The organism is Pseudoalteromonas sp. DL-6, from assembly GCF_004328665.1.
Taxonomy (GTDB): Bacteria; Pseudomonadota; Gammaproteobacteria; order Enterobacterales; family Alteromonadaceae; genus Pseudoalteromonas.
On sequence record NZ_CP019770.1, the window covers coordinates 1095759 to 1153429 of the forward strand.

Genomic DNA, 57671 nt, shown 5'->3' on the forward strand with positions numbered 1-57671 from the left:
TTTTTATCTATTGGCGCGGGATGGAGCAGTCTGGTAGCTCGTCGGGCTCATAACCCGAAGGTCGTTGGTTCAAATCCGGCTCCCGCAACCAATCTTAATAGTAGGTTTAAACTTACTACTTTATATCGCGCATTCTAAGTAATGCGCGTTTTGCGTTTAAGCTAATGAAGTTTAATTTGGTCAGGGTACTGACTCGCAACCAAGCTTGGCCCTAGGCCACACAGTTTTTGCGTTTTTTGGTGTGACGCCCCGCTTGGTTCGGGGCGTTGTTGTATCTGCACCGTTTGATTTAATGTTTATCGATTAAATCAAAATTTAAACTCAGTATTTTAGGGCTATAAGCCCTTTTTTTGTTTGTATGGAGGATTTTCGTGACAAAACTTGAACAAGATTTAGTAACCATGTTAACGCCTGCGGTAGAAATGCTAGGCTTTGAATTACATGGTCTTGAGTTTGTACAAGCGGGTCGCCATTCTACCTTAAGAGTATACATTGCTCATGAGGATGGAATTTCAGTTGACAACTGCGCAGATGCAAGTCGTCAAATTAGTGCGATTTTAGACGTCGAAGACCCGATTACAAACGAATATGATTTGGAAGTGTCGTCTCCTGGTGTTGATCGTCCATTATTCAAACAAGATCACTACGAGCAGGCGCAAGGAGAGGAAGTACGCGTGCGTACTAAGCTTCCACAAGACGGTCGCCGTAATTTTAAAGGCGACTTAATAGCAGTTAGCAGCGATATGATCACACTATCTAGCGATGGTGCAGAGCATTTAATCATGCTTAGTAACATTGAACGTGCGAACATAATCGCAAAGTTTTAATTCGAGTGCGAAGGAATAGGGCAAGCGAGGCATTACCCATGGCAAAAGAGATATTATTGGTTGCTGAAGCCGTTTCCAATGAGAAAGCGGTTCCAAAAGAAAAGATTTTTGAAGCTCTAGAGTTCGCATTAGCGACAGCGACAAAGAAAAAGCATGATGGTGAAATTGATGTACGTGTTGCAATTGACCGTAAAACTGGCGATTACGATACATTCCGCCGCTGGCAAATTGCTGCTGTATTAGAAGATGGTTCTTTAGAGAATCCATACAGCGAAATCACGTTAGAAGCTGCTCAAGTTGAAGAACCAGACTTGAAAATGGGCGACTACGTAGAAGAGCAGATTGAATCAATTAAATTTGACCGCATAACAACACAAATGGCTAAGCAAGTAATCGTACAAAAAGTACGTGAAGCAGAGCGTGCCTTAGTGGTTGAAGCGTACAAAGATCAGCAAGGCGAGCTAGTAACAGGTGTTGTTAAAAAAGCAACGCGTGATGCAATCGTTCTTGATTTAGGTAACAACGCAGAAGCGGTTATTTACCGTGACGACATGCTGCCACGTGAAAACTTCCGTCCAGGCGATCGTATTCGTGGTCTTCTATATGAAGTTAAACCAGAAGCACGTGGTGCACAGTTATTTGTAACCCGTTCTAAACCAGAAATGCTGATGGAATTATTCCGCATTGAGGTGCCAGAAATTGGCGAAGAAATGATTGAATTACGTGCTGCAGCTCGCGATCCAGGTTCACGCGCTAAAATCGCAGTTAAGTCTAATGATAAGCGTATAGACCCTGTAGGTGCGTGTGTTGGTATGCGTGGCGCACGTGTTCAAGCTGTATCGTCAGAACTTGGCGGCGAGCGTGTTGATATCGTACTTTACGATGACAACCCAGCGCAGTTTGTTATTAACGCAATGGCACCAGCAGAAGTGGCTTCAATCGTAATGGATGAAGACACTCACTCAATGGATATTGCTGTTGAAGCTGATAACTTAGCACAAGCTATTGGTCGTAATGGTCAAAACGTACGTTTAGCAAGCCAGTTAACTGGCTGGGAATTAAACGTAATGACTGTTGATGAAATGCGCGCTAAGAACGAAGCTGAGTCAGATAAGTTAATTAACTTATTTACTGAAAACTTAGATATTGATGACGAGTTTGCGTCATTACTTATCAACGAAGGTTTCTCAACACTAGAAGAAGTTGCGTATGTACCTGCTTCTGAGTTTTTAGAAATCGACGGCTTAGATGAAGAAACAGTGGACGTATTACGTTCACGTGCAAAAGATGCATTAACAACGAAAGCCCTTAAAACGGAAGAAAGCTTAGAAGGCGCTGAGCCTGCTGAAGACTTACTTGCGCTTGAAGGCTTAGAGCGTCATTTAGCATTTGTTATGGCAAGTAAGGGTGTAGTAACACTTGAAGACTTAGCTGAGCAAGGCATTGATGAGCTTGTAGATATTACAGAGCTATCTTCAGAGAAAGCGGGCGAGCTAATTATGGCTGCACGTAATATTTGTTGGTTTGCAGACGAGTAATTTATTAACGGAGGTATTAGAGACTATGGCAGAAGTAAATGTTGAAAAACTAGCCGGTGATATAGGTACAACTGTTGATAAATTACTACAGCAGTTTTCACAAGCCGGTATTACCAAACAAGCAGGCGAGAATGTAACAGAAGCTGAAAAAGCAACGTTACTTGATCACCTAAGCAAGCAACATGGCGGTACTGGATCTGAAGGTCCAGCACGCATGACATTGCAACGTAAGAGCAAAAGCACATTAAGTGTGACTGGCTCTACGGGTAAAGCAAAGGCAGTGCAAGTTGAAGTTCGCAAAACACGCACTTACGTGAAAAAGAGTGCTGTTGAGCAAGAACAAGAACAGCAACGTCTAGCCGCTGAAGAAAAAGCGCGTCTTGAAGAGCAGCAAAAAGCTGCACAAGAAGCCGCAGAATTGAAAGCGAAACAAGAGGCAGAACGTAAAGCGAAAGAAGACGCTGATCGTAAAGCCAAAGAAGAAGCTAAACGCAAAGCAGATGCAGAGCGTAAAGCGAAACAACAGCAGATGACCCCTGAGCAAAGTGCTAAGTCTGAGAAAGATCGCATCGAAGCTGAGCGTCTGCAAAAAGAAGCAGAAGAGGCCGCATTGAAGAAAGCTGAAGAAGAAGCGAAACGTCAAGCAGAAGAGGCAAGAAAGCTAGCTGAAGAGAATTCAGCACGCTGGAAGAAAGAAGAAGAAGAACGTAAGAAACGCGAAGAAACCGCGGATCACCACCTTACGACTTCAACTTACGCACGTGAAGCAGAAGATGTAGCTGATGCTCGCGAAGAGCAAGGCTCACGCCGTGCGAAGAAAAAGAAAAAAGCGCCAGCAAAAGATAAATTTGCAGCGTCTAAAGGTAAAAAAGGTAAGCTAAAAGCGCCAGCGTCATTACAGCACGGTTTCCAAAAACCAACGGCTGATGTTAAAAACGAAGTGCGTATTAGTGAAACAATTACAGTTGCTGAGCTTGCATCACGAATGGCAGTTAAAGGCGCTGAAGTTGTAAAAACAATGATGAAAATGGGTGACATGGTTACGATTAACCAAGTTATTGACCAAGAAACTGCACAACTTGTAGCAGAAGAAATGGGCCATAAAGTTATCATCGTTAAAGAAAACGAATTAGAGCAAACAGTACTAAATGACCGTCATGAAGATGGTAAATCTGAGCCACGTGCGCCAGTAGTAACTGTAATGGGTCACGTTGACCACGGTAAAACATCAACGCTTGATTACATTCGTTCAGCTAAAGTTGCTTCAGGCGAAGCCGGTGGTATCACGCAGCACATTGGTGCATACCACGTTGAAACTAACGGCAACATGATCACTTTCCTAGATACTCCGGGTCACGCCGCATTTACATCTATGCGTGCTCGTGGTGCTAAAGCGACTGATATCGTAATCCTAGTGGTTGCAGCCGATGATGGTGTAATGCCACAAACTAAAGAAGCGGTACAGCATGCTCGCGCAGCTGGCGTTCCTTTAATCATTGCTGTTAACAAAATGGATAAAGAAGGCGCAGATCCAGACCGTGTTAAAAACGAACTAGCTCAGCTAGACGTTATCCCAGAAGATTGGGGCGGTGATACGCAATACGTTCACATCTCAGCTAAAACAGGTCTTGGTATTGATGATCTTTTAGAAGCTGTATTAATGCAATCTGAGCTTTTAGAACTAAATGCACCAACCGAAGGTATGGCTGCAGGTGTTGTTATTGAATCACGTCTTGACAAAGGCCGTGGACCAGTAGCGTCTATCCTTGTTCAATCAGGTACGCTTAACCAAGGTGACATTGTATTATGTGGTCTTGAGTATGGCCGTGTTCGTGCAATGCGCGATGAAAACGGTAAAGACATTAAATCTGCGGGTCCTTCTATTCCTGTTGAGATTTTAGGTCTTTCTGGTATTCCAGCAGCGGGTGATGAAGCGACAGTAGTTAAAGACGAGCGTAAAGCACGTGAAGTTGCACTTTACCGTCAAGGTAAATTCCGCGATGTTAAATTAGCGCGTCAGCAAAAAGCGAAGCTTGAAAACATGTTTACTAACATGACTGAAGGCGACGTGTCTGAAGTTAACGTGGTACTTAAAGCAGACGTTCAAGGTTCAATTGAAGCAATTTCAGACTCACTAACTAAACTTTCTACTGATGAAGTAAAAGTGAAGATTGTTGGTTCTGGTGTTGGTGGTATCACAGAAACTGATGCAACTCTTGCTGCAGCGTCTAACGCAATCGTAGTTGGCTTTAACGTTCGTGCCGATGCATCAGCGCGTAAAGTGATTGACTCTGAAAACTTAGACCTTCGTTACTACAGCGTAATTTACGCACTTATCGAAGAAGTTAAGCAAGCCATGTCTGGTATGCTTGCTCCTGAGTTTAAACAAGAGATCATTGGTCTTGCTGAAGTACGTGATGTATTTAAGTCTCCAAAAATTGGCGCAATTGCTGGTTGTATGGTTACTGAAGGTACTATCAAACGTAGCGCACCAATTCGTGTACTTCGTGATAACGTGGTTATTTACGAAGGCGAACTTGAGTCATTACGTCGCTTTAAAGATGACGTACAAGATGTTCGTAACGGCATGGAATGTGGTATCGGCGTTAAGAACTACAATGACGTTCGCGTTGGTGACCAAATCGAAGTATTTGAAACAGTTGAAGTACAACGTACTCTTTAATTGTTATTAGGTGGTGTTGGACATTCAAGGTTGTACCTCGATAGCCCAACATAACCTATGCTAAGATTTTAAATGGGGGCTCAGCCCCCATTTGTGTATCCATTATTTAGTTAACTTATTATTGTTTTTCAATAAGTTATAATTTTAGGAAAGTGAAATGAGAGAATTTTCTCGCACTGATCGTGTTGCTCAGCAAATTCAAAAAGAAATTGCTGTGATTCTACAACGCGAAATTAAAGATCCGCGCTTAGGCATGGTGACAGTGTCTGCGGTAGAAGTATCGCGCGATTTATCTTATGCCAAAGTTTTTATCACCGTGTTTAACACTGAAGACGAAAATGCAGCAAAACAAAGTGCAAAAGTACTGAACGAAGCAACGGGCTATATCCGTTCGTTACTAGGTAAACGTATTCGTGCACGTATTATGCCAGAGCTTAAATTTGTGGTTGATAACTCATTAATGGAAGGGATGCGTATCTCTAACTTAGTGGACTCTATCATTCGTGAAGATAACGCTAAGCATGTTGATGATGAAACAGATAGCGAAGAAGGCACTAAAGACTAATGGCAAGACGCAGTAAAGGCCGTCCAGTTGATGGTATTTTGTTGTTAAACAAACCAGAAGGCATTTCATCAAACAAGGCATTACAGCAGGCTAAAGGTATTTATTTTGCGCAAAAAGCGGGGCACACAGGTGCGCTTGATCCGCTAGCGACCGGCATGCTGCCAATTTGTTTTGGTGAAGCGACTAAGTTTACCCAGTTTTTACTCGATACAGATAAAACCTATGTTGTTCGAGCTAAGCTAGGTGAACGTACGACCACATCAGACTCTGATGGCGAAGTGGTCGAAACTCGCGATGTGAATGTCACTTCCCAATTACTAAGCGAAGAAATTGCTAAGTTTTTAGGTGAGTCAGACCAATATCCATCAATGTATTCAGCGCTTAAATATGAAGGCAAGCCTTTATATAAATATGCGCGTGAAGGCATTGAAGTTCCTCGCAAATGTCGAAAAATTAACGTATTTAGCTTAACGCTTGATGAGTTTGATGAGCAAGCTAACGAAATACAAATGACTGCCCATGTATCTAAAGGCACATATATTCGTACTATCGTTGATGACTTAGGTGAAAACCTTGGCTGCGGCGCGCATGTGATTATGCTGCATCGTAGTGCTGTAGGGCATTACCCAGCAGATAAAATGGTCACACTTGAGCACTTAGAAACGTTATTAAATCAAGCGAAAGAACAAGACGTTGCGCCTTCCACTTACCTTGACGAACTATTATTGCCAATGGATACCGCGTTAGTTGATTTACCCGTTGTGGAAATTACTAAAGAGCAGGGAATGGCATTTAGCCATGGTCAAGCTGTGGTGTTGGGTAAAGCTCTGCCTGAAGGTGCAATAAAGGTACTGGCTGACGGAATATTTATTGGTACTGGCGAACGTAATCCTGATGGCCATTTAAAATCAAAGCGTGGCTTGTCTAATCAACAACCAGAGTAAAGTTTAACTTGTAGTTATGCTGATAATTGGTAGAATACGCCCGCTTAATCGTTTTGGCTGAATTAGTGATCGGCTAAAGCACCTATTAAATTTAACTTTTGGAGTTATTATGTCACTAAGCAATCAAGAAAAAATCGATATCATTGCTAAATTCGCACGCGCTGAAGGCGACACTGGTTCACCTGAAGTACAAGTAGCATTACTTACTTTTGATATCAACAAGCTTCAAGGTCACTTTGCTGATCACAAGCATGACTTCCACTCACGTCGTGGTCTGCTTCGTAAAGTAAGCACTCGCCGTAAACTGCTTGATTACCTTAAAGGTAAAGATATCTCGCGTTACACTGCGTTAATCAAAGAGCTTGGCCTACGTCGCTAAGAACTTGATTATCAAAAGGGGAGCTTTTTAGCTCCTTTTTTTGTGTCTGAATTTTCTCGCTTTCCCCAGTACGTCTCAGTAAACCCCTTGAAATATCTAATAAAAGCCATACTATTGTCATTCACAAAGCGAATGTTTTTGGCATTGCTGCAAGCACTATTTTATCTCGGTGCTAAGCTCGCAATTTTACCTGACTTTGTTATATACTATGGCGCGTAGATAAAAAGGTTTATTTACGGTTATTTACATCATTGCCAATTGTAGTACTTAATTGATTTCCAACTGAATACAATTATGTACTGTAATTGGTACTTTGATGAAAACTTAATTAATACTAAAAATACATTTAAGGAATATTTTAAGTGCAAGCAATTATAAAAGAATTTCAACTAGGTCAACACACAGTGACACTAGAAACAGGTGCTATCGCTCGTCAAGCAGACGGCGCAGTACTAGCAAGCATTGGCGATACGTCAGTACTAGTAACGGTTGTTGGTAAGCGTGAAGCTCAACCAGGTCAAGATTTCTTCCCACTAACAGTTAACTACCAAGAGCGTATGTACGCTGCGGGTCGTATCCCAGGTGGTTTCCTTAAGCGTGAAGGTCGTCCTAACGATGGCGAAACACTTATTGCACGTCTTATTGACCGTCCAATTCGTCCACTTTTCCCTAATGGTTTCGTAAACGAAGTACAAGTTATCGCTACAGTTGTTTCTGTAAACCCTGAAATCCAACCTGATATGGTTGCGATGATTGGTACATCAGCAGCACTTGCTATCTCTGGTATCCCGTTCAGCGGTCCAATTGGTGCATCACGTGTTGGTTACATCAACGGTGAATACGTACTTAACCCGACACTAAAAGAGCTTGAAGAAAGCCAACTTGATTTAGTTGTTGCGGGTACTGATAACGCAGTACTTATGGTTGAATCAGAAGCAGACGTTCTTGCTGAAGACGTAATGCTAGGTGCGGTTGTATACGGCCATGAGCAATCACAGTCTATCATCAATGCAATCAACGAATTTAAAGCAGAAGCAGGCAAACCTACTTGGGATTGGACTGCACCTGAGAAAAACGTTGCATTAGAAGAGAAAGTAGCAACACTTGCTGCTGATAAAGTAGGCGAAGCTTACCGTATTACTGATAAAGTAGCGCGTAAAGAAGCATTAACTGCTGCAAAAGATGCGGTTGTTGAAGCACTAACAAGCGAGCTTGCTGAAGGCGAAACACTTGATAAGCAAGAAGTAGGTAAAGTATTCGGTTCACTTGAGAAGAAAATCGTTCGTGGCCGTATCGCTGCTGGCGAAAAACGTATCGATGGTCGTGAACCAGATATGATCCGTGCTCTAGATGTAATGACGGGTGTACTTCCACGTACTCACGGCTCTGCAATCTTCACACGTGGTGAAACACAAGCATTAGTAACAGCAACACTTGGTACAGAACGTGATTCACAGTTAATCGACGATTTAACTGGCACGCACAAAAACCACTTTATGCTTAACTACAACTTCCCTCCATTCTGTGTAGGTGAAACGGGTTTTGTTGGTTCTCCTAAGCGTCGTGAAATCGGCCACGGTAACCTAGCTAAGCGTGGTATCCAAGCAGTAATGCCAACATTGACGGAATTCCCATATTCAATCCGTGTTGTATCTGAAATTACTGAATCAAATGGTTCATCTTCAATGGCATCGGTTTGTGGTACGTCTCTAGCGCTTATGAACGCGGGTGTTCCAATTAAAGCCTCTGTTGCGGGTATCGCGATGGGCTTAGTTAAAGAAGAAGAAAACTTTGTTGTTCTTTCAGATATCTTAGGTGATGAAGATCATTTAGGTGACATGGACTTTAAAGTAGCGGGTACAACTAACGGTATCACTGCTCTACAAATGGATATCAAAATTGAAGGTATCACTCAAGAAATCATGCAAATCGCGCTTAAACAAGCGAAAGCTGCACGTTTACACATCCTAGGTGTGATGGACGAAGCGATTTCTGCACCTTCTGAAGAGTTGTCTATGTTTGCTCCGCGTATTTACACGATGCAAATCCCACAGAAGAAAATCGCTGAAGTTATCGGTAAAGGTGGCGCGACTATCCGTCAGCTTACTGAAGAAACTGGCACTACGATTGAAATCGGTGATGATGGCACAATCAAGATTGCTGCTACAGACGGTGAAAGTGCAGCAAATGCAATTAGCCGTATTGAGCAATTAACGGCTGAGCTTGAAGTAGGTACTATCTACGAAGGTAAAGTGGTACGTATCGTTGATTTCGGTGCGTTTGTAAACATTCTTCCTGGTAAAGATGGCCTAGTGCATATCTCACAAATCAGCACTGAGCGTGTTAACAACGTTGCTGATCACCTTAGCGAAGGTCAAGAAGTTAAAGTTAAAGTACTAGAAGTAGACCGTCAAGGCCGTGTACGTCTAAGTATTAAAGAAGCAATGGAATCAGCAGCACCTGCAGCTGACGAGTCTAAAGACGCGTAATTGCTAATCTTTCATCCAGATAATTACTGGATAGTATAAAAAGGGGCTGTTTAGCCCCTTTTTTTATGCTTTAATGTTAGCAATCAATTGTGTTCATCACACTTATACCAACCTGCTTGGATATGGGACCTATTCTAGCGATAAGAAAATTGCTCTATAACTAGGCAAAATTTTTGATATCTAGTTGTTCTAAATGAAAAGATTTTAACAACGTTATAGGGGGATTTAATTCGTTAAATTGTTCAAATATTTATGCAGGTTGGTATTAATAACACATAACTGGAATGAACCTTACAAGACAGCTTATGTCTTATCTATTTGCTACTTACCTCGGTATTAAGGATTTTAATGAGACTTAAACATTTAGCCTTGGCATCTTTTGCTATTTTGTCTTTAAGCGCTTGTCAGGCTACTACTAAACCCACTGCAATTATTAATGTGCCATTTACTGCACCGCTTGCATCAGATTTTAGAAATGAAATTGCCATTGCACGTTTTTCAGAACTATTAAACAGAGCAGACTTGAGTACAGAGCAACAAGCAAAGCTCTATTATGACCGTGGAGTACTGTTTGATAGCTTAGGTATGACGACTTTATCGCGAATTGATTTTAACCGAGCGGTTAAGCTCAAGCCCGATTTGGCTGAAGTTTATAACTTTTTAGGTATTCAGCATACTTTGATGCAGCAATACGAAAAAGCATACGAGTACTTTGACTCAGCCATTGAGCTAGACCAAGAGCATGAATATGCGTATTTAAATCGTGGTATTGCCTTGTACTATGGTGATAGAGCGACGCTTGCAAAAGATGACTTTAAAACATTCTTGGAGCGCTCTCCTAACGACCCTTATCGTGTGTTGTGGCTTTATTTAGCCCAAGCGGCACAAGATAAAGCTGCGGCACTTGCTGCGTTAAAAGCCAATTCAGCAGCTCTTGATGAAAATGAATGGGCGTATCAGCTTATTGCTTTGTATGTGGGTGATATGAGCGAACAAGCCTTTTTTTCAGGCATAGCCGATGGTGTCAGCTCACAACAAGAATATGCTCAGCGTTTATGTGAGGCTTATTTTTACTTAGCTAAACAGCACCAAGCCGCAGGTGAGCTGAGTATTGCGACTGACTACTTTAGGTTGGCGTTGGCCACGAATGTACATGAATTTATTGAATATAAGTACGCACGTTTAGAGCTTGAGTTGATGGCCAGTGAAAGCGCTGGCTAACTTTTTTAAATTAAGCGTTTTATTACTGTGCACTAGCTTTATTAGCGGCTCGAGTAATAAACAAAATAGCATTGGCTTTTGGCAAGTATTACATGCCAAAGCCAATGTAATTGACAGTTACTGGCAATTCCCTCGTTACTTTGCAAACCACATTTTACAATTACCTACCACAGCCCTAGCAACCTTAGCCCGCAATAAAATAGCACATGCTCAATATGGCTATGGGTTGTCATTATTAAGCAATAATCAAACTGAAACGGCTAAGCTATTCTGGCAAGCAAGCCTAGATAAAATAACACTTGCACAACAAGCAAAGCTCGCCGACTTGTTATTCTCTCAAAAACGCTGGCAGGATTTAGCGCTATTAAAAAATCAAAATAAGCTTCCTAAAGGCGATACCTTTTATCACCTGCAATTACAGCAACAAGCACCCATAGAAACGTTAAGTAAATCATTTATGAATAAGTTAGGGTTTTTGGTTGCAAGCGAGCAAATTGCGATACAAAAGCAGTGTACATTTAATGTGTTAATGCTGAGCGATCACCGTGATGGATTATACAGGCTTAACCGATTTCGTAACGCGTACATACAAAACCCAGAGCCTAGTCCCAATACCTTTTGTTTTTCAAAACCAGTTTATGTGGGTAATGCAATTAGCTGTAATAGTACTGAATCCAAACGTGCTAAGTGCGATTGGCAGCAATCATCGCTTAAAAAGCAGCTTCCCGCTGAGTTTGATTTTGCCGTTATGATGCCCAAAGAAGGTACTGCCAATGTAAAAAATGGTTTAATGCATATTAATTCACAGGCTAGCTACGCGGTGTTTTTACATGAATTAATGCACTTTAATGGCTTTGAAGATGAATATGCTTTACCGGTAAAAAAGCAAGCGTGGCTATGTCAGCTTGAGGGGTTGGTTGCCCCCAACTTATTTATTGTAAAAAAGTCAGATGCTCCCAAAGGGTGGCACAAAAGCCAGAGTTGCCAACAAGGTGGTACAGCCTATAAGCCCAGCGCAAAGTGGTCGATTATGCAATATCAGCAGTTAGGGCTATCTGCGCAATACCGCATGTTGTGGCAAACCCACATAGCACTCAATGCTCATTTATTTATTCGCTTTTAGTGATTAAATACTCGGCTGTAAACTGTTCAAAAGCTGAGCTTGTTTTGCCTCAGTTCATTAATTTATAGGCATTTTTGTTTGATTATTATCCCGCTAGTGGCGCTTTCTATAGACAAAAACTGCGTTTATCAGTATAACTGTACGTATTAATGTTGTTAAAAAACAGACATAAAACGTATACCCAAGTCACTTTGGTATTTAATAATAACAAGTAGCGAATTGATAAACTTTATGATTCAAAAAGGCCCTTCATTATGACTTTGCTCTGGATACCCCTGTTATCCTTATTAGGCAGTGTTATTTCTGCATGCACCGGCAAACTTTCTCGAAATCAGGCAACGAGCCTAACGGCTATTGCGCCATTAGCCGCGCTTGCAATTACACTTTATCATGCGCCCGCTGTTCTTGCGGGAGAAACTATTCGTTTTAGCGCGCAGTGGATACCAGCCTTAGGGTTAGATATTTCCTTGCGCTTGGATGGATTGAGTTTACTGTTTTTATTTATGATTTTAGGAATAGGGCTACTGGTGATCTTGTATGCCCGTTATTATCTAAGTCAAAATGATTCACTGCCAAAGCTATTTAGCTATTTAATGTTATTTATGACCGCCATGCTAGGCATTGTTATGTCAAATAATGTAATTCAGTTATGGGTGTTTTGGGAGCTAACGAGTATTAGCTCGTTTTTGTTAATCAGTTACTGGTGGCATAAATCAGAGGCGCGCAAGGGGGCGCGTATGGCATTAGCGGTAACAGGTGCCGGTGGTTTAGCCTTACTGGGTGGTTTAATGTTGTTAGGCGACATTGTTGGCAGTTACGATTTAGACACCATTTTAGCCAGTAAAGCGATTATTCAATCTCACGACTTATATGAATTGGCATTGGTATTAGTTTTACTAGGTGCTTTTACTAAATCTGCACAATTCCCGTTTCATTTTTGGTTACCGCACGCCATGGCTGCACCTACGCCGGTTAGTGCGTATTTACACTCTGCCACTATGGTAAAAGCGGGTATCTTTTTACTTGCGCGTTTTTATCCCGCATTGGCGGGTACCGATACCTGGTTTTTATTGGTCGGTTTGACCGGTTTAACCACGCTATTATTTGGCGCTTATATCGCGTTATTCAAACATGATTTAAAAGGCTTATTAGCCTATTCAACGATTAGTCATTTGGGCTTAATTACGTTATTACTTGGTCTAGATACACAGCTTGCAACCGTTGCCGCTATTTTTCATATTATTAACCATGCGACGTTTAAAGCGTCGTTATTTATGGCAACCGGTATTATTGACCATGAAACCGGTACCCGTGATATGCGCAAACTCAATGGCATGTGGCGCTACTTACCGTATACAGCCACCCTGGCGATGGTCGCTGCTGCCGCTATGGCCGGTGTACCGTTATTAAATGGTTTCTTATCAAAAGAAATGTTCTTTGCTGAGACACTGCATCAGCAGGTGCTTGGCTCTATGTCTTGGTTAATTCCGGTGCTAGCGACTGTTGCGGGCGCGTTGTCGGTGGCGTACTCATCACGCTTTATTCATGACGTGTTCTTTAATGGTGAGCCAATTGATTTACCGCGTACCCCTCATGAGGCGCCGCGTTATATGCGTGTGCCTATCGAAATTTTAGTGGTGCTATGTATTTTAGTGGGTATTTTCCCGCACTTTGCCGTCGACGGTATCTTGTCGGCTGCATCACTGGCCGTACTTGGTCAAGCAATGCCGGAGTACAAGTTGACGATTTGGCATGGTTTCAACTTACCTCTACTTATGAGTGGTATGGCGGTGATTGGTGGTTTATTTATTTACGTTAATCGTAAGTACTTGTTCCAGTTCCAGGCGTCGTTACCTCCTTTTAATGCTAAAAAAATCTTCGAGCGTTTTTTAGCGGTAGTGGTTAATTGGTGTCAAAACAAAATCCAATCAACAGAAAATGGCTCATTACAACGCTATGTATTTATTATGTTAGGTGTTGTATTACTTGCCTCTGGTTGGCCATTATTTGAAATGAAACAGCTAGCTGGCAGTGTGCCTAATACTCCGGTTGACATTCAAAACGCAATTGGTGCAGGGCTACTCATAATAGGCGCAATTGCTACCGTTATTTGGCATCGAATTCGAATGGTGTCGTTATTAATGCTGTCGATTGTGGGTTTAATGGTGTCGGTGGCGTTTACCCGTTTTTCAGCGCCTGACTTGGCCTTAACGCAACTTACTGTAGAAGTAGCCACTATTATACTATTAATGTTGGCACTGTTTTTCTTACCTCAAAGCACGCCAAGAGAGTCAAGCTCATTGCGTATTTTACGTGATGTGGTTATCTCCTCTACCGTGGGGATCATTATTGCCAGTATTTGTTACGCCTTACTGACTCGTCCGCTTGATTCAATTTCTGAGTTCTTTATTGCTAACGCCAAAACAGGCGGTGGTGGTACTAATGTAGTTAACGTTATTTTGGTTGATTTTAGGGGCTTTGATACTTTAGGTGAAATTACCGTACTAGGTATTGCCGCACTGGGCATATTTAAACTGTTATCAAGAATTCCACTTTATATGCCAGCGAGCGATAGTGAAGGGCGTCCATGGTCTAAAGATCGCCATCCTATTTTATTGGCTTGTATTTCTCAAAGCTTACTGCCATTAGCGCTATTAGTGTCTGCTTATATTTTCCTACGCGGTCATAACTTACCTGGAGGAGGCTTTATAGCAGGCCTCGTAACTTCTATTGCCTTTATTTTACAATATATGGCGCATGGTACTGCGTGGATAAATGAACGCTTTGATGTTAACTATCGAAAAATTATTGCATCAGGTATTGCTATTGCCATGTTTACAGGTGTGGGAAGTTGGTTCTTTGACAAGCCATTTTTAACTACCTGGTTTGATTACTTTGATATTCCGTTTGTTGGTAAAACAGAGCTTGCCAGCGCCATTGTATTTGACTTGGGCGTGTACTTAACTGTTGTTGGCGCTACGCTGATGATCCTTGCGAGCTTAGGTAATATGACCGCGAACGCAGAGAAAGAAGAGGTAAATATTTAATGGAACTGTTATACGCATCTTGCGTTGGCGTGTTAGTCACCTGTGGCGTGTTTTTATTGCTAAGAGCGCGTACATTCCCAGTGGTACTGGGGCTGACAATGATTTCTTACGCGGTTAATTTGTTTTTATTCTCATCAGGGCGCTTAACAATTAATAAAGCCGTGGTACTAGGGACTGGCGCTGATTACGCTGACCCGCTACCACAAGCCTTAGTGTTAACAGCCATTGTAATTGGCTTTGCGATGACTGCGTTTGTGGTTATTTTATCTATTCGAGGCCGAGCAGATTTAGGCAACGACCATGTTGATGGCACCCTAACTAAAAATAAACGCAAGGAGAGAAAATGATTCAGCATTTAGCATCTTTGCCTATTTTACTGCCAATGTTAGCGGCAATTATTTTGTTGCTTCCACCGTGTGGCAAAAGCTTATTTGCACGCCGATTTATGTCTAGTTTAATGGCTATTCTAACCTTTGCAGTCACAGTATTACTGCTAATTCAGGTTAAAGATAACGGTATTATTGTTTATGCAATAGGTAACTGGTCTGCGCCGTTTGGTATTGTACTGGTTGCAGATATGCTCTCGACCTTGTTAGTCACTTTAACCGCCTTTTTGGGGGTTGGCGTGGCTTTATATGGCTGTGCTGGTGATGATGAACAAGGTAGCTTTTTTCACCCTTTAATCCATTTTTTAATACTTGGGGTAAATGGTGCATTTTTAACTGGGGATTTATTTAACGTCTTCGTATTTTTTGAAGTGTTATTAATTGCCTCTTATGCGCTGTTAATGCACGGTGGCGGTAAACCCAAAACGCGCGCTGCTCTGCATTACGTTATTTTAAATTTAGTTGGTTCAAGCGTATTTTTAATTGGTTTAGGTATTTTATACGGAGTATTAGGCACCTTAAATATTGCTGATATGGCCAATAAAGTACCGCAGCTAAGTGGTGACGACGTTTATTTAGCAAAAGCGGGCGGGTTATTATTACTCGTTGTATTTGCACTTAAAAGTGCGTTATTACCATTGCATTTATGGTTACCAAACGCCTACTCAAGTGCCACACCTGTGGTTGCTGCATTATTCGCTATTATGACCAAAGTCGGTGTTTACGCAACCTTACGTGTATATACGGTTATTTTTGGTGAACAAGCTGGCGAACTTGAGCATATGGCGCAGTCTTGGTTATGGGCGCTGGCTATTGCCACCATAGTGATTGGCGCAATAGGGGTGTTAGCCGCACAAGATTTACGTAAGCTTACCGCTAATTTAGTGCTTGTCTCTGTGGGAACCTTAGTGGCATTAGTCGCACTCCAAAACATAAATGCCACCGCTGCATTGCTTTACTATTTAGTGCATTCAACGTTAGTGACTGCGGCGCTATTTTTACTTGCTGATTTAATTGCAACACAACGAGGTAAAGCTGGTGATCGATTAGTTGGAGGACGTGCAGTAAAACAACCATTTTTATTAGGTGCGTGTTTTATTATTGCCGGTTTAACCGTTATTGGTATGCCACCTTTTTCGGGCTTTGTTGGCAAAATTTGGATTTTAAAAACGACCTTAAATAGCGAGCAAGCACTGGTATTTTGGCCTGTTTACTTAATTATGAGCTTAGCGCTAATTGTGGCTATATCACGTGCGGGTACTAGTTTGTTTTGGGAACGTAAAGACAAAACAGGTGATGCTAGCGATGCTGCCAATGCCCACCCGTTACAAGTGACCGTGTTAGTTGGTTTATTAGCAAGTTCAATACTACTGGTTATTTTTGGTGACGTGGCAACGCAGTACGCCCTCGAGGCGGCAACACAGCTTCACGATATTAGTGGTGGTATAAATGCGGTACTTAAGGGAGGTATGTAATGCGCTTACAAGCTCGTTTTGGTTGGTTACCTACGCCGTTTCGTAGTCTATTTTTATTTATAGTATGGCTCTTGTTAAATAACAGTGTGTCGGTAGGGCATATTATATTAGGAGCGCTACTCGCGTTGCTAATACCGTTATTTAGTATGTCGTTTAGAGACCCGCAACCGCTGATATTAAAGCCGGGGCTAGCACTTAAGCAATTACTAATCGTACTTTACGATATTATAGTGGCTAACTTGCAAGTTGCATTATTAATTTTGGGCCCTTCAAAAAATCTGCGCCCAGGCTTTGTTAAAGTGCCTATAGATTTAATGCATGAAATGCCAATTACTATTTTAGCAAGCTGCGTGTCTTTAACGCCGGGTACGGTAAGTGCCGAGGTTTACCCGCTGATTAAATCGCTTAATGAAGACGATGAACCGGTACAGCGTTATTTATTAATTCACGTGTTAGACTTAGATGATGAGCAAGCGCTTATTAAACAAATAAAAGCACGTTACGAAGCTCCCCTAAAGGAGATATTTCAATGTTAGATACAGTATTACTGATTGTTTTTTCAATGGTTGGATTGTCGTTATTACTTAATTTATGGCGACTTATTATTGGCCCATCAGTACCGGATCGTATTTTAGCGCTCGATACTATGTACATTAACGTGATTGCACTGATTATTTTATATAGCATTAGCATGGGCACGGGGCTGTACTTTGAAGCAGCCTTACTTATTGCCATGCTTGGGTTTATAAGTACGGTAGCCGTATGTAAGTATTTACTTCGTGGCGACATAATTGAGTAAGGTATTAAAATGATAAGTGAATGGATCGTATCTATATTGCTGCTGTTAGGCGGGTTATTTATTTTAATTGGCTCAATTGGCTTAATTAAATTACCTGACTTTTTTATGCGTTTACATGGGCCAACAAAAGCCACCACTTTAGGTATGGCGAGTATACTTACCGCTGCTATGGTATTTTTTGCTAATTCAGTCAGTGGCTTAAGTGTAAAAGAAATATTAATCACTATATTTCTATTAATCACTGCACCTATTAGTGGCTATATGCTGATTAAAACCGCTATTCATCATAAGCTTAAAGCTAAAGAGGGAACGAAAGGGCTCGATAATATCGAGAAAGATTAGCTTTGGGAATAAACGATTAAAAGCCGAATAAACACCTGTTATTCGGCTTTTTCGTTTTTTGGTTGTCCCCATTTACAACACTTGTTGAACATGTGATTATGACGCTAATTCAAATACAAAAAGGATATTAATATGGGTAAGGTAATACTGCTTTCACTTTTAATTTTTTCAACTAACCTTGCAGCGCAAACTGCCAAACAGCAAAAAATTGATGAGCTGGTAGAGGTAATGAACATGGATGCCATGGTTGACTCTATGTATGCGCAAGTTGAGGGTATGATGCAAAATATGTCAGTTCAAATGGGCGTAAAGCCAGATGAGAAAGCAATTTTCGACAAATATTATGCTGATATGACTAAGGTATTAAAAACAAAAATGAGCTGGCAAAAAATGCAGCCGATGATGATTAACCTCTACGATAAACAATTTACTGAACAAGAAATTAGCGACATGTTAGCTTTTTATAAGACAGAGTCAGGGCAGGCTATTTTGAAGAAAATGCCACAAGTAATGCAAGAATCAATGCAAATGTCGCAGGCTTTAGTGCAAGACGCAATGCCTGAAATTCAAGCTATTGCGGGTGAGCTTGGTGAAGCACTTAAGCAATCTCGAAGCAAAGCAAACTAAGCACTATAGTAACTCTCAAATTTAGCAGTCACATATTGTGGCTGCTCTTATCTTAACTTTCTTTCGCACTCCCAGCCATATGCTTAATTAATTGTTGACCTATGTGTTACACATAGGTTTATTATGTTGTCATTACATAGCCAGCCAGAGGTTTAATGATGTACGTAAAGCAATTAGCCAATACTATGGGCGTGACCCAAGACACAGTTCGTCATTACACGCGAATAAAGCTGCTTAATCCTATTCGTAGTCAGCACAATGGTTATCAAGTGTATACCGCAGCGGATCAGCAACGTTTAAAGTTTATTATTAGTGCCCGTCAACTTGGTTTTTCAATAAAAGATATTCAACAAATTATTGCACAGTCAGAGCAAGGGCAGTGCCCTTGTCCGCTCACACGACAATTAATAGCAAAGCGACTAGAGGAAACAGAGCAGCACTTTCAAGAAACACTTAAATTACGCACGCGAATGCAAGCAGCGGTTAAACAGTGGGATAAATCGCCTGATGGGGCTGTAAGTGCAGATATATGTAGCTTAATAGAGACCTTTGTTGATCCAATCTCTGAAGTTAAAAATACTAAGGAAGCGTTATGAGTAATCAATCCACCACGCAAAACTTTATGATTGAAGGCGCAAATTGTGGCAGTTGCGTGGCTAAAATAGAGAAAGCACTGAAAAATGTAAAGGGTGCGCAGCGCGTTGAAATGAACTTTGCCGATCGAACTGTGCAAGTAGAAGGTTCGGCTAAGGCTGGGGAGCTAATGCACGCTGTCGCTGATATTGGCTATCAAGCTAAACCTATAAATAGTGATTCTCAACAAGACGCCCTAGATGAAAAAGCCGAAGCTGATAACGCGCACTATAAAAAGCTCATGCGCAATATGGTATTGGCATTGGGTTTGGGTGCGCCATTAATGCTTTATGGTTTAATTTTTGATATGAGTGTCACCACCCAAACTCAGCGCATTGGCTGGTTTATTGTTGGAGTGATGACGTTAGTCGTAATGATTGTGTCGGGTAAGCAATTTTATACTGGCGCATGGCAGTCATTTAAAAATCATACAGCGAATATGGATACCTTGATTGCGCTTGGTACGGGAACAGCTTGGCTATATTCAATGGTGGTGGTGAGCATGCCAAGTCTATTACCAGAGGTGGCTAGACATGTTTATTTTGAAGCCTCAGCAATGATCATAGGCTTAATAAGTCTTGGCTTAGCCTTTGAAGTAAAGGCGCGAGGGCGTACCTCTGAGGCGATTAAACGCTTAATTGGTTTACAGCCTAAAACGGCACGGGTGATCCGAGATAACCAAGAGCAAGATGTAGCTATAAGCCAAGTTATTAAAGGTGACTTGATTCGTGTCCGCCCTGGAGAGAAAATTTCAGTCGATGGAGATGTTATTGAAGGCAGCAGTACACTGGATGAATCAATGCTCACAGGTGAACCGATGCCGGTTAATAAAGGTGAGGGTGACAAGGTTGTTGCTGGCAGTATTAATAAAAGTGGTACTTTGTTGTTTAAAGCAACCCATATAGGCAGCGAAACCACCTTAGCGAATATTATTAATATGGTTAAACGTGCACAAAACTCTAAACCCTCAATTGGACGCTTAGCTGATGTTATTTCAGGCATATTTGTACCCACAGTGATGATTATTGCGGTGCTAGCAGGCTTAGCATGGCTTAACTTTGGCCCACAGCCGAGTATTGCTTATGCGGTTGTTGCAATAACCACAGTTTTAATTATTGCTTGCCCGTGTGCACTTGGCTTAGCTACACCGATGTCAATTATGGTCGGCATAGGTAAAGCTGCTCAGTCGGGTATACTTATTCGTAACGGTGAAGCGCTACAAACAACAGCTAAAATCACCACCATGATCTTAGATAAAACAGGCACTATAACCGCAGGTAAGCCAACCGTGACCGATGTGGTTACGTTCAACCAAAGCGACAGTACCGAGGTGCTAAAGTTAGCAGCTAGTCTTGAAAGTAGTTCTGAGCATCCATTAGCCGAAGCTATTGTTAATTATGCTAAAAACCAAAATATCACCCTTGAAAAAGTCAGTAATTTTAATGCTATCACTGGGCAAGGTGTGACCGGTACCATTAATGAGCAAAGCCTATTGTTTGGCAATCAGGTACTGATGAAAAGCCACAATATAGATATTGCAGAGGCAATACCTCAAGCCGAGCAGCTTGCCAACGCTGCTAAAACGCCGATGTACTTTGCTATTGGCAATCAATTACATGCCATAATCGCAGTTGCTGACCCAATAAAAGAAGACTCAGCTGAGGCCATTAAACGCTTACAAAATAAAGGTATGCAGGTGGTTATGCTGACAGGCGATAACCAAGCGACCGCTAAAGCCGTTGCCAGCAAAGTCGGTATTACAGACTTTATAGCGCAAGTAATGCCAGATGATAAAGCCAGTGAAGTGACTAAGCGTCAATCTCAAGGTGAAGTTGTGGGCATGACTGGTGATGGTATAAATGATGCGCCAGCATTGGCACAAGCCGATGTTGGATTTGCCATTGGCACTGGCACAGATGTAGCTATTGAAAGTGCGGATATAACGCTGATGCGAGGCTCACTTCATGGTCTTGCAGATGCCATTGCAATTAGTGGCGCAACCATAACTAATATTAAACAAAATTTATTTGGGGCGTTTATTTATAACATTGCGGGTATTCCGATTGCTGCAGGGCTGTTGTATCCGTTTTTTGGTTTACTACTAAACCCAGTCGTAGCTGGCGCGGCAATGGCTTTATCATCGCTTACTGTAGTCACTAATGCAAACCGATTACGTTATTTTAAAGCCAGTAACTCGTAACTTTATTTATAGGGGATTTAATTATGTTATTAATTAATTTATTAGGCGTTTTACTTATTGTCGCTATTATTTATTGGTTTTGGTTGTATGAGCCGAAGTAAACAGTTATAGCAATCAAATAGTCATTACTGTGTGTAACGGGGTGTATTATTATCCAGCGTATTTTAAGGTGGCAGCGAACAGGCCTCTGACCCTGAATCCTTGCGCTAAAACAGTGATTTTCCCCCGCTTGAACTCGTGAAACGCCAAGTATAGGTGAAGATGCGGCTATTGAATTACTTTCGCTTGATGTTGGAGAATATGCTTTTCATTGCTAAATACAAATGTTTAAAGGGAAGTTTTTTGTTTTTTAATAAAACTAAACGTATCCCTGATGCGTATTCTCAAGCAGAAAACATAAAAGGTGTAGTATGAATAAATTAAACCCTAAAAAACTGCTAAATAGTAAATGGACTGCCATCCCAGCTATTAATAAAGAAAAGCACTTTATTATTGTTGAGGTAGAATTTGATGAAGACGCTAATGTGATTGAATGTATCACTGAAGCGGTGATGTCAAAGAATCAATATCCTATTCAGTGGCGCGATTTAAAAGATGAACAAAGGTGGCGCCAAGGCTGGAAGTGACCGCTTGTACTCATGCCCAAATAAGTGGGTATGAGTGATATCAAATTAGTATCCCGCACGAGATTCATTCCTTACTTTAAGTATTTATTCGCCATACGGCGACAAATCCTTGCTTTTCTCTCCCCGTTAAAAAATTAATTTATATTTTTCTACAAATCAATTTAAGTTGTTTATTTTCAATTTGTTACATATTTAATTTAACCTGTTTAATTTCGCGTTGTTAATTTGTTCAGTGGCGATTTATTCCTATAGCGGCTCAGTCTTGTTGTTTTGTGTTTAATTAGAGATAGGTGTGTCTTTTTTAGGAGGTTTAACTTATTGAATTTTAAAGGATATCTTTTTAGTTAAAAGTAGCTGTTGCAAAAGAGCAACAAAATACGAGGTATTTTTAAGTAAAAATCACATTTTTATTTTTAACTTATTGTTTATAAATGAAAAAATAAACATGGCATCGAAGTTGTAATACCTAAGCTGTATTTAGCAAAAAGTGATTAAGCTTAGCGCTTAACCTTACAACCCAATGAAGGAATTACGTTATGACAACATTTAAATCAACACTGGTATTAATGGCACTTGCTTCTTCATCTGTGGCGTTTGCTGCAACAGATTTTGACACACTGGATGTGGATGGTAATGGCGCAATAAGCCAAGCTGAAGCATCAGTAGATGCCTCACTTATGAGTAAGTTTACAGAGCTTGATACGGATAAAAACGGCGAGCTTTCTAAAGCAGAATTTTCTAAGGCTTAAAAGGTCAATGCTCAACGCTATTACATATTCTGAGTTGCCAAAGACAACCTAAATAGGCAAGGGAGCCTATGAAAGAGAATAACTAGGATGTACGGTTGTAGCGTTGAGTTAATTAATTTATACCCAAACATTGCATACTTTGAAGGATTAATATTATGAAAAAATTACAGTCAACTCTTGTACTTATGGCACTTGCGTCTTCATCTGCAGTATTTGCCAGCACAGACTTTGAAACTCTTGATGTAGATGGTAGTGGCGCAATTAGCCAAGCTGAAGCATCGGTTGCGGCCGAACTTATGGAGCAGTTTGCAGAGCTGGACGTAGATGGCAATGGTGAACTTTCTAAAGACGAATTTTCAGCATACTAACTTTATAATTCCCTAAGGATCTTTGAAAAGGATTTCTTACCCACTTTTTTATTAAGCTAAGGATTTATTATGAAAACATTTACTAAAACGCTTGCTTTAATTGCACTTGCTTCGTCTTCTGCCGCTTTTGCTGCGGTTGATTTTGATTCATTCGATACAGATGGTGATGGCGTGATCAGCCAGTCTGAAGCACAAGCTAATTCGCAACTAGCTAAATTATTTGATGACTTGGATGTTGATGGGAATGGTGAATTATCTAAACAAGAATTTGCCAAAGTTCAGTAACAAACACGCACAATCTTTAACGATACAGATAAAAGCAGCCGAATAATTTCTCGGCTGCTTTTTTATTTACTTATCTTCTAAACGTTTGGCTTTAAAATCAGACTCGCTTGTCCACTTAGGCCAGTCGCCATTATTGGCAAGTTGACTGGCTATATCTATAACCAGCTCGATATCTTGTTTTGCACCAGCTAATGACCATGTATCTGAATAGTCGTCGGCTTCTTTATGGTATTTATGACTGATGTAGTCAGGGTCGGTATCACCTAAGCTCATAAACAGTAAACTTGGCACGCCTTGTTTAGCGAGTGAGAAATGATCTGATCTAAAAAACAATCCATTTTGTGGGCGAGGATCCATTTTTACCACGCGTCCTTGTGCTTTAGCCGCGCTTGCTAAGTAATGCTCCATTTCGGATAAGTTGCTACCGTATTGCAAAATATAATCGGTTTCATCGAGCACGTTCATACCATCGATATTTAATAATCCGACCATTTTTTTGGTGGCAATCATATCCCCATTGGCAAATTCTTCTGAGCCAATTAGACCTGTTTCTTCGGCAGTAAAGTTAGCAAACAGGATTGAGCGTTTAAATGGCTTTTGCTGATGCATCTTGCTCATAATGCGAGCTATTTCAAGTGTTGCTGCGGTGCCTGAAGCATTATCGACTGCGCCATTATAAATTTTAGGTCCACTGTCGGTTTGTTTAGTACCAAAATGGTCCCAATGGGCACTAATAATAACGTATTCGTCAGGGGTTTCACTGCCTGTAATTTGTGCAACCACATTATGTGATTTAGCGTGTGACACTTCATTTTTAAATGCAAGGTTCGCCTTTAAGTTCAATTCCTTGGCTTGAAATTGCTTACTTAATGCGTGTTGCTTTAATTGTTGATAATTTAAGTTTGCCGATGCGAATACTTGTTCAGCCGCATTAAGTGTTAACCAGCCCATAACTGGCAGTTCAGATGCATTAAGGTTATTGTCCATCAAGCTATACTTGGTGCCCGTGTTTGAGCTTTCAACCACGCCCCAAGGGTATGCGGCTGGGGCTGTTTCATGAACAATAAATACCGCTTTTGCACCTCGGCGCGCGGCTTCTTCATATTTATAAGTCCAGCGGCCATAGTAGGTCATGGCATTGCCTGTAAATAGTGTATCGTCTTGGGTGGCAAAGCCCGGATCGTTCACCAGCACAATAACGGTTTTATCGGTTACATCAACATTGGCATAGTCGTTCCAGTTATATTCTGGCGCGTTAATCCCATAACCAACAAATACAATATCGCTATTGCGGACATCAATAATCGGCTGTAACTGTTTTGTACGGGCGGTGAAGTCTTTACCTGCAATAAAGCTAAGCTTCCCCATAGTTAATTGCATGTTTTGATCTGCAGTTAGCATGGCCATTTTAACTGGCTGTAAATACTTCTCTTGATACGCGCCAGACAACCCCATTGCTTGGTATTGCTCACTTAAATAACCAACGGTTTTAACTTCACCTAAGGTAAGCGGGCCGCGTCCTTCAAAGTCATCTGACGCTAAGGTTTTAATATGCTGTTTAAGATTATTTAAACTAACGCCAGGGGTGTTTTCAAGAGATGAAGCTGGCGTTGTAGGCTCAGAGCAACCCGTTAGTGCAATAGCTAAAAAAAGTGCAGTGATTTTTATATAAGACATAACTACTTAAAATAATAATTTTTTTCGACTATAACCCCAAGTAACCGGTAAATGCGAATTTTTATCTCTTTTAACCTTATTTTTATGTCGCTTACCTCTTCACCTATTTACCCGTTCATCGCCTTTAGGTAAGTTAAAACAATAACAAAAGGGATAAAGCAATGAAGCAATTTAATCGTCGAGACTTTTTAAAAGCAGCCAGTGTTGCCGCAGCTGCAGGTGTAGTGAGTGGTTGTGCATCAAGTGGAAGTGCTAATGCAAGCGCACCAAAACAGCAAGGGCGCAGCGTTATTGGTTTAGTCGCGCCCAAAATGGATGTGGTTAGAGTGGGCTTTATTGGTGTGGGTCAGCGCGGTTATGGACATGTAAAGCGCATGAGCCATATTGAAGGTGCGCAAATAGTCGCTATTTGTGACACGCACACTGAGGTGTTAGAGCGCGCTGCCAATTATTTAGTTGATAAAGGGGTAGCTAAGCCGGCGTTATATACTGGCAGTGAGCGGGCCTATCAACAAATGCTTGAACGACAAGATATAGATATAGTCATTATTTCTACTCCTTGGGCATGGCATGCACCTATGGCTATCGATACTATGAACAGCGCAAAACATGCTTTTGTTGAAGTGCCCTTGGCACTGACTGTTGACGAAATGTGGCAGATTGTAGATACCGCCGAACGTACTCAAAAAAATTGCATGATGATGGAAAATGTGAATTACGGTCGCGACGAGTTAATGGTATTAAACATGGTGCGCCAAGGTGTATTTGGGGAGCTGTTACATGGCGAAGCGGCCTATATTCATGAGCTTCGTTGGCAAATGAAAGAGCTTGAGCACAAAACAGGCTCATGGCGAACGCAATGGCATGCAAAACGTGATGGTAACTTATACCCCACTCATGGATTAGGCCCTGTATCGCAATATATGAATATAAATCGTGGCGATAGGTTTGATTTTTTAACCTCCATGAGCTCTCCTTCGCTGGGTAGAAGCGCGTATGCACAACGTGAATTTGCAGCGGATCATTCCCGTAATCAGCTTAATTATATTGCCGGTGATATGAACACGACACTGATTAAAACTCTCAAGGGGCGCAGTATTATGGTACAGCACGATACAACAACCCCTCGGCCATACTCTCGACATAACTTAATCCAAGGGACGAATGGGGTGTTTGCCGGTTTCCCTAATCGTATTGCGCTTGAAAATGGCGGATCAAAAAGCTTTCATGAGTGGGATTATGATATGAGCGCATGGTATGAGCAGTACGACCATCCCCTATGGATTAAAATGGGTGAAGAAGCACAGCGCAATGGTGGCCACGGGGGTATGGATTTTTTAATGTTTTGGCGGATGATTTATTGCCTAAGAAATGGCGAACCGCTGGATCAGGACGTTTACGATGGCGCAGCGTGGTCGGTTATTTCACCGTTATCAGCCCTGTCTGTGAGTGAGCGTAGCCGCTCAATCGATATTCCCGATTTTACTCGCGGTGCATGGCAAACAGCACAGCCTTTAGGCATTGTAGGCTAAGGTTTATAGCAGGCATAAAAAAAGAGCGCATGCGCTCTTTTTTTATTTAACAGTTTTTTACAATAAGGATCAGCTACTTCTTACATCTACTTTTAATTTAAGCTTTTGTCCTGGCTGTAAGTATTTTTGTCCGGCAAGGTTATTCCATTTAATAATATCGCTCACTGTTAAATTAAACTTAGACGCTATACGCGCTAAAGAATCGCCTCGGCGCACTTTGTAGGTAATAGTACGATTAGTATTACTCGTCGACTTTTTAGGCTGGCTAGCTGACTTATAAACTACCAATTTTTGATTTAAACGCAGTACTGCATTTTTTTTCAGCTTATTCCACTTAGCTAATTCACTCATAGTTACATCGTATTCGCGGCTAATATCCCATAGGGTATCGCCACTTTTTACCGTATGAGAAAGTTTAGTACGTAAACTTTTATTAGCGGCCGCACGTACTTGCTGAGGCAAATGTTCACTGTTAATTTTACCATCAGTGAGTGGTACTAAAATTTGTTGACCCACACGAATTACGTTTGAGTTAAGCTTATTTAATGACTTAATCGCGCTAATACTAGTGGTAAATTTATCTGCAATCACCGACAAGCTATCGCCACGTTTGACCTTATATTGCTGCCAACGAAGACGGTTTTTAATCGCTGTAGCGGTAAGCTTTTCAGTGAATTGCTCTACTTTATCGGTAGGAAGTAATAAAAAGTGTGGGCCATCAGGGTCGGTTGCCCAGCGGTTAAATCCTGGATTTAATCGATATAGTTCGGTAAGAGTCATATCGGCCATATCCGCAGCCAGTGCTAAATCTATTTGTGACTCAATATTAACCACTTCGACTACTTGTGCGTTAATTATTGGCTTCCACGACACTTTAAACTCATCTGCACGTTTTAGTAAATCAGCTAAAGCTAATAATTTAGGCACGTAGGCGGTGGTTTCACGAGGTAAATCTAGTGACCAAAAGTCGGTAGGTAAATGCTTTTTACGATTCTTTTTAATCGCTCGCAGCAAGCGGCCTTCACCTGAGTTATAGGCGGCAATTGCGTTCAGCCAATCACCTTCAAGGGTTTTGTGTAAGTACGAGAGATAATCAAGTGCAGCGCGTGTAGACTGCACAATATCGCGACGACCGTCATACCACCAGTTTTGTTTTAAATCGAAACGCTCGCCAGTTGCAGGCATAAATTGCCAAATACCCGATGCAGTACGGTGAGAGTAGCCATAAGGGTCGAATGCACTTTCTACAATGGGTAAAAGTGCAATTTCGATGGGCATTTCACGCTTTTCAATTTCTTCAACAATAAAATGTAAATACGGCTCAGCACGTTTAGAAATGCGATCTAGGTATGCCTGATGACGTGCATAATAATTACGCTCAGCGACCACTGGGCGATTTTGTGGAATATCAATAGATAATTGGTAACGAATTCGCTCCCAAACATCGTCAAACACAGGGGCTTCTTCTTCAATATCGTTTACTTGTTGATATTGCGCATTCATCATTAATGCAGTGCTAATATCATTTGGGCTGGCGCCTTCAAGCTGGTTTTGAGCTTGATTTTGTGAATCTGTGTTTAACGTTGTCAGTGTTTGACAACCGCCTAGCGTCATCGCTAAGACCAATAAAAGAGGAGATTTATTCATAAATACCAATACATAGGGTAAAAAACTCGGCGAATACTACCCATAATGAGTCAACATTGCCACTTATGACCGTTAAAAGTTCCAAACAAATATGATTAGAAAATGTTAACTTATTGTTTATTAACTAATCGTTTTATTATTATTGTTGCTAGCTTAAAAATGATCTTTGAACTTTCTCAGACTAGCAAAGTTTTCCCAAGGTTCATTGTTTTTTGTAACTAAACAATACTCTTTTGGTAATGACTCTGTAATATTGGGTAAGTTGCTACGCATGAAAGGGTTAACTTTAAGCTCTTGACCTATGGTGCTTGGCAAGCTTATTTCATCATTTTTTCGCAATTCATCTACTTGCTGGCTGTAAGCGAGTAATTCGGGGTTTCGTGGCTCAACCGCTTTTGCAAAGGCCAAGTTTGCTTGGGTGTATTCGTGGGTGCAATATACTTTGCAATCACTTGGCAGTACTCGCAACTTATTAAATGAATGCCACATTTGCTCTGGGCTGCCTTCAAATAAGCGCCCACAACCGCCGCTAAATAGGGTGTCGCCAGTAAAGGCCAGTGCATCATTAATATAACAAATATGGTCTAGGGTGTGCCCAGGAGTCGCTATAATGTCAAATGGAATGTTTAAAACGCTAATTGTATCACCTTCATTTAAAGGCGTTGTTATTCCCTCAAATGGGCTATTACTAGGGCCATAAACTGCAATGTTTGGGTACTGCTTTACTAATTGAGCTACACCATCGGTATGATCATAATGATGATGGGTAATTAAAATACCGCCAAGGGTTAAGTTATGCTGTGCTAAATGCTCTAAAACTGGCGCTGATTGTCCTGGGTCAATCACCCACGCTTGGTTATTCTGCTCGGTGGTTAAGCACCAAATGTAGTTATCAGAAAAGGCTTTAATTGCTTTGACTTGCACCATGTATCGTTGCTCTATAAAGTGGTATTTAATTAATATTATAACGAGCTTATATAATGAAACCAGCCCTTAGTTTTCAAGAAGGCCCCAAACCGTTGTCATGGCAGCAGTTTCCGCATGGTGATTATTTACGTTGTGATATAGAACGCAAATTATCGCCGTGGTTACCGCGTATGTTTGGCTATCATATGCTTAAATTGGGTAACTTAAGTGCTGAACTCGATACCAGCAAAAGCTCTATTAAGCATCAAGTATGCGTTGCAGAGCCTGGCCCATACACTGGGGTAGTGGCCGATATAGACGAACTGCCTTTTTACGAGCATAGTATAGATGCCTGTATTATGAGCCATTGTTTAGAGTATCACTCAGATCCGCATCATATATTACGTGAGGCGCATCGAACCCTTATTCCAGGCGGTTATATTGCCATTACGGGTTTTAATCCGTTTAGCTTTTGTGGGTTAGCGCAATTGTTGCCATTTAGCCGTCAAAAATTACCGTGGACAGGGCGCTTTTTCACCCCGGCACGGGTAAAAGATTGGCTAAATTTACTTGGATTTGAAATTGTGGTCGATGAGCGTTTTATATATTCGTCGTTGGCACGGGGTAATCGCTTATCGCGGTTTGCATTTTGGCGCAGCTTTACCAAGCAATATTTAAAACCTATGGGCAGTGTGTATTTGCTGGTGGCTCGAAAGCGTGTTGCGCCACTTACGCCAATAAAACCTAAGTGGCATGCTCGTCCACAATTTGCGCCAATAAAAGGGGTAGGGCTTAGGCAGACCTCAAAACAGCATTATCAGCAAAACAAAAAGTAATTAGAATCTATCGGTTACGGTTGATAACCTTCATCATCGAGTAAGTCGCTGCCGCTGGCTGCATCACGAGCAAGGTCGTCAACAATTTCGTTATATTTATGGCCACTGTGGCCTTTTACCCATTTCCAGGTAACGTCGTGCTCGGCACAGGCTTTGTCGAGACGTTTCCATAAATCGACATTCTTAACCGGCTTTTTGGCCGAGGTTTGCCAACCGCGTTTTTTCCAATTGGTGATCCATGACTCAATACCCTGCTTAACATATTGGCTATCGGTAGTTAGGGTTACAGGGCAAGAACGATTAAGAGATTCTAGCGCCACAATGGCTGCCAGCATTTCCATACGGTTGTTGGTTGTAAGCTTGTAGCCTTGGCTTAATTTTTTTTCATGGGCTTCATAAATCATAAAAATACCATAACCACCGGGGCCTGGATTACCTAAACACGAACCATCGGTGTAAATCTCTACGGTTTTTTGCACTGTTTTACCTTGATATTATGTACAATAAAGTGATTATAGAAAGATACCAGAGTCAGGCTTAATTCGATATGGCACGCAGACAAATAGTTTTAGATACAGAAACCACCGGCATCGACCCTAAACAAGGGCACCGTATCATTGAGATCGGCTGTGTGGAGCTTATGAATCGCCGGTTAACCGGCAATAATTTTCACGTTTACATTAATCCGCAGCGCAGCATTGAAGAAGAAGCAATCGATGTTCACGGTATTACTAATGAATTTTTACGCGATAAACCGCTTTATCGTGATATTGCCCAAGAGTTTTTTGACTATATTAAAGGGGCTGAGTTAGTCATTCATAATGCGCCGTTCGATATTGGCCATATGGATAATGAATTTGCGTTATTGAACCAAGGCTATCAAAACACCCATAGTTTTTGTGGTGTGCTTGATACCCTTAAAATGGCGCGTGACTTGCACCCAGGGCAAAAGAACAATCTAGATGCACTTTGTCGCCGCTACGATGTTGATAACACTAAGCGTACATTACACGGCGCCTTACTGGATTCTGAAATTTTAGCCGATGTTTACCTGGCTATGACCGGGGGGCAAGTAAAGCTAAACCTTAATCAAAACAAAGATGACTCGAGTGAAGATCAAAAAGGCGGTATTAGGCGTTTAAACAGCGACAGAGCACCTTTGGTAGTTATAGCAGCTAGCGATGCAGAGCAAAGCGCACATCAAACGCGTTTAGACATTGTACAAAAGGAGGGCGGCCATTGTTTATGGCGCGCTGAATAGGGCATTTTTATGAAAACGCTATTAGTAGTTTCACTGTTTTTAATCGCCGTGTGTTTCCCCCCCGATGCACACAGCGTAAAGCAAGTTGAAGAGTTAAAAGGCAGCGGTAAACAAAATGAAATCCCGTTACTGGATAACCGTTTTCGTGTTGATGACAAAATTGATGAAATAAAATTAATATTCTTTAGACGCCCAGGATCGCCTGCCGTTATTTTAGTAAGACCCGATGGCACTAAATACTTTGCTATTAATGCGGTGAGAAATACCAGCCTTGATTGGTACGATGAATTAAATTATGACTTAGTGGTTATTCGCAATCCTATGCCTGGGCCGTGGCAAGTTATTGGCCAAATAATGCCAGAGAGCCGCATTGTTGTTATTGGTGAGTTATCGCTTAAAGTTGAACCACTGCCTAAAATTCTTTTTCAGGGTGAAACTGTAAAAATAACCGGTGAGATTTTAAATGATGGCGAGCCGATTCGTGCCAACCTATTTAAAGATGCGGTCTCGCTTAATGTGAGCTTTGTGAGCACCAATAATGAGAACTTTGAAAACTTTGGTGCAGGCATACAACAAGTAACCGAATTTAAAGATGATGGCTATGGCTTTGATGAGCGTGCCAAAGATGGTGTGTTTACCGGTGAGTTTACTTTGAATTTTACACCCGGCGAATGGCGTCCTGAGCTTTACATTACCACCGACGTATTAGAGAGACGGGTGGTTCAAGATACTATTGTTGTACATGAGCCGCCCTTTAGCTTCACCTCCGCTGAAGCAACCGAAGAGGGTGACGATCATCGCATTACGATCAATATTGATGACAAGCTTTTAAAAGCTGAAACGGTGATCATGCAAGGTAAAATTTATTATCCCAATGGTGAAGAACAGGTATTTTACTTAGATAGCAACAGCACCACAGCAAGAGAGTTGGCTTTACAAGATTATGGTTGGGGGCGCTACAACATTGAAATCTCTGTTTTTGGCTCAACAATCAATGACCGAGAGTTTATGGCTACATTGCCAACCTATTTATTTGAAATAGAAAGACCGATTGAAGTGATTCCAGAAATTCCAGTTGCCAGTGTTAGCGAACCAGAAATTATTCCTGTGCCAGTTGTAAAACCAAAAGTAATGTCCACGGGATTAATGGTTAGTTTAATTGTTGGTGGAAATTTGGCCATTTTATTTATAGGTTGGTTATGTATTCGTGTTTTTGTGCAGAACAAACCATTAAAACTTAAATTGAATTTAGCTTTTTTAAATAAAAAGAAAGCTGTTGAGTCAAAAAAAGCTGAACAGCAAAAATCAGATGAACCAGAAAATAGCTCAAAAAATGATAAATCAGGTGGAATTTTAAACCTTTCGATGTCAGATGACTAAAAAACCTGTAAAAAAACAAAAAAGCCCTTGACGAAATAGGGGCTGGTTCGTATTATTCACGCCGCTGTCAGGGGAGACTCAGACAGCAACGAAAATACGGAGTGGTAGTTCAGTTGGTTAGAATACCGGCCTGTCACGCCGGGGGTCGCGGGTTCGAGTCCCGTCCACTCCGCCAATTTTCGACAATTTGTAAGTATGCGCTGGAGTGGTAGTTCAGTTGGTTAGAATACCGGCCTGTCACGCCGGGGGTCGCGGGTTCGAGTCCCGTCCACTCCGCCAACACTTACACAACATATGGTTGTAAAACATATTCTTATTATGGAGTGGTAGTTCAGTTGGTTAGAATACCGGCCTGTCACGCCGGGGGTCGCGGGTTCGAGTCCCGTCCACTCCGCCAATAAGAAAAAATAACAGTTTAAATACGCGCTGGAGTGGTAGTTCAGTTGGTTAGAATACCGGCCTGTCACGCCGGGGGTCGCGGGTTCGAGTCCCGTCCACTCCGCCAACTATTTAAACAAGGTTATATTACAAAATTTGTATGCTGGAGTGGTAGTTCAGTTGGTTAGAATACCGGCCTGTCACGCCGGGGGTCGCGGGTTCGAGTCCCGTCCACTCCGCCAACAAATTAAGTAATGACAAGTAAAAAAGATATCTCTGCGGAGTGGTAGTTCAGTTGGTTAGAATACCGGCCTGTCACGCCGGGGGTCGCGGGTTCGAGTCCCGTCCACTCCGCCATTTGATATCGTAACAAAATTAGTAAGTGCATTACCCCATGCACATACCACTGCGGAGTGGTAGTTCAGTTGGTTAGAATACCGGCCTGTCACGCCGGGGGTCGCGGGTTCGAGTCCCGTCCACTCCGCCACTTGTTATTTCCTCAATAACAAGCAATAAATAATTTACTTATTAATAAATCAAAACATCATTTTTATCAGCTATCAGCTATCAGCTCGACTCTTATATACTAACCTGCTAATATTCTTGTCTATTCTTTAATATTCAGCTTCTTATCTCTGCATGAATTACCAAGAATCTAATCTCACTTTTAAAAAGGAAGCATTAAGATGAGTACATTAGGTCAGCAATTAAAGCAGCTAAGAAATAATAAAAAATTGAGCCAACCTGAATTTGCCCAGCAAGCGGGTATAGAGCAGAGTTATTTATCAAAGCTTGAAAACGATAAATCAATTCCCTCCAATGAAATATTTAGAGCTTTATTGATAGCATTAGATCTTTCAATTGATGAGTTTATGAAGCCACTAGTATCGAGTCACGATAAAGTTAGACTGATGCAAATACCCGATGTAGAGCTGTGGTATAAAAGTAAAGCAGTAAAGAGCTCAGCCACACAGCGTAAGGTTATTTATCTCGCAATGTTTTTAATATCTATTGGTTGTGCATTGTTTTATGCAGGACATAAAAACTATGTGTTCAATGAACGCTTTTACGAATATAAATCACAAGGTGTGATCAAAACAGGTGAACCTCTGAATGTTTTTACTCATTGGAGCAATTATATTATTGAGTCGAATCGAGAAAAAAGAGATGAGAAAAATCGGGAAATGCTGGCCAGAAGGGTACCAAGTTTTAAGTTAATGGGTGAGTATGTCGGTGAATCATTTGTTGAAGAGGTTGAGGGAGGTAAACGTGTTTATACTGCAAATGAGCTTTCGCGGAATATGCCACATGCAGGCAATAGTTGGTTTGAGTTTTTAGGTATTTTTGCTGCTGTATTTGGTTTGGCGCTCGCTTTACTGGAACCTAGATTAACCAAGCAATAAAAAGCCTGCGTACATGAAAACGCAGCAGGCTTTAATATAAATTGGCTTACAATTACCCTTGTGGGCCAAAGCGTTCTTTCAAGTAAGTATCTAAAAAGTTTAGGTAGGCGTTGGAGGCGCTGATACGGTTTTCTTTTTTGCTAAAACCGTGGCCTTCATCATCAAATAATACATACTCTACTGGCACACCATTAGCTTTAACCGCAGCAACCAACTCATCGCTTTCAATTTGTAATACGCGTGGATCATTAGCACCTTGAATAACCATTAAAGGCTTAGTGATGTTATCGGCATGAAATAGCGGTGAAATAGCACGGTGACGTTCACCATCGGTGGCAGGATCGCCCATTTCATCGTATAGCGCCTTTTTAAAGCTTTCCCACCATGGTGGAATTGAGTTCAGTGTGCGTACCCAGTTAGTCACACCAAAAATATTGATACCTACTTTGAACTCTTCCGGTTCAAAGGCAAGCGCGGCTGCGGTCATAAAGCCGCCGTAGCTACCACCCATGATGCCGATTTTATCTGCATCGACCCAATCTAGGCTTTGTAAGTGTTTTTTACCGTAGACAATATCTTGTAGATCATCGGTGCCATGTTTTTTATCGTCTAAATGGAAAAATGTTTTACCATAGCCTGAGCTACCGCGGTTATTGACGGCAAAAATAGCATAGCCATGATTAACTAAATGTTGCTGCATTGCGCTATAACCAGTTCGGCTTTGCCCACCTGGGCCGCCATGCACCCAAATAAGTGCAGGTACTTTATTGGTGCTGCTGGCTTGTTTTGGTTTGTATAATACGCCCGGTATTTCTAAATCATCAAAACTTTTAAAGCGCACAATGGTGCTCTCTACTAAGTCGTTTTGATCTATATCTTCACTTAATGTGTTGGTAAGTTGCTTGGCTTCATTACTGCCAACTTGCCAAACAAATAAGTTGCTTGGTGAGGTATCTGAATTTAAATAAAACGCCATGGTTTTCTCATCGCTTGAGAAATTCACACCACGTAGATTTCCCGCAGGTAATTTAGGCATGGCAATTTCATCCGCTGTTTGCGTGTCTTTTACTGTGACCTTTGTGCTGGCATCAGCATTTACACCGCTTACTTGGTAACGCCCAGATTTAGAAAAGTAAATAAAGCTAACGTCCCAATCATCTTTTAATGCTGAGCTGTGCTTGCCTGTGGCGAGCTCATATTGCCACACCTCTGAAAACTCTCCTTTAGCGTCTGTTGAGTAGTATAAATATTTGCTGTCTACAGAGAAGGTCTCAGGCGTATATTGTGCTGGTGTATCGTGTTTTGAAATTAATTGCGGCTTGAGGGTTTTCTTATAGGTATCAAGAATAAACGTATCGCTGTCTTTATTGGTATTATTTTTAGACAGTGCAATGTAGCGTCCATCGGGGCTAATTGCGCCCACATCTAGTCCTTGTGTGTTTTGATAAACGGGCGTGACTTTATAGGTTTTGCTATCTACACGATACAAGTCCATAAACTTGGCATCGCGTTGATTACTGGTAATAAAAAACTGACTGCCATCTTTAGTAAAGCCTGCAAAACTCGCGCGGGTTTCTTCCCCTGGAGTTAAATCTTTGATTGAACCATCAACTTCACGCACATAAACATGGTAGCGCTCATTACCGCCTGAGTCCTTGGTAAATAGTACACGCTCATCATTTGGGAAATAGCGAATAGGGTAGGTGCTGTCTTCAAAATTGGTTAGGCGCGTTTTGCTACCTGTTTTTATGTCAACTTCATACAAGCTGTAAATACCGCTTTCATCGCTACTAACTAGAACTTTATCGCCAGTCGGGGAAAAGCTACTGCCCATGATAGATGTTGTATCAAAAAAGGTTTTAGCGTTATAGGTTTTTACTTGTTGTTTTTGCTCAGTTGCCACAGGGGTAGAGGCTGAATTATTAGATTGACTGCAACCTGTTAATGCAATTGATACTGCACAGGTAATACAAGCAAATTTGAGGGCTTTTTTCATAGATACATTCCTTGGATTATAATTATAGACTTTTAGTGTTAACCGAACGTTTTTTAAACGCAAGTAATTAGCTTATTCGAACTGCAATAAAGTGTTACAAACCATGTAGCCCACGAAAATAGAAAACCAGTTATAATTCACTTTCAAAATCAGGGAGTATTTATGATAGAAGTCATTGGGTTACATAAACAGTTTGCTGAAAACGTATTGTACAGTGGCTATAGTGTGCAGTTTTGTGCACCTAAAATATGCATTGAAGCGCCTAATGGCCAAGGTAAAACAACGTTGTTGATGATGTTGGCAGAGCTCGAAACGCGCCAAAGTGGGCAGATTTTATTTTCTAAAAAAACATTAACCGAACCGCATAAACAAGTTGCTATAGCCTCAGACTGTATTGCTTTACCTGACTTTCTTACGGCAAAGCAAATTATTAACTTGTCCGTGAATACGCTGGATTGTGATTGGCCAACGACAATAATAGATGGGTTTAATTTCAATGAATTTTTAAATACTCGTTTTGATGCGCTGTCGTCAGGTAATCAAAAGAAATGCCAGTTAATTTTAGCGCTTATGCGTGATGCACCTTATTTACTTCTAGACGAACCCAGCGCAGCACTTGATCAAGCCAGTATTCAGTATTTATTAGTACTGCTTGATGAATATCTAATAGATAAGCCAAATGGGAAAATAGTCATCACCTGCCATGAACCAGCGCCATTTATTGAGCGTGGCTTTGAGTGTATACCGTTATGATTGCAAACTTAAAACAATCAATCGGGCAATATCGCTCTTTTATGGATTATCGTTATCAGGCTTACAAAACTGAACTCACGCAATTATTGTTGCAACTTAAAAACTTTGGCTTGTTATTTCTAGTGGTACTTGGCTCTGCCATGCTTGGTATGATTTTACTGTTGTTTTTAGGGCTGGGAAAAATTATCGATAGCAGCGATGCACCGCAGTATGGTGCACAGATGGCTTGGCTGTATTTGCTGTTGCAAAGTGTCATGTTGAGCGCAATGAAACCTGCTATAAAAAACAGCGCTCAACGTGCCTTTCAACAAACATTGGTGAAGCGATATTGGCTTGGTTTTATGGATATAAAGCTTTTACTTTTAAGCAATGGCTGGTTGATTGCGAGCCTCATTATCGCGATTGATCTTAGTTTGAGTCAGTGGCTTAGAGTGCCGCATTTCTGGTTGTTTTTACTATTGCAATTTGTGCTCGGCATTTTATGTTTATACAAGCCAATAGCGCTGGTTTATGGTTTTTTGTTATCCGCAGTTTGGGCAACGTTACCGCTTGATGTCAGTCCATTGCTTTATCATAGCGGCTTTGTTCTGTTGTTTGCGCTAAGTACCTTGATGGTCCCTTTTAATGCTACAGCTAAGCTAAAGTTGAATTCACTTACAGGCTTTTGGCTGTTATTTTTTATGCATAATAGCTGGGCTTTGATATGGCGAGGAGCTTTATTACTATGTGTATTTATGGCATCCAAGGTGTTGTTACAAGAGCGCGCTGATTTAGCTGCTATATTCAGTATTTTGTCACTTGCCTTTGTGGTGTTATTTAGTAGCTCACTACAATTTGATTGTCGTCACCTATATCAGCAGTACAGTGTGTTTTTTAACATGCAGAATAAGCAAACAGCATTCTTTGTTAGCTTATTTATTCCTAGCTTAATTGTATTATTACTCGCACTGGTTGGTTTTGTGGTTTTATTTAAGCAAGCAAATTGCTTATTGCTAGTAATAGGGGTTGTTTGGTGTTTACTACAACAGGCCTTAGCGCAAAAAAAACCAGCGCATTATGCGCTGGTTTGGCTAATTACAACAGGGTTGCTGCTAGCTTTACTAAATTAATTAAGCTGCATCTGCCTTTTTAGATTTCGCTTTGCTATTACGCGCTGCTTTGCCGGCAAGTAAATCTGCAGGGTCAAAGTCATCAACGTTAATCACATCTAGACGTGCTTTCTCAACTGCAGCGAGCTTATCGGCTTCTGCTTGGCTTAAAATGCCTGCTTCTAAGCCCATTTGCGCCACTTTATCAAGCTGGAAGAATGGTAGTTTTACGCCTTTTTCTTTACATACACGCTCAAACAATGGCTCTACTTCTAGAACGTCTTTAAGCGTTTGCTCTTGACGGCCCACAAGGTTAAGCGGTTCGTTTGTAAGGTATACATAGCTTGCTAAACGATTACGTGTTTCGCTAGGAACTTGCAATAACTGCGCTAGTTTGTGCTCAAGTTTGTCGGTAGGTTTACGAACCGGACGACCAAACGGGAATAACAATACTTTTAAAACACCACGTAGTGGAGCCGACGGCATGTTATTAATTAAATCAGCAAGTGCACGTTGGCAGTGGTAAAGATGATCCTGACAGCTCCATTGAACTAGTGCAAAATCTTCTTTCTTACGGCCTTCGTCGTTGTAACGTTTTAGCGTTGCAGACACTAAGTAAAGGTAACTTAATAAGTCGCCTAAACGTGCTGAGATACGTTCTTTACGTTTAAGTGAACCACCAAATACGGCCATGCTAATATCTGACATAAGTGCTAAAGAGGCACTAAAGCGAGACGCAATACGGTAAAACTCTGCCGTTTCGTCTTTGTATGGCACGCTAGTAAAACGAGCGCCAGTAAGGGCAAGCCATTTAGTACGTACTAAGTTAGACATGGTAAAGCCAATGTGGCCCATTAGCGCTTTATCAAATACGTTAAGCGCTTCTTCGCGGTCTTCAATTTCACACGCACCTAGCTCGGTAAGTACAAATGGATGACAGCGAATTGCACCTTGACCATAAATAATCATATTACGGGTCAAGATGTTTGCACCTTCAACGGTAATGGCAATAGGTGCACCTTGATAGCCACGACCCAAATAGTTATTTGGCCCAAGCATGATCCCTTTACCGCCTAGCACGTCCATTGCATGAATGGTTGAATCGCGCATTTGCTCGGTAAGGTGGTACTTAATAATCGCCGACACAACGGATGGCTTCTCGCCTAAATCAACCGCACCTGTTGACATACTAACAGCAGCGTCTGAGCTGTAAGCATAACCAGCAAGTTTAGCCATTGATTCTTCAACCCCTTCCATTTTACCAATAGGTAAGCGGAATTGACGACGAATACGGCTATAAGCACCTGTTGCTACTGCAATCATTTTAATGCCACCGGCTGAATTTGATGGCAATGTAATTGCACGACCAACCGATAAACATTCAACTAGCATACGCCAGCCTTGACCAGCCATTTCTGGGCCGCCAATAATGTAATCAAGTGGAACGAAAATATCTTTACCGCGAGTAGGGCCATTTTGGAACGGCACATTAAGCGGGAAGTGACGACGACCAATTTCTACCCCTGGGGTATCTGTTGGAATAAGCGCACAGGTAATGCCAGGCTCTTTAACATCGCTTAATAATCCATCTGGATCTTGTAATTTAAATGCTAGACCAAGTACCGTAGCTACAGGCGCAAGTGTTATGTAACGTTTGTTCCATGTAAGGCTTACACCAACTACTTCTTCGCCATTCCATTGCCCTTTACACACTACACCGTAGTCTGGAATTGAGCTTGCATCAGAACCCGCCTCTGGCGAGGTAAGTGCAAAACATGGAATTTCTTGACCGCTTGCTAAACGCGGTAAGTAATGATTTTTTTGGTCTTCAGTACCATAGTGCTGTAATAGCTCACCTGGGCCTAACGAGTTAGGTACACCAACAATTGACGAAAGCAATGTTGATTTACTGGTTAGTTTTTGCAGTACACACGATTGTGCAAATGCAGAGAATTCTAAGCCGCCGTATTCCTTTTTAATGATCATGGCAAAGAACTTGTTATCTTTTAGATATTGCCATACATCCTGAGGTAAATCAGTCAGCTCATGCGTAGCTTCCCAATCATCAAGCATACTACATACAACTTCAACAGGGCCGTCGATAAATGCCTGCTCTTCAATAGTAAGTTTTGGAACTGGATACTGGTGAAGCTTTTTCCAATCTGGATTACCACAAAATAAATCCGCTTCCCACCACGTAGTACCCGCATCGATTGCTGACTTTTCGGTGTCAGACATACTCGGTGTTACTTTTTTAAAGATGGTGAAAATAGGTTTGATAATGTATTGCTGGCGAATACCAGTAACTGAAAGAGGCACTGCGATGATTAAAAAGATCACCCAGCTAATTAAACCAAAAGCACCAGCAAAGGTACCAATTAATAATGTTGCGGCAGAAACACCAAGTGCTGTGTTCCAACTCGCTCTGTGGTAAAGCGCAATGCTGAGCAGTGCGATTAAACCAAGTGTAAATATGAGTGTCATTGCTAATTCCTTAATAGAGGTCAGACCACCTCGTTTAGAGTAGCGCTAGTAACGCTAAGTTTCAAGTACATTACTTAGATTAAAGTGTAGTTATCGGTACGATTATTACAATGCGTTGTATGTTATACGAACAGTTTGGCTGTAATCGTTTATTTTGGCTTATCATAAAAAAATATAAGCATTAAAAAAATCAATTAATCTAGTAGTAATATAAGTTTAATTAAGTAAATATACTTATGATGATCAGTGTACGCTTATTAAAAATAGAACGATATTCTATGTTTAGCTTTTTAAAGGTTTATTTATTTTATGTGTGAATTACTTGGCATGTCAGCCAATGTGCCAACGGATATTTGTTTTAGTTTTTCAGGGTTGTTGGAGCGTGGTGGAAATACTGGCCCGCATAAAGACGGCTGGGGTATTACTTTTTATGAAGGTAAAGGCTGCAGAACCTTTAAAGATCCAGAGCCAAGTTACCAGTCAGAAATAGCAAAGCTGGTAAAAGCGTACCCAATTAAAAGCGTATCGGTTATTAGTCATATTCGCCAAGGGAATCGTGGTCGGGTGTGTCTTGAAAACACTCATCCGTTTACCCGAGAGTTGTGGGGGCGCGAAATAACCTATGCACACAATGGGCAGCTTTCAAATTATCACGATTTAAAACCAGAGTATTATCGACCTGTGGGAAACACCGACAGTGAACTCGCTTTTTGTTGGTTACTTGACAAAATTCGCGAAAAATACCCAAAGCGTCCAAGTAATATGGCATCGGTTTTTAGATACGCCGCCAAGCTTTCGCATACGCTACGTGAAAAGGGCGTATTTAATATGTTATTGACCGATGGTGTATTTGTTTTAGCGTATTGTACTAATAACTTACATTATATAACGCGCCGTGCACCATTTGGTAAAGCTACATTGATTGATGCTGACATGGTGGTCGACTTTCAACAAGAAACCACACCAAACGATGTAGTAACGGTTATAGCAACAAGGCCATTAACTAATGATGAGCGCTGGCAAAAAATGCAGCCAGGAGAGTTTGCGTTATTTAAAATGGGTGAATTAATGTAGCTTGGGTAGAGTGAAATGAAACCCAGCTTAAAGTTTTAAATTTAAGTATTAAAATGAAAAGCCCAAGTTATGGTCGTCACACTTGGGCCTTTCACCTTGTAAGCAATTTACTCTGGTGATAGTTCGTTTTTCACTTCTGCAGGTAAAGCAGGTGGGTTGATCACGGTAAACGATTTCATTTGCACTTCAAACTGCTCCACACCTTTTTCACCCTTCCACATGCGCACTAGCATGTAATCCATTTCTGGGGCAAACCAGGCTAAGGCTTGGCGTTTATCGTTATCGTATAAGCGTTTAACTTTTACTGCTTCTACATTACCTATAGGCAAAGAAATCATTTCGGTTTCTACCACTTCAAAGTCGTAGTCACGGCAATTACCTTTTTTATCAACTAACGGAAACGAGAAACTAGTTTTGCCTTTTTTAAGGCCTTCACGAACTTGTACTTGATAAGAAATACCATCTTGGAATTTATCTTCCCATTGGCATTTTAACGGGTAATCGCTGGTGTTACTGGTAACCGTTTTGGTTAGACGGTCAAAGTTAATTTCATACTTTTTGTCAGGCCCTGTGCCTGTGCGGATCATAGCGTATTTAATAGGCTCTACTTTATCATTAATAAAGCTAAAGGTTGATGATTCTTGACGTGAGTCAGAGAAAATCATCCATTCAATATCGCTGTGATAGGTGACTTGATAGTTATCATTGTCGAGTTTTTTAAGCGTCCGCTCGGCTGTACCATGATTTGCGCCTTTGCGCAAAATATCGTAGCTGGCTTGATACTGGGTTAACTCACCTGCAACCAGGCTGGTAGGCAGTAATAAAGTGCCCGCACAAAATAGCCAGGCACTTAATTTTTTATTTTGGGTAGTGCGCGCCGTGTGCAGGAAGTTGTTTTTCGTCAAGAACTGCATAATCTGCTTCCATCGTAAGTCGTTGTTCACTGAACCACTTGACCACCAAAGGATAAATTATGTGCTCTTGTGCATGCACACGTTTAGCGAGCGTATCTGCAGTATCGTCTGCTAATACAGGCACCTTGGCTTGAAGAATAACGGGCCCGCCGTCTAATTCTTCAGTTACAAAGTGAACACTAACGCCGTGAACGTCGTCTTTTGCATCAATTGCTCTTTGGTGGGTATTCAGCCCCTGGTACTTAGGCAACAAAGATGGATGAATGTTCAACATTTTTCCAACATATTTTTGCACTAAGCTAGGAGTTAGAATACGCATAAACCCAGCTAATACAACTAGATTTGGTTCAAAAGAGTCAATTATATGCATTAACTGGGCATCGTATGCTTCGCGGGAGTCAAACTCTTTATGACTCAGTACTTGCGTTGCAATGCCTGCATTTTTTGCACGCTCTAACCCATATGCGTCTGCTTTATTACTAATAACAGCCGCAATATGAGCGTTTATCTCGCCGCTTTCACAGGCATCAATAATGGCTTGTAAATTTGAGCCACTGCCTGAGATCAAAACTACTAGACGAGTGGGTGCCATTACGCAGCACCACCTACAATTTCAACTTGCTCTTCGCCTGCAACCGCATCTTGAATTTCACCAAGGTGCCATGCATTCTCGCCAAGATCTTTTAAAATGTTTAAGCTGTTTTCAAGTTGATCAGCAGGTACAACTAACACCATGCCCACACCACAGTTAAATGTACGGTACATTTCATGAGTGGTAATGTTGCCATTTTCTTGTAACCAGCTAAACACAGAAGGCCACTGCCAGCTATCACCTTTAACAACTGCTTTTGCAGATTCAGGTAATACGCGTGGGATATTTTCCCAAAAGCCGCCACCAGTAATATGCGAAAGAGCATGCACATCTACTTGCTTGAATAACTCAAGTAATGGTTTAACGTAAATGCGTGTTGGTTCTAAAAGATGCTCACCTAAGGTTTTGCCATCAATCACTTGGTTAGTATCAGCGTTAGAGACTTCTAATACTTTACGAATTAGTGAGAAACCGTTTGAGTGTGGACCACTAGAAGCAAGCGCAATTAGCTGATCGCCTGCGGCTACTTTAGTGCCATCAATAATTTTTGATTTTTCTACTACACCGGTACAAAAGCCTGCCATGTCGTAGTCTTCACCATCATACATACCTGGCATTTCAGCTGTTTCGCCACCAATTAGGGCACAACCTGAAATTTCACAACCTTTACCAATACCGGTTACTACGTCGGCTGCTGTGTCTACATCTAGTTTACCCGTTGCATAGTAATCTAGAAAAAACAGGGGTTCAGCGCCTTGTACTATTAAATCATTTACACACATCGCAACTAAGTCGATACCTACAGTATCGTGCTTTTTAAGGTCAATTGCTAAACGTAACTTAGTGCCAACACCGTCAGTGCCTGCTACAAGTACGGGTTGCTTATAACCTTCAGGAATTTCGCAAAGTGCGCCAAAACCACCAATTCCGCCCATCACTTCAGGACGACGAGTTTTTTTAACTACGCCTTTAATACGCTCAACAAGTGCATTACCAGCGTCGATATCTACGCCCGCGTCTTTATAGCTTAGAGACTGTTTTTGTTCGCTCACAGGTTTTCCTCAAAATAGTTGTTTTGATGCTTACTTAGAAACGCGCGTATTTTACAACAATTGCAAGGGCGCGGCTAGTTGAAATCTGGATTTGATTTTAAAGACAAGGACACTTGTCCGCTAGTTGCTGTATTAGTAACCAAAAAAAGCGCTCAATGGCGCTTTTTAACATGAAAATAAAAGTTAATACTACAAATTAGGCTTTTGCTGTAAGTATCGCTCTAAGTGGAGCTGGGTAGCCTTCAATGGTTTTACTGGTGTCAGTGGGGTCTAAAAAGTCAACTAAAGATTCGTTTTCCATCCAGTCAGTTTTACGCTGCTCGTCGAGCGTTGTAATAGCACAATCTTTAATTTGCACATCTTTAAAGCCAACACGTTCCATCCACAATTTTAATGCCGCAGTGCTTGGAATAAACCATACATTACGCATTTTTGCGTAGCGGTCGGTCGGAACCAATACGGTGTTTTCATCGCCTTCAATAACTAAAGTTTCAAGTACTAGCTCACCACTAGGGCGAAGCTGTGCCTTTAATTGCGCTAAAAAGTCGATAGGTGAGCGACGGTGATAAAGTACTCCCATCGAAAATACCGTATCAAATGCTTTAAGCTCTGGCAGGGCTTCTACACCTAATGGTAATAAATGCACGTTTTCATCAGGGTTGAAGTGTTTAATTGCCTGAAACTGGCACAAAAATAAGTCAGATGGATCAATACCCACCACAAACTGTGCACCTTCACCGCGCATACGCCATAAGTGATATCCCGAGCCACAACCAATATCTAATACAGTACGGCCTTTTAATGGCTCAATATGCGGTAGGAGTCGATCCCATTTCCAGTCACTGCGCCATTCTGTATTAATGTCGATACCGTGCACATTAAATGGGCCTTTACGCCAAGGCATCATTCGTTTTAATAAATGCGTGGTTTGCTTTTTTTCGCCTTCAGTCATTTCGCCAGGCGCGCCTATTGCTACTTTGCTGACAATATCAACTTGGTTTGTCGATACCTCAGGTAAGTTTTTTAGTACTTTTTGCCATTGAGGCAAATCGCCATGGCTGGCCTCTTGTTGCCAATGCTTTAATTGCGCAGGCAAGGTTTCTAGCCAGTGGCTAAGTGGGCTTTGTGCAATAGCAGCGTAAAATTGGTTAAACCATGCAGACATGTGTCACTCTCTAAATTATTTAATTGCTACCATTGAGCAAAAATTAAAACATTGATACCACACTTGCGTTTGGCTAAAACCAATGTCGCTTAAACGTTGTGTATGTGTGCTAAGTGTATCGGGGCGCATTACGTTTTCAATGGCGGTACGCTTTTGGCTTATTTCCAGCTCAGAGTAGCCATTATGACGTTTAAAGTCGTGGTGCAAGTCTATAAGTAAGTTATCGCATTGCTCGTTTTCGGCTTTAATTTTTTCACTTAATAGCAAAACGCCACCGGGTTTTAAATTAGCGTATATTTTTTCAAGTACCGCTTTGCGCTGCACTGGTGGAATAAACTGCAGGGTGAAATTCATCGCTACTACTGAGGCATTTTGTATATCAAGCTCGTTAATATCACCTAAAGTAACAGTTACAGGAACGTCTGATCTAAACCCTTGTAAATGGACCTTACAACGCTCCACCATGGCTTGTGAGTTATCTACAGCAATAATATGACAGCTATCAGTTTGAATATTACGGCGCATACTTAGGGTAACCGCCCCTAACGAGCAGCCTAGGTCATACAAATTTGAATTTGGCTGAGCATACTCACCCGCTAATTTTCCCATGGTACTTACTATGGTGGCGTAACCGGGTACCGAGCGTTGGATCATGTCGGGAAATACTTCAACCACGTTTTGATCAAAACTAAAGTCTTTTACTTGTTGCTCAGAGGCATAAATACTGTCTTTTATACTCACGAAGGCAGTCTCTTTTGAAAATAATAGTGCTATTTTAACATTTTATGCTGGATAGTCAGTGATAAATTCAGTAGCTTGACTAGAATTATGAAGAATAAGTATAAAAGAGATTATTAAATGAGCAAAAGTAAGGTTATTAGTACCGACGATATATTAGCAACATTATGCCACTCAGTAACGGGTGTACTTTCATCAGCCAGCGGCAACGAGATCAGCTATTCAGCCATGGTACAAAAAATTACCCGCACCTGTATGCGACCAGACATAGGTTGTTTTGTTTTATTTGACGGCGGCTTTACCGGCTTAGTTGTTACCAACTTTACGGCGCAAGCGGCGATGGAAATTTATGGCGATTACATGCGTAACATGGGTATGCCAGAAGACGAAATTGCACACAGCCACTTGTCTGATGACGTTTCAAACGTGATGGGCGAGTTGATGAACCAAATAGTGGGCGACTTCACGTCAAAAGTGCGTGAACAGCTACATACCTCTATTACTCAAAATCAGCCAAAAATGATGGCCATTAACAAGCAAGTGCAAATATCGGTTGATACCACTATGGATCGCCCGCAAGCACGCCGCGTAACGTTTACGACTCGCAATCAAAATATCTTTTATTTAGAATTAGCGATGGATAAAACAGAGTTTATTAAACTTCACGACTTTGACATTGTAGAAGCTGTAGACCCAGACGACATTATCGCAAACGAAGCCAAGCAAAAAGCGGATAAAGAAAAAGCAAAACAGCCAAAGCAAGATGATAGCGACGACGACTTTATGGCCGAATTAGGGCTTTAATGTTTTTAAGTAGGCTGGGTTAAGTGAAACGAAACCTAACGAGCTAGCTGTCAGTTTTTAGCTATCAGTAAATTTTAAAAAACGCGATTTAGTATCGCGTTTTTTATTATTGAGAGCTTTAATTGCGAGTTAGGTTGTATTTATATTTTACGCTGACCGCTGACCGCTGACCGCTGACCGCTGACCGCTGACCGCTGACCGCTCAATTATACGGATTCTCACCCATCGCAATAGCTACACAAAAAATCCGTAAATCCAGCTCTAGCTGATGGTACTGCGGCTCCATATGGCAGCATAATTTATAAAAGCCTTTGTTATGGTCTTTTTCCTTAAAATGCGCGAGTTCGTGCACTACTAATGCTTTTAATAATGGCTCAGGGGCGTGCAATAAATCGCTGTTTATTGCTAAATCGTGCTTGCGGGTTTTACCTTGCATACGATAGGTGTGAGTTCCGAGCGCATTGGTGACCATATCACCTTGTTTTTTAAACGCAGCGCGTCCAAATGGCGGGGCGTTTTTTAAATACTGCTTTTTAAGCTCAGTGGCGTAGCTATACAGTAACTTATCACTGGTAATACGATGCGCCTGCGGGTGCTTTTTAAGTAAATACTCACTTACCTTTCCTGCTTTTATTAGTCCTAATACTTGCTCAACGATATTGGCAGGGTAGCCGGTAAAGTAACGTGCGTATTCACTCATTATTGTCTCTGTATTTTGAATTTATTTTTAAAAAAGTGCTTGCTGGTGGGCTTCTTTTTCGCCACTAAATGGATTGAGTACGTTGTGATTATACCTCAAATCTTGGCAAAACTGGCGAGCCAGCAGCGGCGCTTCGCGGTTATCAGCGGTATGAAAAAACACATAGGGGCTTTTGCCCTCATCGAGCCACTGGGTTACTTTGCTAAGCCAAGGCTGATAAAAGGTCTTATAATCGTTTTTTAAATCAGCAATAACAAAGCGCGCCATAGGCTGCGAGCCCGTAGCAATAGCGTGCACTGGTAAGTGGGGCTTTTTTTGTTGGGCGTCTATTAGCGCTTCGGTGGTTGGCTTTACCGCAAAGAGCGCCCGAGTATCCATAGCAATGCGATTTATATTGTGTGCCATTAAAAGTTGATTAAGTGCGATTTCGGCCTCACCTTTTTTGAAAAAATCAGGGTGGCGTACCTCGACCCCATAGTTTAGCTCTTTAGGAAGTAACTCAATAAAAGCGCCAAGCTTAGCTAAATGTTGTGGGGCAAACGCTTTAGGTAATTGCAGCATTATTTGCCCTGTTTTTTCAAGTAGTGGGGCGAATAAATTAAGCCAATTAGTTAGCTCATGTTGCACGTTACTAAGTTGGAGTTCGTGACTAAAGCGCCGATGAAATTTAAAGGTAAATTTAAAATCCTCAGGTACACTGGCAGCCCACCGTAATACAGTGTCAGGTGAGGGATCGGCATAAAAACTGGTGTTACCTTCCACCGAATTAAAATGCTGCGCATATTCGCTAAGCATATCGGCACTTTTACACTGGCGTGAAAATAAGTTTCCTTTCCATGCGTTGCTCGACCACTGCGGGCATCCAATATATAGCATACAAAAAAGCCTTGTTATAAAGTGCTTGTAGTGTAACAAATAACAAAACGGTGCGCTGTAAATTCAACCCCGAAAGGTAAACACGCCCTAGCATCTTCAACCGACTTGGGTATAATGCAGGGCTTAATTTGATTATTTTGAATTGCTAGCGGTTTTATTTTCATTTTGGTGTTTATAAAAACTTTTAAAACAACAGTGTTTAACCGCTATATGCCTTTTATCTGACAGGAAAACTATGCGCTCTATATACTGCGGACAGCTAAATAAAACTCACGTAGATCAGGAAGTTGAACTATGTGGCTGGATCAACAAACGACGTGACCTTGGCGGACTTATCTTTGTCGATTTACGTGATAGAGAAGGTTTAGTACAAGTTGTATTCGATCCGGAAGTTGAAGGACTAATGGAAACAGCTAACAAACTTCGTCAAGAATTTTGTGTTCAGTTAAAAGGGATTGTACGCGCTCGCCCAGATAGCCAAGTAAATAAAGACATGGCAACCGGCGAAGTAGAAATTTTAGGCACGGGTTTAACTATTATTAACCGCTCTGAGCCTATGCCACTTGATTTTAACCAAGTGAACTCAGAAGAGCGTCGTTTAAAATACCGTTACTTAGATTTACGTCGTTTAGAAATGAGCGACCGCATTAAATTACGTGCTAAAGCAAGCAGCTTTGTACGTCGCTTTTTAGATGAAAATGGCTTTTTAGATATCGAAACGCCAGTGCTAACTAAAGCAACGCCTGAAGGTGCTCGCGATTACTTAGTACCGAGTCGTGTTCATAAAGGTAGCTTTTACGCATTACCACAGTCACCACAGTTATTTAAGCAATTGTTGATGATGTCGGGTTTTGACCGTTACTACCAAATTGTTAAATGTTTCCGTGATGAAGACTTACGTGCTGACCGTCAACCTGAGTTTACTCAAATAGATTTAGAAACCTCGTTCATGAGCTCTGATCAAGTACGTGGTATGACAGAGAAAATGATCCGTGAAATGTGGCAGTCATTACTAAATGTTGATTTAGGTGATTTCCCAATTATGCCTTACTCTGAGGCAATGAGCTTATATGGTTCTGATAAGCCAGACTTACGTAACCCAATAAAGCTAATTGATGTAGCCGATTTAGTAAAAGACGTAGAGTTTAAAGTATTCTCAGGCCCAGCAAATGATGAAAAAGGCCGTGTTGCAGTACTAACGGTACCAGGTGGCGCATCACTTTCTCGTAAGCAACTAGATGATTACACTAAGTTTATTGGTATTTACGGTGCTAAAGGTTTAGCATGGATGAAAGTAAATGACCGCGATGCAGGCGTTGAGGGCGTGCAATCGCCAATCGCTAAATTCTTAAATGAAGACGTGATCACGCAGTTACTTGAACGTACTAATGCACAAACAGGCGATATCATTTTATTTGGTGCGGATAAACGCAACACCGTAAATGAAGCCATGGGCGCACTTCGTTTAAAAATTGGTATTGATTTAGAAATCACTAATTTAGATAGCTGGGCACCACTTTGGGTTGTTGACTTCCCAATGTTTGAAGAAGATGACGAAGGCACATTACACGCTGTACACCATCCATTTACTGCACCAAAAGATATTAGTGCCAGTGAGCTTGAAGCAAACCCAGCAGCGGCTATTTCAGATGCTTACGATATGGTATTAAACGGCTACGAAGTGGGCGGTGGTTCGGTACGTATTCATAATGCAGATATGCAAGAAGCGGCATTTAGAATTTTAGGTATTGAAGCGCAAGAGCAGCAAGATAAATTTGGTTTCTTACTTGATGCACTTAAATACGGCACACCACCGCATGCTGGTTTAGCGTTCGGTTTAGACCGTTTAGTTATGTTGTTATGTGGTACTGATAACATTCGTGACGTTATTGCTTTCCCTAAAACAACACAGGCATCGTGCTTATTAACCGATGCGCCTAGCAAAGCAAACAGCGATTCGCTGACAGAGCTTGCTATTAGTGTAGTTGAGAAAGAATTACCAAGCGCAGAATAAAGCTAGTTAAACCATAGTGTTTAGTTAGATCAAAACCCCTTAGGCTAAATACCTAAGGGGTTTTTTGTTCGGCATAACCCAATTTAGGTGCTTTATTTTTATGAGCGAGCTATTTAAAGATAGTCATTATTTCGATCAGCCATTTTTAAACTTTACAGCAAATGCAAAGCGCTTTAGCGATATTGAGTTTGAACAATGTCAGTTTATTGATTGCGATTTTAGTCACAGCCAGTTTAATGCCTGTCGGTTTATAGAGTGTGAGTTTATTAACTGTAATTTGACTGAGCTTAATTGGAATTACAGCTCACTAGAAGAGGTGAGCTTTGCAAATTGTAAACTCAATAGCATAATGTGGGGACAAGTAAATTGGCCGCAATTAGCGCTAACGTCACCGGTGAGTTTTAAACAGTGTGAGCTGAGCCATAGTTCGTTTTTTGAATTACAGTTAAAAGCGTTAACAATGACGAACTGTTTTGCCAAAGATGTCGATTTTAGGCACGCTAACTTAACTCAAAGCAACTTCTCGGATACTGACTTTAGAGACAGCCTGTTTCATCAAACTAATTTGAGGAAAGCAAACTTTGTTGGCGCAACGCAATTTAATATTGATATAACAAGCAATGATGTGAGTAATGCAAAGTTTGAACGGCTTGAAGCGTTAAACTTATTAGCTGGACTTGATATCGAGCTGGTTGATTAGCCGCAAGAGCTACGGCTAATGCGTATATTTACTATTAGCAAGCAGGGCCATTTTTGTTGCGCGCGCTAGCAAGTGCACGGGCTATGCTCAGTAGCTCAGGCGAAATATCATCAGCGCCATCTTTAATCAGTTTAGTTACATCACCTGATGAATATAAGCTATCACGCGGCGATTTAATTCCCAGCTCTCTCACAAAGTCTTTGGTTTTACCTGTACTGCCGGTTTCAATGAACTTAAAAATAATCCGCTCGTTGTTACTTTTCGGCTCGGCTTGTAACACTTTAATTTCTTCTTGGTAGGCTTCAATTCTGCTTTGGAGAATGTCGATGCGTTGTTCAATGCTGCTATATGATTTCATGAATGGGTTCTTCTGCGATAATAGTAAAACAATAATCGCTATTATCGCACAAATTAGCAAAGGCGCGCGCTAACCTTTATAATAAAAATTAATGTTAGTTAAAAATGTATAAGTAATACAAGGAAATGCATGTTAAAAATTATAAAAAAGCGTTTAATGTTAAGTGCACTGACTTTAAGCTCTACGCTATTTGCATCATCAAGTTATGCCCAAGACGATGCAATCATTGATGAAAGTCGTAATCGCTCTATACCTGTAAAAATTACCCTACCAGCTAACCACCTTAAGTGCAGCGCGCAAGTCAAATGCCCAGTGGTATTTGTAAATGCAGGATATGGCATTAGCCACAATGAATACACTTTTGCGAGTAAGTTATTTAATGCGCAAGGTTATTTAAGCATTGCGGTAGCGCATGAGCTTAAAAGTGACCCTGCACTTAATCGTGCGCAGCCATACCTAACTACTCGTATGGAAAATTGGCACCGGGGTGTTGTAACCCTCAAATTTTTAGTCAACGAGCTAAGTGTTAAATACCCTGAGTATGATTTTACAAAACTCACTTTATTTGGTCACTCAAATGGTGGAGATATTTCAGCCTTGTATGCAGCTATTTATCCAAATGAAGTAAGCCAATTAATTACGCTCGATCACCGCCGCATGTTATTGCCACGCAATAAAAACACACGCGTGCTCACACTTCGAGGTAGTGATTACCCAGCCGATGCGAACGTGCTTTTAACCGATAAAGAGTTAACTGTTTATCCTGTTACACAAACGTTGATAGCAGAATCACGTCATAACGATATGTACGATGGCGGCCCTAAATGGCTGGTGGATAGAATGAGTAAAGAGGTAGCGGCGTTTTTAGACGAATAAAATGAATAACATAAAATATTATTTACAGTAATCAGTTTAACCAACTAGCCTTTTCACTAGCTTCCCCGTACGACTGTAAATTATATTTTTATAGGCGTTGGGGATAGGAAACAGGTTTTTGATGATTTAAATTTAGGTACAAATTTATAAAGGGAATCTTGAATTGTTCACTTATGTTTAGTAGTCATCATAAGATGAAAGCCATCGGAAGGTCAAATAGTGTTTAAAAGTAAATTAACTTTCTCTTATCGTCGCTCCTCCTTCTTTTTGTGTCTAATAGTATTATTTTGTACGTGTGTTTATTCATCGGAGAATCAAGCTGTGTTTGGGTTATTTAAAAGTTATGAAGTTCAATTATCACCTGAGGTCAAAGGGCGAATAACTAATCAGGGCGAAGCTCTTGCAGGAGTAGAGGTTATTAGAAAGCTTTTTTATGAAGGTTATGAAAAAAACCCTGTTATAGATTATGCACTAACTAATACCCATGGTGAGTTTTCTTTCGATGAACTTATTGTTCGCTCTAAAGCTCCTGGGAATATTGTTGGGCAAGATTATTTAATCAGGCAAGAAATAACGGTTAAGAAAGACTTAATCAACGTTAAGAATGAAGCGAATGATGATGGCTATTATTGGCTCTGGGTCATGAGTAAAGGCTGGAAAAGTGTACCACCTGTGAGCAGGTTGCTAACGGGTTTAAATGCTGATTTACAGAATGAAGAAGTCCAGTATGATTTAGATATCAGTCAATATGGGGGATCTCGATATCAGCCTTTGGTAACTATCTGTGATCTAGATATGGACACTATAAACAACTTACTATCTCCAGAGTAAACGAATTACTATTTATTTTAAGGATGAAATTATATGACAGCACTATCCCCTAAACTAGCTGTGCAATTGGCACTCTTCGCATATGATTCAATTGGGAGAGGTACTAGATTAGTCGTACCTAAACTCATAAAGAATGAATTCCACTTTAAATCAGAAAATCTAGCAGAAGGTTCATCTGGAGGCTTTTTTTGCGACAAACGACAGGTTTTTTATATATCGGGAAAGGCCATAGTCAGTCTCATAAAGGTGATCATGTTATTACAATACGCGGAACTGAAACATTAGCGGACGTATTAACAGATGTTACTTGCCCTACAACTACTGGGTATACTGATACTAGTGTACACAAAGGTTTTCAAACCACTATGGCTTCTTTTGTAGATAGCATAGACACATATATAACGCAGCCAGAAGTACTTAATGGTGGAGGAGTTATTCATTGTGTTGGACATAGTTTAGGTGGTGCTTTGGCTGGTTTAGTTGCAGATTACATCAAGCACACATATGGAAAAACTGTTTATTTATATACGTTTGGTGCACCTAGAGTAGGGAAGAAGGGCTTTTCTGTACATTCTGGTAGTCGCATCGATAAAGTTTTTCGTTGTGTGCATGGTGCTGACCCCGTACCTAAAGTTCCCGTGTGGCCTTTTTGTCATATGGAAACTAAAGAGCCTGAATATGTTCCGTATCGCGCTCAAGGTATTGACGCCGGTGCGCACTCACTACTTGATTCTCCAGGTTACACAAAAACAGTAACCGCTTCTGATTGGGAACATGTGTATAGCCAAGTACCAAGCTCTTTATATCGAAGAGTTGTTCTAAACTACAATAATCGTTTACAAACTACATATTCAACTCATTGGGCTGATAAAATAGCTGCTGCTTTAATGACATTAATGATTGACGGTGGTTTTGCTGGCATTATTGCGTCTTTTCAATACACAGGCTCAGCTATAATGACGGTATACGATATAATGGCTGAAACAGTTGTGAAAATTTCGAGTATGGTCGGTCTTGAAGAACAAGTAAGGGGTTTGCTAGGGTGTATGATAGCTTTTGCTGGGAAAACTGTGGCTGTGCCATTAAAGTTAACAAAAGCGTTTATTAAGTGGGTATTTAATATATGTATTGATAGATTATTATCATCTGCACGTAATGCAATTAAAAGATTATCTACTTAAAGTTAATATTTTTGAAGTATAGCGCAGTTAATACTGCGCTTATTCATGTAGTCACTCCACTAATTCGCTAACCACCAGTGGGCTGTTATGTAGCGTTTCATGCACGGGGCATTTATCAGCTATTTCGAGTAATCGATTTCGCTGAGCGTCAGTTAAATCACCTTGTAAGGTTATTTTGCGGATAATGGCCTCTAGATTGCCGGTTTTTTCACAATCATCACAATCTTGGTTGTAATTGCGGGTATGGTTGAGCTCTACTTTTATGTGCTCTAGCGGCAACTCTTTGCGACTTGCATACATGCGAAGTGTCATTGCAGTACAAGCTCCAAGCCCAGCGAGTAAATGATCATAAGGGTCTGGGCCTAAGTTTTTACCACCGGCATCGGTAGGCTCATCAGCAAGCCATGTATGGTTTTTAGTACTCACGTGCTGAGTGAATTTATGATCTTTTTCTTCAACTAATACACTGCCGTTAGTTAATTTTGCACTATAGGGTGTTTTATCGTATTCAACATAGCGATTAGCCCACGTAGCAATGACATCGGCTGCGTAGTTAGCGTCTTCTTTATTGCTGAGTAAATGATCGGCATTATCTAAACTAATAAAGCTCTTTGGATGCTTAGCAGCTGCGTAAATTTTTTCGGCTTCACTAATATTCACGGTGGCATCAATAGGAGAATGCATAACTAACAAAGCACGCTTAAGCTTGCCTATATGGCTGTTATCGTATTTAGCGATGTCATCTATAAATTGTTTTTTAATCGTAAATTCCCGCCCAGCTAAACACACTTTTGCTTCACCCGATTGGTTTATTTCATCTAAATGAGCAGCAAAATTATGGGTAACGTGCTGAGCATCCGATGGCGCACCTATAGTCGTAATGGCCGATACTTCGGGTATGTGCTCTGCTGCTGCAAGCACCGCAGCACCACCTAAGCTGTGGCCTATCAATAACTGAGGTGCTTTAAAGTGTGTTCTTAAGTGATTGGCTGCAGCCACTAAGTCTTGAATGTTTGATGAAAAGTTACTGTTGGCAAAGTCACCATCGCTATTACCAAGCCCTGTAAAATCAAAGCGTAATACAGCAATGCCTTGCTGAGTGAGCGCACGACTTATTCGTGTTGCAGCCGCTACATCTTTAGAGCAGGTAAAACAGTGAGCAAATAAGGCATAAAATTTCACTTCACCAGAGGGCTGTTCAAGTTGTCCAGCGAGTTCTAATTCACCGCTTTTAAAAGAAACTTTTTGTCGCATGTAGAGAGCCTTAACAAGTTGATATAGTGTGTGATGCTGATAAAGAAGAGATTGGTACGATGGGGTGAAAATTCAATACAAGCGTTATTTTGATCTTGATCAAGGCAGAGAAGGCTTGCTTATTGGGTGCGGACATATGTCCTTATAATTTCAAGGGGGTTTGTCTATGCTCGCACAGCATAAAAATGCAGCCTTTATTACTTGAATTAAGTAGTTAAGCTATATTTGAATGTAATACTAATTTCGTGTAGACCTGTGGCTTAAGCGAATTAGTAAATGGCTTCTAACAACCTACTTACTGGAATGTACCATGCAATTACCTACAGTTGATTATAAAGCGGACGATGCGGCTGCGCAATTTGTTGAATCGTTGAGAAATACTGGTTTTGGCGTATTAAAAAACCATCCTATTCCGCAATCTTTAGTTGAGTCTATTTATAAAAATTGGCAAGACTTTTTTAACTCAGAGCAAAAGCATGAGTTTTTATTTTCAAAAGAAACGCAAGATGGTTATTTTCCACCGTCGGTATCAGAAGTAGCTAAAGGCCATACGGTAAAAGACATTAAAGAGTACTTTCATGTTTACCCTAAAGGCCGTGTTCCTGCTCAATTAGAAGCTGATGTGCGTGAGTACTACCGTTTAGCTAATGAATTTGCGGCAACATTACTTAGTTGGGTTCAGGCTGAAGCGCCTGAAGAAGTCCGTGCTAAGTTCTCTATCGATTTAAAAGATATGATTGCCCAGTCTGAGCAAACGTTGTTACGTATTTTACATTACCCGCCAATGACAGGTGATGAAGAGCCAGGTGCTATTCGTGCTGCTGCGCATGGTGATATTAACTTATTAACCGTATTACCAGCGTCAAATGAGCCAGGCTTACAAGTACAAAAAACCGATGGCGGTTGGTTAGATGTGCCATGTGATTTTGGTAGTTTAATTATTAATATTGGTGACATGCTACAAGAAGCATCAGGTGGCTACTTCCCATCAACGATTCACCGTGTAATTAATCCATCGGGTAAAGCAACAACTAAATCACGTATTTCATTACCGTTATTTTTACACCCTCGTCCAGATGTAGTGTTATCTGAACGCTACACAGCAGATAGCTACTTACAAGAGCGTTTACGTGAGTTAGGTGTAAAATAATCCTTTAGCATGTGTAATGCTCAGGTAAATAAAAAGCGGCTGTTTAGCCGCTTTTTTAGTATTTGTGTTTATTGATTTGGCACAAAGTAAATAATGGCATGCATTCTGAGCCACTAAAGGTATAATGCGCGCAACTGGTCACTTTGGCCTAATTTGAAATAGAGAGTTTATATGAGTTTTGATGGTTTAGGTTTATCACAGTCTTTAGTTAATGCGGTTTTAGAAAAGGGCTATGAAACGCCAACGCCTATTCAGGCTCAAGCTATCCCAGCAATTATTGCGCGTCGCGATGTAATGGCCGCAGCACAAACAGGTACTGGTAAAACCGCTGGTTTTACTTTGCCACTGATTGAGCGTTTATCGTCGGGCACTAAAGCAAAAAGTAATCATGTACGTGCGCTTATTTTAACGCCAACCCGAGAGCTTGCGTTGCAAGTAAGCGAAAACGTTGAAGAGTACGCTAAGCATTCTGATGTGAGTTCGTTTGTGGTTTACGGTGGTGTAAAAATTAACCCTCAAATGCAACGCCTTCGCAAAGGGGTTGATATTTTGGTGGCGACACCAGGGCGTTTAATTGATTTACACAATCAAAACGCGGTTAAATTTGATAGCGTTGAAGTACTGGTTTTAGATGAAGCCGACCGTATGTTAGACATGGGCTTTATCCATGACATTAAACGCCTGATTGCAAAAATGCCTGAAAAGCGTCAAAACTTAATGTTCTCAGCCACGTTTTCGGATGATA

53 protein-coding genes and 8 tRNA genes (1 of these 61 only partly in view) are annotated in these 57671 nt (G+C 41.1%); 46 read left to right on the forward strand and 15 right to left on the reverse strand.

Annotated elements, in window-relative coordinates; translation table 11 throughout:
* Nucleotides 1-14 precede the first annotated feature (14 nt).
* From B1F84_RS05080 to B1F84_RS05195, 23 genes are all read left to right on the forward strand, one after another.
* Nucleotides 15-91 (forward strand) — tRNA-Met (locus B1F84_RS05080).
* Between the two features lie 280 nt (nucleotides 92-371).
* Nucleotides 372-827 carry a ribosome maturation factor RimP gene (rimP, locus tag B1F84_RS05085; protein WP_008114543.1) on the forward strand — a complete coding sequence of 152 codons (456 nt, stop codon included), beginning with the start codon at nucleotides 372-374 and terminating at the stop codon, nucleotides 825-827.
* A gap of 38 nt (nucleotides 828-865) precedes the next feature.
* Nucleotides 866-2365 carry a transcription termination factor NusA gene (gene nusA, locus B1F84_RS05090; RefSeq protein ID WP_008114544.1) on the forward strand — a complete coding sequence of 500 codons (1500 nt, stop codon included), beginning with the start codon at nucleotides 866-868 and terminating at the stop codon, nucleotides 2363-2365.
* A 25-nt stretch (nucleotides 2366-2390) separates the two neighbouring features.
* Nucleotides 2391-5048, forward strand: a complete 2658-nt coding sequence (gene infB / locus B1F84_RS05095) for a translation initiation factor IF-2 (protein WP_008114545.1) — start codon at nucleotides 2391-2393, stop codon at nucleotides 5046-5048.
* A gap of 157 nt (nucleotides 5049-5205) precedes the next feature.
* On the forward strand, nucleotides 5206-5613 hold the full coding sequence (rbfA, locus tag B1F84_RS05100; RefSeq protein ID WP_008467148.1) for a 30S ribosome-binding factor RbfA: 408 nt from the start codon (nucleotides 5206-5208) through the stop codon (nucleotides 5611-5613).
* The gene (gene truB / locus B1F84_RS05105) at nucleotides 5613-6557 is read left to right on the forward strand and encodes a tRNA pseudouridine(55) synthase TruB (RefSeq protein ID WP_131690765.1); all 945 of its coding nucleotides are present in this window, start codon (nucleotides 5613-5615) and stop codon (nucleotides 6555-6557) included. Before rbfA ends, truB begins: the two co-directional genes overlap by 1 nt.
* A gap of 109 nt (nucleotides 6558-6666) precedes the next feature.
* The gene (rpsO, locus tag B1F84_RS05110; RefSeq protein ID WP_006793376.1) at nucleotides 6667-6936 is read left to right on the forward strand and encodes a 30S ribosomal protein S15; all 270 of its coding nucleotides are present in this window, start codon (nucleotides 6667-6669) and stop codon (nucleotides 6934-6936) included.
* 362 nt (nucleotides 6937-7298) lie between these two features.
* On the forward strand, nucleotides 7299-9425 hold the full coding sequence (gene pnp, locus B1F84_RS05115) for a polyribonucleotide nucleotidyltransferase (RefSeq protein WP_008114552.1): 2127 nt from the start codon (nucleotides 7299-7301) through the stop codon (nucleotides 9423-9425).
* 348 nt (nucleotides 9426-9773) lie between these two features.
* A complete protein-coding gene (gene nlpI, locus B1F84_RS05120; RefSeq protein ID WP_131690766.1) occupies nucleotides 9774-10646 on the forward strand; it encodes a lipoprotein NlpI in 873 nt (290 codons plus the stop codon).
* Entirely contained in the window at nucleotides 10630-11769 is a 1140-nt protein-coding gene (locus tag B1F84_RS05125) for a hypothetical protein (RefSeq protein WP_131690767.1), read from the forward strand. Before nlpI ends, B1F84_RS05125 begins: the two co-directional genes overlap by 17 nt.
* A gap of 254 nt (nucleotides 11770-12023) precedes the next feature.
* Entirely contained in the window at nucleotides 12024-14816 is a 2793-nt protein-coding gene (locus tag B1F84_RS05130) for a monovalent cation/H+ antiporter subunit A (protein WP_131690768.1), read from the forward strand.
* Entirely contained in the window at nucleotides 14816-15163 is a 348-nt protein-coding gene (locus B1F84_RS05135; protein WP_054202160.1) for a Na+/H+ antiporter subunit C, read from the forward strand. Before B1F84_RS05130 ends, B1F84_RS05135 begins: the two co-directional genes overlap by 1 nt.
* Nucleotides 15160-16677, forward strand: coding sequence for a monovalent cation/H+ antiporter subunit D (locus B1F84_RS05140; protein WP_010391405.1), 1518 nt, complete (start codon nucleotides 15160-15162; stop codon nucleotides 16675-16677). The genes B1F84_RS05135 and B1F84_RS05140 overlap by 4 nt, the downstream gene beginning before the upstream one ends.
* A complete protein-coding gene (locus B1F84_RS05145; protein WP_054202162.1) occupies nucleotides 16677-17213 on the forward strand; it encodes a Na+/H+ antiporter subunit E in 537 nt (178 codons plus the stop codon). Before B1F84_RS05140 ends, B1F84_RS05145 begins: the two co-directional genes overlap by 1 nt.
* The gene (locus tag B1F84_RS05150) at nucleotides 17207-17476 is read left to right on the forward strand and encodes a K+/H+ antiporter subunit F (RefSeq protein WP_008114565.1); all 270 of its coding nucleotides are present in this window, start codon (nucleotides 17207-17209) and stop codon (nucleotides 17474-17476) included. Before B1F84_RS05145 ends, B1F84_RS05150 begins: the two co-directional genes overlap by 7 nt.
* 9 nt (nucleotides 17477-17485) lie before the next feature.
* On the forward strand, nucleotides 17486-17818 hold the full coding sequence (locus B1F84_RS05155) for a Na+/H+ antiporter subunit G (protein WP_008114566.1): 333 nt from the start codon (nucleotides 17486-17488) through the stop codon (nucleotides 17816-17818).
* A gap of 132 nt (nucleotides 17819-17950) precedes the next feature.
* Nucleotides 17951-18445, forward strand: a complete 495-nt coding sequence (locus B1F84_RS05160) for a DUF2059 domain-containing protein (RefSeq protein ID WP_010391408.1) — start codon at nucleotides 17951-17953, stop codon at nucleotides 18443-18445.
* A 158-nt stretch (nucleotides 18446-18603) separates the two neighbouring features.
* Complete coding sequence (locus B1F84_RS05165) at nucleotides 18604-19041, forward strand: MerR family transcriptional regulator (protein WP_131691905.1); 438 nt, start codon at nucleotides 18604-18606, stop codon at nucleotides 19039-19041.
* A complete protein-coding gene (locus B1F84_RS05170; RefSeq protein WP_131690769.1) occupies nucleotides 19038-21278 on the forward strand; it encodes a heavy metal translocating P-type ATPase in 2241 nt (746 codons plus the stop codon). Before B1F84_RS05165 ends, B1F84_RS05170 begins: the two co-directional genes overlap by 4 nt.
* Before the next feature lie 410 nt (nucleotides 21279-21688).
* The gene (locus B1F84_RS05180) at nucleotides 21689-21904 is read left to right on the forward strand and encodes a TIGR02450 family Trp-rich protein (protein ID WP_010391412.1); all 216 of its coding nucleotides are present in this window, start codon (nucleotides 21689-21691) and stop codon (nucleotides 21902-21904) included.
* A gap of 536 nt (nucleotides 21905-22440) precedes the next feature.
* Nucleotides 22441-22653 (forward strand): EF-hand domain-containing protein, encoded by a 213-nt coding sequence (locus tag B1F84_RS05185; protein WP_010391413.1) that lies wholly within the window; start codon nucleotides 22441-22443, stop codon nucleotides 22651-22653.
* Between the two features lie 155 nt (nucleotides 22654-22808).
* Nucleotides 22809-23021: a calmodulin gene (locus tag B1F84_RS05190; RefSeq protein ID WP_010391414.1), complete on the forward strand. Its 213-nt coding sequence runs from the start codon at nucleotides 22809-22811 to the stop codon at nucleotides 23019-23021.
* A gap of 69 nt (nucleotides 23022-23090) precedes the next feature.
* Complete coding sequence (locus tag B1F84_RS05195) at nucleotides 23091-23306, forward strand: calmodulin (protein ID WP_131690770.1); 216 nt, start codon at nucleotides 23091-23093, stop codon at nucleotides 23304-23306.
* A 66-nt stretch (nucleotides 23307-23372) separates the two neighbouring features.
* Here B1F84_RS05195 and B1F84_RS05200 read toward each other — a convergent pair whose 3' ends face one another.
* Complete coding sequence (locus B1F84_RS05200; protein WP_131690771.1) at nucleotides 23373-24983, reverse strand: M28 family metallopeptidase; 1611 nt, start codon at nucleotides 24981-24983, stop codon at nucleotides 23373-23375.
* Between the two features lie 161 nt (nucleotides 24984-25144).
* Here B1F84_RS05200 and B1F84_RS05205 point away from each other — a divergent pair, with 161 nt between their 5' ends.
* Nucleotides 25145-26515 carry a Gfo/Idh/MocA family oxidoreductase gene (locus tag B1F84_RS05205; RefSeq protein WP_131690772.1) on the forward strand — a complete coding sequence of 457 codons (1371 nt, stop codon included), beginning with the start codon at nucleotides 25145-25147 and terminating at the stop codon, nucleotides 26513-26515.
* Nucleotides 26516-26584: 69 nt separating this feature from the next.
* On the opposite strand, the gene B1F84_RS05210 is transcribed toward B1F84_RS05205, so the two are convergent.
* Complete coding sequence (locus B1F84_RS05210; protein WP_075170564.1) at nucleotides 26585-28162, reverse strand: LysM peptidoglycan-binding domain-containing protein; 1578 nt, start codon at nucleotides 28160-28162, stop codon at nucleotides 26585-26587.
* 153 nt (nucleotides 28163-28315) lie between these two features.
* Nucleotides 28316-29089 (reverse strand): hydroxyacylglutathione hydrolase, encoded by a 774-nt coding sequence (gloB, locus tag B1F84_RS05215; RefSeq protein ID WP_131690773.1) that lies wholly within the window; start codon nucleotides 29087-29089, stop codon nucleotides 28316-28318.
* A gap of 53 nt (nucleotides 29090-29142) precedes the next feature.
* On the opposite strand from gloB, the gene B1F84_RS05220 reads away from it, so the two are divergent.
* Nucleotides 29143-29904, forward strand: coding sequence for a class I SAM-dependent methyltransferase (locus B1F84_RS05220; protein ID WP_131690774.1), 762 nt, complete (start codon nucleotides 29143-29145; stop codon nucleotides 29902-29904).
* Between the two features lie 14 nt (nucleotides 29905-29918).
* Here B1F84_RS05220 and rnhA read toward each other — a convergent pair whose 3' ends face one another.
* Complete coding sequence (gene rnhA / locus B1F84_RS05225; protein WP_008114594.1) at nucleotides 29919-30383, reverse strand: ribonuclease HI; 465 nt, start codon at nucleotides 30381-30383, stop codon at nucleotides 29919-29921.
* Between the two features lie 68 nt (nucleotides 30384-30451).
* On the opposite strand from rnhA, the gene dnaQ reads away from it, so the two are divergent.
* The 10 genes from dnaQ (at nucleotide 30452) to B1F84_RS05275 (ending at nucleotide 34326) form a co-directional block, all read left to right on the forward strand.
* Nucleotides 30452-31165, forward strand: coding sequence for a DNA polymerase III subunit epsilon (gene dnaQ / locus B1F84_RS05230; RefSeq protein ID WP_131690775.1), 714 nt, complete (start codon nucleotides 30452-30454; stop codon nucleotides 31163-31165).
* A 9-nt stretch (nucleotides 31166-31174) separates the two neighbouring features.
* Nucleotides 31175-32545 carry a TIGR03503 family protein gene (locus tag B1F84_RS05235; protein WP_131690776.1) on the forward strand — a complete coding sequence of 457 codons (1371 nt, stop codon included), beginning with the start codon at nucleotides 31175-31177 and terminating at the stop codon, nucleotides 32543-32545.
* A 98-nt stretch (nucleotides 32546-32643) separates the two neighbouring features.
* Nucleotides 32644-32720, forward strand: a tRNA-Asp gene (locus B1F84_RS05240).
* A gap of 27 nt (nucleotides 32721-32747) precedes the next feature.
* Nucleotides 32748-32824, forward strand: a tRNA-Asp gene (locus B1F84_RS05245).
* A 41-nt stretch (nucleotides 32825-32865) separates the two neighbouring features.
* Nucleotides 32866-32942: transfer RNA gene (locus B1F84_RS05250), tRNA-Asp, on the forward strand.
* 31 nt (nucleotides 32943-32973) lie between these two features.
* Nucleotides 32974-33050 (forward strand) — tRNA-Asp (locus B1F84_RS05255).
* Nucleotides 33051-33088: 38 nt separating this feature from the next.
* Nucleotides 33089-33165: transfer RNA gene (locus tag B1F84_RS05260), tRNA-Asp, on the forward strand.
* A 38-nt stretch (nucleotides 33166-33203) separates the two neighbouring features.
* Nucleotides 33204-33280: transfer RNA gene (locus B1F84_RS05265), tRNA-Asp, on the forward strand.
* A gap of 53 nt (nucleotides 33281-33333) precedes the next feature.
* Nucleotides 33334-33410 (forward strand) — tRNA-Asp (locus B1F84_RS05270).
* Nucleotides 33411-33609: 199 nt separating this feature from the next.
* Nucleotides 33610-34326, forward strand: a complete 717-nt coding sequence (locus tag B1F84_RS05275) for a helix-turn-helix domain-containing protein (RefSeq protein ID WP_131690777.1) — start codon at nucleotides 33610-33612, stop codon at nucleotides 34324-34326.
* 52 nt (nucleotides 34327-34378) lie between these two features.
* Here the strand turns inward: B1F84_RS05275 and B1F84_RS05280 are convergent, their stop codons facing one another.
* Nucleotides 34379-36322, reverse strand: a complete 1944-nt coding sequence (locus tag B1F84_RS05280; protein WP_131690778.1) for a S9 family peptidase — start codon at nucleotides 36320-36322, stop codon at nucleotides 34379-34381.
* Nucleotides 36323-36484: 162 nt separating this feature from the next.
* Between B1F84_RS05280 and B1F84_RS05285 the strand changes: the two genes are divergently transcribed.
* Nucleotides 36485-37075: an ATP-binding cassette domain-containing protein gene (locus B1F84_RS05285; RefSeq protein ID WP_131690779.1), complete on the forward strand. Its 591-nt coding sequence runs from the start codon at nucleotides 36485-36487 to the stop codon at nucleotides 37073-37075.
* A complete protein-coding gene (locus B1F84_RS05290) occupies nucleotides 37072-38184 on the forward strand; it encodes a DUF6136 family protein (RefSeq protein WP_131690780.1) in 1113 nt (370 codons plus the stop codon). Before B1F84_RS05285 ends, B1F84_RS05290 begins: the two co-directional genes overlap by 4 nt.
* Here B1F84_RS05290 and fadE read toward each other — a convergent pair whose 3' ends face one another.
* The gene (gene fadE / locus B1F84_RS05295; protein WP_008111724.1) at nucleotides 38185-40647 is read right to left on the reverse strand and encodes an acyl-CoA dehydrogenase FadE; all 2463 of its coding nucleotides are present in this window, start codon (nucleotides 40645-40647) and stop codon (nucleotides 38185-38187) included. It abuts the gene before it with no gap.
* A 309-nt stretch (nucleotides 40648-40956) separates the two neighbouring features.
* On the opposite strand from fadE, the gene B1F84_RS05300 reads away from it, so the two are divergent.
* Complete coding sequence (locus tag B1F84_RS05300; RefSeq protein WP_008111650.1) at nucleotides 40957-41721, forward strand: class II glutamine amidotransferase; 765 nt, start codon at nucleotides 40957-40959, stop codon at nucleotides 41719-41721.
* Between the two features lie 107 nt (nucleotides 41722-41828).
* On the opposite strand, the gene B1F84_RS05305 is transcribed toward B1F84_RS05300, so the two are convergent.
* The 5 genes from B1F84_RS05305 to cmoA form a co-directional block, all read right to left on the reverse strand.
* Nucleotides 41829-42626 carry a DUF3108 domain-containing protein gene (locus B1F84_RS05305; RefSeq protein WP_240702025.1) on the reverse strand — a complete coding sequence of 266 codons (798 nt, stop codon included), beginning with the start codon at nucleotides 42624-42626 and terminating at the stop codon, nucleotides 41829-41831.
* Entirely contained in the window at nucleotides 42580-43227 is a 648-nt protein-coding gene (purN, locus tag B1F84_RS05310) for a phosphoribosylglycinamide formyltransferase (protein WP_008111647.1), read from the reverse strand. Before purN ends, B1F84_RS05305 begins: the two co-directional genes overlap by 47 nt.
* Complete coding sequence (gene purM, locus B1F84_RS05315; RefSeq protein WP_008111645.1) at nucleotides 43227-44279, reverse strand: phosphoribosylformylglycinamidine cyclo-ligase; 1053 nt, start codon at nucleotides 44277-44279, stop codon at nucleotides 43227-43229. The genes purN and purM overlap by 1 nt, the downstream gene beginning before the upstream one ends.
* 196 nt (nucleotides 44280-44475) lie before the next feature.
* Nucleotides 44476-45444 (reverse strand): tRNA 5-methoxyuridine(34)/uridine 5-oxyacetic acid(34) synthase CmoB, encoded by a 969-nt coding sequence (gene cmoB / locus B1F84_RS05320; RefSeq protein ID WP_131690781.1) that lies wholly within the window; start codon nucleotides 45442-45444, stop codon nucleotides 44476-44478.
* A gap of 15 nt (nucleotides 45445-45459) precedes the next feature.
* Nucleotides 45460-46185, reverse strand: coding sequence for a carboxy-S-adenosyl-L-methionine synthase CmoA (gene cmoA / locus B1F84_RS05325; protein ID WP_055011763.1), 726 nt, complete (start codon nucleotides 46183-46185; stop codon nucleotides 45460-45462).
* Between the two features lie 117 nt (nucleotides 46186-46302).
* Here cmoA and B1F84_RS05330 point away from each other — a divergent pair, with 117 nt between their 5' ends.
* Nucleotides 46303-46986: a DUF3334 family protein gene (locus B1F84_RS05330; protein WP_010391441.1), complete on the forward strand. Its 684-nt coding sequence runs from the start codon at nucleotides 46303-46305 to the stop codon at nucleotides 46984-46986.
* Nucleotides 46987-47188: 202 nt separating this feature from the next.
* On the opposite strand, the gene B1F84_RS05335 is transcribed toward B1F84_RS05330, so the two are convergent.
* Complete coding sequence (locus tag B1F84_RS05335; RefSeq protein WP_131690782.1) at nucleotides 47189-47686, reverse strand: YgjP-like metallopeptidase domain-containing protein; 498 nt, start codon at nucleotides 47684-47686, stop codon at nucleotides 47189-47191.
* Nucleotides 47687-47713: 27 nt separating this feature from the next.
* A complete protein-coding gene (locus B1F84_RS05340; RefSeq protein WP_131690783.1) occupies nucleotides 47714-48562 on the reverse strand; it encodes a DUF72 domain-containing protein in 849 nt (282 codons plus the stop codon).
* A 235-nt stretch (nucleotides 48563-48797) separates the two neighbouring features.
* On the opposite strand from B1F84_RS05340, the gene aspS reads away from it, so the two are divergent.
* Both aspS and B1F84_RS05350 read left to right on the forward strand, forming a co-directional pair.
* Nucleotides 48798-50576, forward strand: coding sequence for an aspartate--tRNA ligase (gene aspS / locus B1F84_RS05345; protein ID WP_131690784.1), 1779 nt, complete (start codon nucleotides 48798-48800; stop codon nucleotides 50574-50576).
* 100 nt (nucleotides 50577-50676) lie between these two features.
* Nucleotides 50677-51276, forward strand: coding sequence for a pentapeptide repeat-containing protein (locus B1F84_RS05350; protein WP_131690785.1), 600 nt, complete (start codon nucleotides 50677-50679; stop codon nucleotides 51274-51276).
* 34 nt (nucleotides 51277-51310) lie between these two features.
* Here the strand turns inward: B1F84_RS05350 and B1F84_RS05355 are convergent, their stop codons facing one another.
* Complete coding sequence (locus tag B1F84_RS05355) at nucleotides 51311-51634, reverse strand: hypothetical protein (protein WP_008111621.1); 324 nt, start codon at nucleotides 51632-51634, stop codon at nucleotides 51311-51313.
* Between the two features lie 129 nt (nucleotides 51635-51763).
* On the opposite strand from B1F84_RS05355, the gene B1F84_RS05360 reads away from it, so the two are divergent.
* The 3 genes from B1F84_RS05360 to B1F84_RS05370 all read left to right on the forward strand — a co-directional run bounded on the left by B1F84_RS05360 (nucleotide 51764) and on the right by B1F84_RS05370 (nucleotide 54522).
* A complete protein-coding gene (locus B1F84_RS05360) occupies nucleotides 51764-52510 on the forward strand; it encodes an alpha/beta hydrolase (RefSeq protein ID WP_131690786.1) in 747 nt (248 codons plus the stop codon).
* A 219-nt stretch (nucleotides 52511-52729) separates the two neighbouring features.
* On the forward strand, nucleotides 52730-53341 hold the full coding sequence (locus B1F84_RS05365) for a DUF6795 domain-containing protein (protein ID WP_131690787.1): 612 nt from the start codon (nucleotides 52730-52732) through the stop codon (nucleotides 53339-53341).
* A 188-nt stretch (nucleotides 53342-53529) separates the two neighbouring features.
* Complete coding sequence (locus B1F84_RS05370; protein WP_165489677.1) at nucleotides 53530-54522, forward strand: lipase family protein; 993 nt, start codon at nucleotides 53530-53532, stop codon at nucleotides 54520-54522.
* Nucleotides 54523-54573: 51 nt separating this feature from the next.
* Here B1F84_RS05370 and B1F84_RS05375 read toward each other — a convergent pair whose 3' ends face one another.
* Nucleotides 54574-55776: a bifunctional alpha/beta hydrolase/OsmC family protein gene (locus B1F84_RS05375; RefSeq protein ID WP_131690789.1), complete on the reverse strand. Its 1203-nt coding sequence runs from the start codon at nucleotides 55774-55776 to the stop codon at nucleotides 54574-54576.
* A gap of 310 nt (nucleotides 55777-56086) precedes the next feature.
* Here B1F84_RS05375 and B1F84_RS05380 point away from each other — a divergent pair, with 310 nt between their 5' ends.
* Nucleotides 56087-56926 carry a 2OG-Fe(II) oxygenase family protein gene (locus tag B1F84_RS05380; RefSeq protein ID WP_013464577.1) on the forward strand — a complete coding sequence of 280 codons (840 nt, stop codon included), beginning with the start codon at nucleotides 56087-56089 and terminating at the stop codon, nucleotides 56924-56926.
* Nucleotides 56927-57097: 171 nt separating this feature from the next.
* Nucleotides 57098-57671: the beginning of a DEAD/DEAH box helicase gene (locus tag B1F84_RS05385; RefSeq protein WP_131690790.1), read on the forward strand. The gene runs 824 nt beyond the window's last position; the window shows 574 of its 1398 coding nt (coding positions 1-574); it begins with the start codon at nucleotides 57098-57100; its stop codon lies beyond the right edge, outside the window.

Coding starts and splice junctions, on each gene's coding strand:
- nusA (WP_008114544.1), top strand. CDS start 866: ATGGCAAAAGAGATATTATTGGTTGCTGAAGCCGTTTCCAATGAGAAA.
- infB (WP_008114545.1), top strand. CDS start 2,391: ATGGCAGAAGTAAATGTTGAAAAACTAGCCGGTGATATAGGTACAACT.
- rbfA (WP_008467148.1), top strand. CDS start 5,206: ATGAGAGAATTTTCTCGCACTGATCGTGTTGCTCAGCAAATTCAAAAA.
- truB (WP_131690765.1), top strand. CDS start 5,613: ATGGCAAGACGCAGTAAAGGCCGTCCAGTTGATGGTATTTTGTTGTTA.
- rpsO (WP_006793376.1), top strand. CDS start 6,667: ATGTCACTAAGCAATCAAGAAAAAATCGATATCATTGCTAAATTCGCA.
- nlpI (WP_131690766.1), top strand. CDS start 9,774: ATGAGACTTAAACATTTAGCCTTGGCATCTTTTGCTATTTTGTCTTTA.
- B1F84_RS05130 (WP_131690768.1), top strand. CDS start 12,024: ATGACTTTGCTCTGGATACCCCTGTTATCCTTATTAGGCAGTGTTATT.
- B1F84_RS05135 (WP_054202160.1), top strand. CDS start 14,816: ATGGAACTGTTATACGCATCTTGCGTTGGCGTGTTAGTCACCTGTGGC.
- B1F84_RS05140 (WP_010391405.1), top strand. CDS start 15,160: ATGATTCAGCATTTAGCATCTTTGCCTATTTTACTGCCAATGTTAGCG.
- B1F84_RS05145 (WP_054202162.1), top strand. CDS start 16,677: ATGCGCTTACAAGCTCGTTTTGGTTGGTTACCTACGCCGTTTCGTAGT.
- B1F84_RS05150 (WP_008114565.1), top strand. CDS start 17,207: ATGTTAGATACAGTATTACTGATTGTTTTTTCAATGGTTGGATTGTCG.
- B1F84_RS05155 (WP_008114566.1), top strand. CDS start 17,486: ATGATAAGTGAATGGATCGTATCTATATTGCTGCTGTTAGGCGGGTTA.
- B1F84_RS05160 (WP_010391408.1), top strand. CDS start 17,951: ATGGGTAAGGTAATACTGCTTTCACTTTTAATTTTTTCAACTAACCTT.
- B1F84_RS05165 (WP_131691905.1), top strand. CDS start 18,604: ATGTACGTAAAGCAATTAGCCAATACTATGGGCGTGACCCAAGACACA.
- B1F84_RS05170 (WP_131690769.1), top strand. CDS start 19,038: ATGAGTAATCAATCCACCACGCAAAACTTTATGATTGAAGGCGCAAAT.
- B1F84_RS05180 (WP_010391412.1), top strand. CDS start 21,689: ATGAATAAATTAAACCCTAAAAAACTGCTAAATAGTAAATGGACTGCC.
- B1F84_RS05185 (WP_010391413.1), top strand. CDS start 22,441: ATGACAACATTTAAATCAACACTGGTATTAATGGCACTTGCTTCTTCA.
- B1F84_RS05190 (WP_010391414.1), top strand. CDS start 22,809: ATGAAAAAATTACAGTCAACTCTTGTACTTATGGCACTTGCGTCTTCA.
- B1F84_RS05195 (WP_131690770.1), top strand. CDS start 23,091: ATGAAAACATTTACTAAAACGCTTGCTTTAATTGCACTTGCTTCGTCT.
- B1F84_RS05200 (WP_131690771.1), bottom strand. CDS start 24,983: ATGTCTTATATAAAAATCACTGCACTTTTTTTAGCTATTGCACTAACG.
- B1F84_RS05205 (WP_131690772.1), top strand. CDS start 25,145: ATGAAGCAATTTAATCGTCGAGACTTTTTAAAAGCAGCCAGTGTTGCC.
- B1F84_RS05210 (WP_075170564.1), bottom strand. CDS start 28,162: ATGAATAAATCTCCTCTTTTATTGGTCTTAGCGATGACGCTAGGCGGT.
- gloB (WP_131690773.1), bottom strand. CDS start 29,089: ATGGTGCAAGTCAAAGCAATTAAAGCCTTTTCTGATAACTACATTTGG.
- B1F84_RS05220 (WP_131690774.1), top strand. CDS start 29,143: ATGAAACCAGCCCTTAGTTTTCAAGAAGGCCCCAAACCGTTGTCATGG.
- dnaQ (WP_131690775.1), top strand. CDS start 30,452: ATGGCACGCAGACAAATAGTTTTAGATACAGAAACCACCGGCATCGAC.
- B1F84_RS05235 (WP_131690776.1), top strand. CDS start 31,175: ATGAAAACGCTATTAGTAGTTTCACTGTTTTTAATCGCCGTGTGTTTC.
- B1F84_RS05275 (WP_131690777.1), top strand. CDS start 33,610: ATGAGTACATTAGGTCAGCAATTAAAGCAGCTAAGAAATAATAAAAAA.
- B1F84_RS05280 (WP_131690778.1), bottom strand. CDS start 36,322: ATGAAAAAAGCCCTCAAATTTGCTTGTATTACCTGTGCAGTATCAATT.
- B1F84_RS05285 (WP_131690779.1), top strand. CDS start 36,485: ATGATAGAAGTCATTGGGTTACATAAACAGTTTGCTGAAAACGTATTG.
- B1F84_RS05290 (WP_131690780.1), top strand. CDS start 37,072: ATGATTGCAAACTTAAAACAATCAATCGGGCAATATCGCTCTTTTATG.
- fadE (WP_008111724.1), bottom strand. CDS start 40,647: ATGACACTCATATTTACACTTGGTTTAATCGCACTGCTCAGCATTGCG.
- B1F84_RS05300 (WP_008111650.1), top strand. CDS start 40,957: ATGTGTGAATTACTTGGCATGTCAGCCAATGTGCCAACGGATATTTGT.
- purN (WP_008111647.1), bottom strand. CDS start 43,227: ATGGCACCCACTCGTCTAGTAGTTTTGATCTCAGGCAGTGGCTCAAAT.
- cmoB (WP_131690781.1), bottom strand. CDS start 45,444: ATGTCTGCATGGTTTAACCAATTTTACGCTGCTATTGCACAAAGCCCA.
- B1F84_RS05330 (WP_010391441.1), top strand. CDS start 46,303: ATGAGCAAAAGTAAGGTTATTAGTACCGACGATATATTAGCAACATTA.
- B1F84_RS05335 (WP_131690782.1), bottom strand. CDS start 47,686: ATGAGTGAATACGCACGTTACTTTACCGGCTACCCTGCCAATATCGTT.
- B1F84_RS05340 (WP_131690783.1), bottom strand. CDS start 48,562: ATGCTATATATTGGATGCCCGCAGTGGTCGAGCAACGCATGGAAAGGA.
- aspS (WP_131690784.1), top strand. CDS start 48,798: ATGCGCTCTATATACTGCGGACAGCTAAATAAAACTCACGTAGATCAG.
- B1F84_RS05350 (WP_131690785.1), top strand. CDS start 50,677: ATGAGCGAGCTATTTAAAGATAGTCATTATTTCGATCAGCCATTTTTA.
- B1F84_RS05355 (WP_008111621.1), bottom strand. CDS start 51,634: ATGAAATCATATAGCAGCATTGAACAACGCATCGACATTCTCCAAAGC.
- B1F84_RS05360 (WP_131690786.1), top strand. CDS start 51,764: ATGTTAAAAATTATAAAAAAGCGTTTAATGTTAAGTGCACTGACTTTA.
- B1F84_RS05375 (WP_131690789.1), bottom strand. CDS start 55,776: ATGCGACAAAAAGTTTCTTTTAAAAGCGGTGAATTAGAACTCGCTGGA.
- B1F84_RS05380 (WP_013464577.1), top strand. CDS start 56,087: ATGCAATTACCTACAGTTGATTATAAAGCGGACGATGCGGCTGCGCAA.